The sequence below is a fragment of the Pseudomonas sp. RW3S2 genome, from assembly GCF_014268955.1.
Taxonomy (GTDB): domain Bacteria; phylum Pseudomonadota; class Gammaproteobacteria; order Pseudomonadales; family Pseudomonadaceae; genus Aquipseudomonas; species Aquipseudomonas wayambapalatensis.
Map to the genome: position 1 here is coordinate 1 of NZ_JABWRM010000026.1, position 55569 is coordinate 55569.

Here is a 55569-nt window from a genome sequence, read left to right on the forward strand (position 1 = left end):
CCCACAGGTACCCCGCTGTTTTCATGGGCAGCGGGGTACCTGTGGGAGCGGGCTTGCCCCGCGATTGCGTCAGGCCTGGCGGCACGCCTCCAGGGTCTTCACCTGCCCGTCAGGCCGCTGGTTCTCTTCGCTCAACCAGCGCTCGAAGCCCGCCGCCACCGCTGGCCACTCCCCGTCGGTGATCGAATACCAAGCCGTGTCGCGGTTCTGGTCTTTCACCACCATGTGCTGGCGGAATACGCCTTCGAAGATGAAGCCGAACCGCTCTGCGGCGCGCTTGGAGCGCGCGTTGGCGTTGTTGCATTTCCATTCCAGGCGCCGGTTGCCCAGCTCGAAGCCGAGCTTGCTCAGCAGGTACACCGCCTCGGTGCCCTTGGGCGTACGCTGCATGGCCGCGCCAAAGGCGATATGGCCGATTTCGAAGCGTCCCTGCTCGGGGACGATCGACATGTAGCTGAGGATGCCTTGCACCTGCCCGTTGCGTTTGTCGATGACGCTATAGAACAGTGGGTCGCGGCTGGCTGCGTTGCCTTGCAGCCAGCGGTCGAAGGCGGCGCGCTCGGTAAACGGGCCGTAGGGCAGGTAGTCCCACAGCACCGGGTCCGAACCCGGGCCTTGCAGGACCTCCCACAGGTCGTCGCCATGGCGCGCCGGGTCGAGTTTTTCCAGGCGGATGAAACGGCCATCGAGGGGGGAGGCGTCCGGTGTTGCGGCGGGTTTCCAGTTCAGGGTCATGGTCGGCCTACAGTGCTTTGCGAAATTGAATGAAGCCCGGGCGCTCGGCGACTTGCTCGTACAGGCTGATGGCCGTGGCGTTGGTTTCGTGGGTCAGCCAGTGCACCTTGATGCAGCCGGCGGCCTTGGCGGTGGCGTAGACGTGTTCGATCAGCTGGCGGCCGATGCCCAGGCCGCGCTGCTCGCCGTCGACGTAGAGGTCCTGCAGGTAGCAGGAGTTCTCGATGCTCCAGTTGGAACGATGATAGATGTAGTTGACCATCCCCACCGCCTTGCCATCGACCCAGGCCAAGGCCGAGTGGGTGGGTTCGCTGGGGTCGAGCAGGCGCTGCCAGGTCGTGGCGGTGACCTCGTCGGCGAGCGTGGTCTGGTAGAAGCGCAGGTAGGCCTGCCAGAGGGGCAGCCAGGCGGCGTGGTCTTCGAGAGTGACCGGGCGCAGGGTGACGTTGGACATGGTGGTTTCCTTCAGAGCGAACGCATCTGCGTCGCGAGTTGGTTGTCGAGCGGGTCGGGGCTGCTGGCCAGGCCTTCGCGCACGCCCTGCACATCGTCGGCGCTGCGGTTCTGGCTGAGCTTGCGGGCACCCTGGATGCGGGTGATGGGCAGGCGGATGCCGACGATGGCGCGAAGCATGCCGTCGATGTAGTCGGCAGGAGCGTCGGCGACTTTCCAGGGGGCGGCGCGGCTTTGTTCATGCAGGTCGGTCAGGCGGCTGACGATCTCCAGCAGGGGCACCGGGTCATGGATGACCTCGACCGGCCCGTGGGCATGCACCGCGACGTAGTTCCACGTGGGTACAACTTTCGGGTTCTCCAGCTTGCTCGGGTAGTAGCCGGGGCTCACGTATGCATCGGCACCCTGGAAAACCAGCAGGGCTGCGCCGCCTCGCTCCAGGTCCTGCCACTGGCGGTTGGCGCGTGCCAGATGGCCGTAGACCGTACCGAACTCGCCTTCGTGAGTGTCCACCAGCACTGGCAGGTGGGTCGCCAGCAGGCCGTGTTCGCCGTGGCTGACCAGCGTGGCAAGGCGCGTCTGCAGCATCTGCTGGTGCAGGCGTTGGAGGTCGTGTTCCTGGTGAGGCTTGGCGTTGTACATGGCGAAGTCCTTGTTTGATGACCCCATCCTAGGCAGGCTATTGGTTCTGGGTAAGAGCCATTTGCAGCCGATTTGACAGGTCCAATGCCATGAGTGAGCGTCCCCTCGTTTTGCCTTTCGACCCCGCCGGCATCGTGCTCGACCGCCGCCGTGGCCTCAGCCAGCAGCTCTACCAGGCGCTGCGCGCGCGAGTGCTGGACGGGCGGCTGAGCAGTGGCACGCGGCTGCCGGCCACCCGTGACCTGGCTTCGATGCTGGCGCTGTCGCGCAACAGCGTGGTGCGCGCCTACGACCAGTTGTACGCCGAAGGCTTCATCGAAAGCCGGGTCGGGGATGGCACTTACGTGAGCCAGCTGCCGAAACTATCCACACAGTTATCAACAAGGTTATCCCGGGGGTTATCAACAGAGTTATCCACATTTCTACCTGATAATACTGAGGATTTATCCAGTTCAACGCGCTCGAGCGCACCCTTGGAGCGCTTGAAATCCCACCATCTTTCACCGCCCAGGACGGGCGCTCCGAGGGCTTTTCGGGTCGGTATTCCGGCGTTCGATCTGTTTCCGTTCGAGGTCTGGGCCAAGCTGCAAGCGGGTTTCTGGCGTGATCCCGATCCTGCGCTGCTCGGCTATGGCGACCCGGCCGGTGAGCCTGTGCTGCGCGAGCTGATCGCGGCCTACATGCGTCGCTCGCGAGGGCTTTCGTGCACCGCTGAACAAATTGTGATCACCAGTGGTGCACAGCAGGCCATCAGCCTTTGTGCACAGCTGCTGCTGCAGCCGGGCGAGGAGGTGGCTGTGGAAAACCCGGGCTATCGCGCCGCCGGGCATGCCTTTGCCCTGGCCGGGGCGAAGGTGCGCGGTGTGGCGATAGACGACGAAGGGCTGGTATGCGAGCACCTTGCCCGGTTGCGCGACTGCCGCCTGGCCTACGTGACGCCTGCGCACCAGTACCCGACCGGCGTCACCATGAGCCTGGCGCGACGCCTGTCGTTGCTGGCCTGGGCCGAACGCCAGGATGGCTGGATCATCGAGGACGACTACGACGGCGAGTACCGCTACAGCGGCGCACCGCTGGCGCCCCTTGCGGCACTGGATCGCCAGCAGCGGGTGATCTACATCGGCACCTTCGGCAAGATCGCCTTCCCCGCCTTGCGCCTGGGTTACCTGGTGCTGCCGCCGCGGCTGGTGCAAGCCTTCAGCCAGGGGCGGGCATTGGCGGTGCGGCATTCCGAAGTCGGTACGCAGTGCGTGATGGCGCAGTTCATGGCCCAGGGGCACTTCCAGCGGCATATCCGCCGCATGCGCCGGGCGGCGCTGGCGCGGCGCAATGTGCTCAAGGCCGGCTGGCCGCTGGATGTGCCGGGGCTGGGCGCAATGCCGGAAGTGGCGGCGGGGCTGCATGTGAAAGTGGATGTGGATAACTTCGCGCGCGAGCAGATGCTGGTGGCCAGGGCTGAGGCGGTGGGGGTGGAGGTGCACCCACTGAGCGCCTACTGGCTGGAAGACAGCCAGGTGCCTGTGGATAAGCGTGCGGGGCTGGTGCTGGGGTTTGCGGCGGTGCCCGAGGCGGAGATCGCCGAGGCGCTGATGCGATTGCGCAGGGCTTGGCGGTAAGACGTTGGACCGGGCTGTCTGTTTCGCGGGCAAGCCCGCTCCTACAGGCTCTTTGTAGGAGCGGGCTTGCCCGCGAAGCAGGCGACTCAGGTGCCGGACTTGATCCGCGTCCAGGCCCGGGTCCGTGCCCGCTCGGCCTCTTTGCTCAGCGGCTTGAGGGTATACAGCGTGGTCATCGCTTCAGCCGTCGGATACAGGTTCGGGTTGTTGCGAATCTGCGGGCTGACCTTCTCGGTCGCGTCCTTGTTCGGGTTGGGGTAGCCGACGAAGTCGCTGATCGGCGCGATCACCTCGGGGCGCAACAGGTAGTTTATGAAGGTGTGGGCGTCGTCCGGGTTCGCTGCATTTTTCGGAATGGCCAGCATGTCGAACCAGATCGGGGCGCCTTCCTTGGGCAGGCGCATGTCCACCACCACGCCATTCTTGGCTTCGCGCGCACGGTTGGCGGCCTGCGAGAAGCTGCCCGAGTAGCCCACTGCCACGCAGATGTCGCCGTTGGCGATATCGGCCATGTATTTCGAGGAATGGAAGTAGGTGACGTGCGGGCGGATCTTCATCAGCAGCGCCTCGGCCTTCTTGTAGTCCTCAGGCTTGTCGCTGTTGGGCGACAGGCCCAGGTACTGCAGAGCCAGCGGCAGGATTTCCGACGGCGAGTCGAGCAGCGCCACGCCGCACTGCTTGAGCTTGGCGATGTTCTCTTCCTTGAAGATCAGGTCCCAGCTGTCCACCGGCGCGTCGTCACCCAGCGCGGCCTTCACCTTGGCCGGGTTGAAGCCGATCAGGATGGTGCCGTACATGTAGGGCACCGCGAACTTGTTGCCCGGATCGTTGGCCTCGATCAGCTTCATCAGCGTTGGGTCCAGGTGCTGCCAGTTCGGCAGCTTGCTGCGGTCCAGGGGCTGGAAGACCCCGGCCTCGATCTGCTTGGCGAGGAACACGTTGGAGGGCACGACCACGTCATAGCCGGAGTTGCCGGTCAGCAGCTTGGCTTCCAGTGCTTCGTTGGTGTCGAAGATGTCGTAGATCAGCTTGACCTGGGCATCCTTCTGGAAATCGACCAGGGTCTGCGGGGTGATGTAGTCGAACCAGTTGTACACCCGCAGGGTGCGTTGTTCGGCATGGGCCTGAACGCCGCCGGCCAGCAGGCCGGCAGCAACGAGCGGGGCGAGCAGACGCTTGAGTGGACGCATGATCAGGCTCCTGGCTGGGCGCGCTGGAACCCTTCCAGCACATTGACTGCGTTGATGCCGATTTCCTCGACGGCATAACCGCCTTCCATCACGAACAGGGTCGGCTTGCCGAGCTGGGCGATGCGCTTGCCCATCTCCAGGTAGTCCGGGCTGTCGAGCTTGAACTGGGAGATCGGGTCGTCCTTGAAGGTGTCCACGCCGAGCGAGATCACCAGCACGTCGGCGTCGAAGTCGGCGATGCGCTGGCAGGCGTCTTCGAGGGCGGCACTCCAGGTGGCCCAGTCGCTACCTGCCGGCAGAGGATAGTTGACGTTGCAGCCCTCGCCCGCACCCTCGCCGGTTTCGTCGGCATAGCCGAGGAAGAACGGGAACTCGTCGGTCGGATCGCCGTGGATCGAGGCGAAGAACACGTCGTTACGGTCGTAGAAGATGTCCTGGGTGCCGTTGCCGTGGTGGTAGTCGACATCGAGGATCGCGACCTTGCGCCGGCCCTGGTCGAGGAAGGCCTGGGCAGCGATGGCGGCGTTGTTCAGGTAGCAGTAGCCGCCCATCACTTCGGCGGCGGCGTGGTGCCCTGGCGGACGGCACAGGGCAAAGGCGGCATGGGCGCCGTTCTGGATCGCGGCCTGCCCGGTCAGGGCGACTTGCGCGGCGCTGTAGGCGGCTTGCCAGGTGCCAGCGGTGATCGGCGCTCCACCGTCGAAGCTGTAGTAGCCCAGTTCGCCGTGCAGGCCGGTGGGTTTGATCTGGCGCAGGGTGCGTGCTGGCCAGGTGAAGGGCAGCAGGTCGCCCTCCTGGTTCATGGCCGCCCAGCGCGCCCAGGCGCCTTCGAAGAAGTCCAGGTAGGCGGCGCTGTGGATGCGCAGCAGTGGCGCGCGGCCGAAGTCGTTCGGGCCCTGGACCGGGCCAAGCTTTTGCTGCTGAACGCGAGCGAGCACATGGTCGGCGCGCGAGGGCATCTCGAAACACGGCATCAGCTTGCCGTCGATCAGCTCGCAGCGGCCGTGGTGCAGGCGATGGTCATCGGAATAGATCGTCAGCATTTGTTGTTCTCCGAAGGTGACTGGCGTGGGCCCATTGTGGTGCGCGGGCCAGGTGTGGAGAACGTTGCAAACGGCCAAAAGGGGATCGATATGGCCACTGGCGATGGCCGGATTGGGTCGTGCGGGGATATTTTCGGCCTCTTGCGCCCCGGCAGGGCCGCTGCCGACTACCCGCGAAAATGGCTGGGCGCTACGCCACTCCAGCGTTGGAACGCATGCCGGAAGCTTGCCGTCTCGCTGAACCCCAGGGTTTCGGCGATCCGGTAGATCGGCATCTGGTCTTCGGCGAGCAACTGTTTGGCCCGTTCGAAGCGCAGCTCATCGAGCAGCTGTTGATAACTGCTGCCCAGCGCCTGCAAGTGTCGACGCAAGGTGCGCGACGAGCAGTTCATCTGCCGCGCCAGCCCCTCGAGCCCAGGCGCCGCATCGAGCTGCTGCATCAGCAACTGGCGAATGCGCCCCAGCCAGGCTTGGCGGCCAGTGAACTCCAGGTTCAGGCGCCTGCAGCGTTCGGCCATGGCTTTGTGGGTGATGGGATCGGCCAGGGGCAGTGGCATGTCGAGCCAGCGCCGTTCGAAGGCAAAGGCGTTGTCTCGCGATTCGAAGCCCGTCGGGCAGGGGAATGCACCGGCGTAGAGCAGATGATAGGCGGGACGTGCATGTTCGAAGCGTGCCGCCAGCAAGGGTAGCGGCCGGCCGAGCAGGTCATCGCAGATGACTTTCAGCGAGACCAGGCAGAATTCGGCATTGAACGCTGCCAGTGCCGGCTCCTCGCGATAATCGCTGGCGCTCAGCCAGACACGCTGGCCGTCGTCGACCAGGCGCAACTGGAAGATTGTTCCCAGCAGTGCCGGATAACGCAGTGCCAGGCGCAGGGCGTCACCCAAAGTGGCACTCGAGAGCAAGGCGTAACCGAGCATGCCGTAGCACGACACATGCATCCGCCGCCCCAGCTCCAGGCCGATCTCCTCGCGTCGGGCGACCGCATTGGCACACACCTGCAGTTCTTGCTGGGTGGTGATGCGCGCATCGGGATGGCCCAGGTCGGCCGGGCCTATGCCGCTGCCGGCGAGCAGTTGCGAGGCAGTGCAGCCCTCTTCCTGGAACACGTTGAGAATCAACGAAACCGCGTTGAGGGTGGTGAGGTGGCTGTGCAGCATGCTCGGCATCCCGTTGGGGTGAGGGGCATTATCGAGCAAGTAGTGTGCCGGGAAGTGTCTGCGAGTGCTGCGTATAAAAAAAGGGCCCGAAGCGTGCGCTCGAGCCCTTGAAAGGTTGAGAGGTGTCTAGTCCCTCGACCTGGTGAGACAGGTTGCAGCGGTCGGGTTACGCCTTCAGCGGAACCAGACGTGGAGCGATCATGTTTTCCGGACGCAGGATGTCGTTGAGCATCGCTTCGTCCAGCAGCTTCTCTTCGCGCACCAGTTCCAGAACACCGCGGCCGGTTTCCAGGGCGACGCGGGCGATACGGGTGGCGTTTTCGTAGCCGATGTACGGGTTCAGGGCGGTGACCAGGCCGATCGAGTGCTCGACCAGTTCACGGCAGCGCTGTTCGTTGGCGGTGATGCCGACGATGCAGTGCTCGCGCAGCATGTCCATGGCGCGTTGCAGCAGGCGGATCGAATCGAAGATCTTGTAGGCGATCAGCGGCTCCATCACGTTCAGCTGCAGTTGGCCACCTTCGGCGGCGACAGTCAGGGCCAGGTCGTTGCCCATGATGGCGAAGGCGACTTGGTTGACCGCTTCCGGGATCACCGGGTTGACCTTGCCTGGCATGATCGAGCTGCCTGGCTGGCGCGCCGGCAGGTTGATCTCGTTGATGCCGGTGCGTGGGCCGCTGGACAGCAGGCGCAGGTCGTTGCAGATCTTCGACAGCTTGACCGCGGTACGCTTGAGCATGCCGGAGAACAGCACGAAGGCGCCCATGTCGGAGGTGGCTTCGATCAGGTCGGCCGCCGGAACCAGTGGCTGGCCGCTGATGGCTGCCAGGCGTTGTACCGCCAGGGCCTGGTAGCCCGGGTCGGCGTTGATGCCGGTTCCGATGGCGGTGCCGCCCAGGTTGATTTCGGTGAGCAGTTCCGGTGCCAGCGAACGCAGACGGTTGAGGTCTTCGGTCATGGTGGTGGCGAAGGCGCGGAATTCCTGGCCCAGGGTCATCGGTACGGCGTCCTGCAGCTGGGTACGACCCATCTTCAGTACGTGGCTGAACTCTTCACCTTTGGCGGCGAACGCCTGGATCAGGCTGTCGAGGCTGGCCAGCAGGGCGTCGTGGCCCAGCAGCAGGCCCAGGCGGATGGCGGTCGGGTAGGCGTCGTTGGTCGACTGCGCCATGTTCACATCGTTGTTCGGGTGCAGGTACTGGTACTCACCCTTCTGGTGACCCATGGCCTCCAGTGCGATGTTGGCGATGACCTCGTTGGCGTTCATGTTGGTGGAAGTACCAGCACCGCCCTGGATCATGTCCACCACGAACTGCTCGTGGAAGTCGCCACGGATCAGGCGGGCACAAGCCTCGCTGATGGCGGCGTGCTTGGCATCGCTCAGGTGCCCCAGCTCACGGTTGGCGTCAGCAGCGGCCTGCTTGACCATCGCCAGGCCGACTACCAGTTTCGGGTAGTGCGACAGCGGAACGCCTGAGAGGTGGAAGTTGTTGGCAGCGCGCAGAGTCTGGATGCCGTAGTAGGCATCGGCAGGGACTTCAAGGGTACCAAGCAGGTCTTTTTCGACGCGGAACGATGCAGCGGAGGACATGACGGATATCATCTCAATTTAAACCCGGCACCTGCCGGAATGCCGCCAATCCTAGGCTTCGGCAGATTTGTCGGCCAATGCTGTTAGGCGCTAACCTATGCACAAACGGCATACGGTTTGATGTGACGCCGATTGACAATCGAGCGTGTTCCATTTTGGTGCATGCCTGCGGAGCTTCTCGATGAATCTTGAAAGCAAGTGGCTGGAAGACTTCAGTGCCCTGGCCTCCACACGCAGTTTTTCCCAGGCGGCGGAGCGCCGTTTCGTGACGCAGCCGGCCTTCAGTCGACGCATCCGCAGCTTGGAAGCGGCATTGGGCCTGACCCTGGTGAACCGTTCCCGCACGCCCATCGAGCTGACCGAGGCTGGTCAGCTTTTTCTTGTCACAGCGCGTACTGTTGTCGACCAGTTGAGCGAAGTTCTCCGCCATCTGCATCATCTGGAAGGTGGACAGGGCGAGGTGGTCCAGGTGGCGGCGGCGCACTCGCTGGCGTCCGGCTTCTTCCCGCGCTGGGTGGCCCAGTTGCGCAACGACGGCCTGAACATCGCCACCCGCCTGGTGGCCACCAACGTGGGCGATGCGGTGCATGCCTTGAGGGAAGGTGGCTGCGACCTGATGCTGGCCTTCTACGACCCCGACGCTGCCTTGCAGATGGATGCCGAGATCTTCCCGTCGCTGCACATGGGCACCACTGAAATGTTGCCAGTCTGCGCCGTCGGTGCCGATGGCAAGCCGTTGTTCGACCTCGAAGGCGAGGGCAGCGTGCCGCTTCTGGCCTACAGCGCCGGGGCATTCCTCGGGCGATCCGTCAGCCTGCTGCTGCGTCAGCGCAACCTGCGCTACACCACGGTGTACGAAACGGCGATGGCCGACAGTCTCAAGAGCATGGCGCTCGAAGGCATGGGTATCGCCTGGGTGCCGCGCCTGTCGATGCGTGGCGAGCTGGAACGTGGCGAGCTGGCGATCTGCGGCCCCAGCCAGTGGCATGTGCCGCTGGAGATTCGCCTCTACCGCTGCGCCCTGGTGCGCAAGGCGAACGTGCGCCTGCTGTGGCGCAAGCTCGAAGGTGGCGCGCTGGCAGGCGCAGTTGACTCAAAAGTCAGTCAAAGCCCCGAAAAATAAGGCCGACAGTTGGTCGCCAGGGGTGCCAGCAATGCCTCGCGTTACGGTATACTGCGCGGCCCCTCGACCGGATCGATCCGGTCATGATCAGCAAACAAGCCACGCCGGTCGTCCCGCGTGGCTTGTTGTTTTTTGACGGCGCCCAAGGGCGCACAAGCGAAGAGGCTCGACGATGAGTGCACTGGTTGGCGTGATCATGGGCTCCAAGTCCGATTGGTCCACCCTTAGCCACACCGCCGATATGCTGGAAAAACTCGGCATTCCCTACGAGGTGAAGGTGGTGTCCGCCCACCGGACCCCGGACCTGCTGTTCCAGTACGCCGAAGAGGCCGAAGGCCGCGGCATCGAGGTGATCATCGCCGGCGCCGGTGGCGCTGCGCACCTGCCGGGCATGTGCGCCGCCAAGACGCACCTGCCGGTGCTGGGCGTGCCTGTGCAGTCGTCGATGCTGTCGGGCGTCGATTCGCTGTTGTCGATCGTACAGATGCCGGCCGGCATCCCGGTTGCCACCCTGGCCATCGGCAAGGCTGGCGCGATCAACGCCGCGCTGCTGTCGGCAAGCATCCTGGGTGCCAAGCATCCCCAGTACCATGCGGCGCTCAAGCAGTTCCGCACGGAGCAGACCGAAACCGTCCTGGACAACCCGGACCCCCGCCAGGCTTGAGGCTGACGACATGAAGATCGGTGTAATCGGTGGCGGCCAACTGGGTCGCATGCTGGCCTTGGCGGGCACTCCGCTGGGCATGAACTTCGCCTTCCTCGACCCGGCACCGGACGCCTGCGCCGCCCCCCTGGGCGAGCACCTGCGTGCCGACTACGGCGACCAGGACCACCTGCGCCAGCTGGCCGAGGAAGTCGACCTGGTGACTTTCGAGTTCGAGAGCGTCCCGGCGGAAACCGTGGCCTTCCTGTCGCAGTTCGTGCCGGTCTACCCAAGCGCCGAAGCCCTGCGCATCGCGCGCGATCGCCTGTTCGAGAAGAGCATGTTCCGCGACCTGGGGATTCCGACCCCGGCCTTCGCCGACATCCTTTCGCAGGACGACCTCGACGCGGCAGTGGCCAGCATCGGCCTGCCGGCCGTGCTCAAGACCCGCACCCTGGGTTATGACGGCAAGGGCCAGAAGGTCCTGCGCAAGCCAGAAGACGTGGTCGGCACCTTCGCCGAGCTGGGCAGCGTTCCTTGCCTGCTCGAAGGCTTCGTGCCGTTCACCGGCGAAGTCTCGCTGGTTGCCGTGCGGGCCCGCGATGGCGAGACGCGCTTCTATCCGCTGGTGCACAACACCCATGACAGCGGCATCCTGAAACTGTCGGTGGCAAGCGTCGCGCATCCGCTGCAGGCGCTGGCTGAAGATTACGTCGGCCGTGTGCTGCAAAAGCTCGACTACGTCGGCGTAATGGCGTTCGAGTTCTTCGAAGTCGACGGTGGCCTGAAGGCCAACGAAATCGCCCCACGCGTGCACAACTCCGGGCACTGGACCATCGAAGGCGCCGAGTGCAGCCAGTTCGAGAACCACCTGCGGGCCGTCGCCGGCCTGCCGCTGGGCTCGACCGCCAAGGTGGGTGAGAGCGCGATGCTCAACTTCATCGGCGAAGTGCCTGCGGTCGCCAAGGTCGTGGCCATCGACGACTGCCATCTGCACCACTACGGCAAGGCGTTCAAGGTCGGCCGCAAGGTCGGTCACGCCACCCTTCGTTGCAAGGACATGGCCACGCTCAAGGCCAAGATCGCCGAGGTAGAGGCGTTGATCGCCGACTGATCGAACTTCTGCCTGGTGCAGGCCCTCTGAGATGGAACACGCCAAAGCGCTGTCTAGGCTTTGGCGTGTTCCATCTTCACTGCAGAGGGATTGCCATGGGCATCATCGGAACCATCTTCATCGGCCTGATCGTCGGCTTGCTGGCGCGCTTCCTGAAACCCGGGGACGACAGCATGGGCTGGATCATGACCATTCTGCTCGGCATCGCCGGCTCCCTGGTGGCGACCTATGGCGGGCAGGCCCTTGGCATCTACCAGGCCGGGCAGGCGGCGGGCTTCTTCGGTGCCCTGGTCGGCGCCATCGTGCTGCTGGTGATCTACGGATTCATCAAGAAGCGCTGAACACAGGCTAGAATGCGCGGCAATTCACCTGAGTTGCCGAGCATTGCCATGCGTGCGTTATTCCTTCTTCCCCTGTTGCTGGCCAGCACCCTGGCCCATGCCGAGCTGCCCGAGACCGACTGGCTGGAGTTGATGCCCAAGTCGGACCAGAAGGCTCTCGAGCAGATGCCCGAGATCGATCACAACTCCCCCGAAGCCATGGGCACCTTCACCGCCAAGGGCGGGCTGAAGCAGAGCAAGGGCTTGCCGGCGGTGATGTATTCGACCAAGACCGTGGCGGCCATGAACGGCAAGCAGATCCGCCTGGGTGGCTATCCGGTGCCGCTGGAGAGCGATGCCAAGGGCAACAGTACGTTGTTCTTCCTCGTGCCTTATCCGGGCGCCTGCATCCACGTGCCGCCGCCACCGCCGAACCAGCTGGTGCTGGTGCGCTATCCGAAAGGGTTGAAGATCGCCGATATCTACACGCCACTGTGGGTGACCGGCACGCTGAAGATCGAGAAGGTCAGCAATGACCTGGCCGATGCGGCGTACGCGCTGGACGCGGGGAAGGTGAGGGTGGTCGAGGACGCCGATCTTTGAGCCTGAACCGGTTCTTGCAGGGGCATAGTTCTCTTTGGGAGCAACTGTCTTGCTCAAAATCTAAAGGCCAGCCCAATCCCTCTGTGGGAGCGGGCTTGCCCTCGAACACGGGCATAGCCCGTGCCAGGCAGCGCGGTGTGGCGGTGTCCTGTTGAGTCAGAGCGCTTCGCGACCGATCACCAGCTGAAGCACATGGCTGGCGCCAGGCTTGAGCTCCACCACGTCATCCCACACATTCGCCGTCTCCACGCACAGCATCCGCTGCCAGCCATCATCGGCCATGTCGGGAAGCTCGCGGGCGCGGTCGGTCCAGGGGTTCCAGATCACTGCACTGCGTGAGCCGGTGGCGTGCAAGGTGATGCGCCGCTTCCATTGCGGATCGACGATCGCCAGGCGCTCGGGTGCGTTCAGGTAGATGCGGTCGGTTTCGCCGGCAAAGCCCAGCTTGCCCTGCTGGGTGCGCTGTTCCCAGCCTTCCAGGGTCTCGATGTAGGGCAGCCCCTCGACGCCTTCCACCTGTACCTGGCGCACATCGCTGACGGCGAAATAGCTGTGCAGTGCCTGGCTGAGCGTGACGTTGGCGTCGCCCAGGTTGCGGCTGGAAAGCGAGACGTGCAGTTGTGCGCCCAGCTCGATCAGCAGACGCAGCTCGACCTTGTGCGGCCAGTCCGGCAGTTGGCCCTGGGCCTCGGGCAAGTCGAATTCGATTCGCAGGTTTTCACCGACTTCCTCGACGCCCAGCAACTGCCAGTCACGCCCGCGCACCAGGCCGTGGGCTGGCGCCTCGCTGCCGTGGTACATGGTCTTGACCGAATCGGGATTACGCTGGAAGTTGCTGAACCACGGCCAGCATACCGGCACACCGGCGCGTACTGACTTGCCCTGGCGGAAGATCGCCTGGTCACTGAGCCACAGCAGGGGTTCGTCACCGATGGGCTGGTAGCTGAGAATCTGCGCGCCCTGCTGGGCGATGAGGAGTTCGGCGTGCTGGCTGGTGATGCGCCAGCAATTGAGTTCGCCGTGTTGCTCGGTGTCGACCTTGAAGGTTGCCATGCGCTCGTCTCGTTGATTGCAGGTGAGGCCGTTGGACCTCGAAGCCTGCAACGAGTTTACCGCGCGCCGGGTTCAGCGACGAGGTACGGAGCGGGTGCGGCCACTGCCGTCGATGGCCACGAAGACGAACACCGCCTCGGTCACCTTGCGCCATTCACTGGACAGCGGGTCGTCGCTCCAGACCTCGACCATCATCTGGATCGAGCTGCGGCCGATCTCCAGGGTCTGCGTGTAGAACGACAGTTGCGCGCCCACGGCCACCGGCACCAGGAATGCCATGCGATCGATCGCTACGGTGGCCACACGGCCGCCAGCCACGCGGCTGGCCATGGCCGTGCCGGCCAGGTCCATCTGGGCGACCAGCCAGCCGCCGAAAATATCGCCGAAGCCGTTGGTTTCACGCGGCAACGCGGTGATCTGAAGGGCCAGGTCGCCCTGCGGGATAGGATCTTCTTGTTCGAGCTCAATCATGCCGTGGGGCCTCTGACCCGTGACGCTTCGTTGGTTGGCGCGGTGACGGACGCCCTGAAAAACGATTCAGCCAGAAACATACTACGCTGATTTCGCTCCGGTTGGCGGCCAAAGGGAAACTCTGCGAAACCGCCTGCCCTTAATGACCGGCGTTTTCGCACAACATCCCATATCGTAAGCAACCTTTTCCTACGAACTCCTACAAAGAGCGCAGTATATAGACGGTATCGGCCAGCGACGACCGCACATTGATGAATATCTGTAGGGTTTTTGTACCTCTATGAGCGACGCGGGGCAATTTGTTATCTTCCCCATTCCCGCGCCAGAAGCCGTAGCACAAGCGGCCTGCCTTATAAGAGAACGTCCATGACCTCCGTGCCGAGCAGTATCGAGCAGCCCTCGCGGCCGCTGACCCGCAGTGACTACAAGACCCTCTCACTGTCCGCCCTGGGCGGAGCCCTGGAGTTCTACGACTTCATCATCTTCGTGTTCTTCGCCACGGTGGTGGGCAAGCTGTTCTTCCCCGCCGACATGCCCGAATGGCTGCGCCTGATGCAGACCTTCGGCATCTTCGCTGCAGGTTACCTGGCGCGGCCGCTGGGCGGCATCGTCATGGCGCACTTTGGTGACCTGCTCGGGCGCAAGAAGATGTTTACCCTGAGCATCTTCATGATGGCCTTGCCAACCCTGATCATGGGCCTGCTGCCGACCTACGCACAGATCGGCCTGTGGGCGCCGATCCTGCTGCTGCTGATGCGCGTGGTGCAAGGCGCCGCCATTGGCGGCGAGGTGCCGGGTGCCTGGGTGTTCGTCTCCGAACACGTACCGGAGCGCAATACCGGCTACGCCTGCGGCACCCTGACTGCCGGCCTGACCGCAGGCATCCTGCTGGGGTCGCTGGTGGCGACCCTGATCAATACCGTCTACAGCCCGGAAGAAGTGGCCGACTACGCCTGGCGGATCCCCTTCCTGCTCGGTGGCGTGTTCGGCCTGTTCGCGGTCTACCTGCGTCGTTGGCTGCACGAGACCCCGGTGTTCGCCGAGATGCAGCAGCGCAAGGCGCTGGCCGAGGAACTGCCACTGCGCGCGGTGCTGCGCGACCACCGTGGCGCGATCATCCTGTCGATGCTGCTGACCTGGTTGCTGTCGGCGGGCATCGTGGTGGTGATCCTGATGACCCCGGCGCTGCTGCAGAGCCTCTACCATGTCAGCCCGACCGATTCGCTGAAGGCCAACAGCCTGGCCATCGTCCTGCTGAGCCTGGGTTGCATCGGCGCCGGCAGCCTGGCCGACCGCTTCGGTGCCGGGCGTGTGTTCGTGATCGGCAGCCTGGCGCTGCTGGCCTCGTCCTGGGCGTTCTACCACAGCCTGCCGACTCGCCCTGACCTGCTGTTCCCGCTGTATGCCATCACCGGCCTGTTCGTCGGCCTGGTCGGCGCGGTGCCCTATGTGATGGTCAAGGCCTTCCCGGCAGTGGTGCGCTTCAGCGGGCTGTCGTTCTCCTACAACGTCGCCTACGCGATTTTCGGCGGCTTGACCCCGATGGTGGTGACCGCCTTGCTCAAGTTCAGCCCCATGGCACCGGCCTACTATGTGGCTGGCCTGTGCGCTGTAGGGCTGCTGGTCGGGGTGTACCTGCTGATCAACAAGCGCTGAGTCGGTTTCTTGCGGCGCCCGGAAGGCCATCCTCGGCAACGATGATGGCCTTTCATCCATTTGTCACAATTAGGTCATATCGTGTTCATGCGGCCTGCCGATACTGGGCCCCGTTCCATCCAACACCCCCATATTCCTGCTAGGAGCAAGGCATGAAACTGAAGCGTTTGATGGCGGCCCTGACCTTTGCCGCCGCTGGCGTCGCTGCCGCCAACGCGGTCGCCGCTGTCGACCCTGCTATCCCGACTTACACCAAGACCACTGGCGTATCGGGCAACCTCTCCAGCGTCGGTTCCGACACCCTCGCGAACCTGATGACTCTGTGGGCCGAGGCCTACAAGAAGGAATATCCGAACGTAAACATCCAGATCCAGGCTGCCGGCTCGTCCACCGCACCACCCGCGCTGACCGAAGGCACCGCAAACCTGGGCCCGATGAGCCGCAAGATGAAGGACGTCGAGCTGCAGGCCTTCGAGCAGAAGTACGGCTACAAGCCGACCGCCATCCCGGTCGCTGTCGACGCCCTGGCCGTGTTCGTGCACAAGGACAACCCGATCAAGGGCCTGACCATGGCTCAGGTCGACGCCATCTTCTCCTCCACCCGCCTGTGCGGTGGCAAGGCCGAGATCAAGACCTGGGGTGACGTCGGCGTGACCGGCGACCTGGCCAACAAGCCAATCCAGCTGTTCGGCCGTAACTCGGTATCGGGCACCTACGGCTACTTCAAGGAAGAAGCCCTGTGCAAAGGCGACTTCAAGCCTAACGTCAACGAACAGCCTGGCTCGGCCTCGGTGGTACAGTCGATCAGCTCCTCGCTGAACGGTATCGGCTACTCGGGCATCGGTTACAAGACCGCCAGCGTCAAGACCGTAGCCCTGGCCAAGAAGGAAGGCGGCGAGTTCATCGAAGACAACGAAGCCAACGCCCTGAACGGCACCTACCCGCTGTCGCGCTTCCTGTACGTCTACGTCAACAAGGCACCGAACAAGCCTCTGGCCCCGCTGGAAGCCGAGTTCGTGAAGCTGGTCCTGTCGCAGGCAGGCCAGCAGGTCGTGGTGAAGGATGGCTACATCCCGCTGCCGGCCAAAGTGGTCGAGAAGACCCTGGGTGACCTGGGCCTGTCCCACAAGTAATACGCGATACCCGGAAGGGGACGGCATCCGCTGCCGCCCCTTCCACGACTTTCTCCAGTCCGAAGCCAGGCACCCTGAGCGGCGGGCTTTTTTGCGTCACTACACTGTCATGTTTCTGTCATACGGGACCGCTAGGGTGTGCGCATGAATGATCTGGCCAATTCCAAGATGACCCCGAATACCCCTCCCGTGCGCATTGATTTCAATACGCCCGAGCTGCAACGCAAGCGCCGCCTGCGCGCGTTGAAGGATCGCCTGACCCGCTGGTATGTCCTGGTGGGCGGGCTTGCCGTGCTGGCAGCCATCACCCTGATCTTCTTCTACCTGGCTTATGTGGTGCTGCCGCTGTTCCAGGGCGCCGAGCTGACCAGCAAGAAGGCCCTGGAGCCGACCTGGCTGCAGCAGGATGCCGGCAAGCCGCTGATGATCGCCCTCGAGGAGCAGAACCTCGTGGGCATGCGCGTTTCCGACAAGGGCCAGGCGCTGTTCTTCGACACCAAGACCGGTGCCGAACTCAAGCGGGTCGAGCTGCCGTTGCCCGCGGGCACCACGGTCAGTTCGATCGGGACCGACCAGCCGGGTAGCCCGCTGGTGGTGCTGGGGCTGTCCAATGGCCAGGCGCTGGTGTTCCACCACACCTACAAGATCACCTACCCGGACAACAAGAAGACCATCAATGCGGGTATCGATTACCCCTATGGCCAGGATCCGTTCGTCCTCGACGAACAGGGCCGTGCGCTGGAGCACGTGAGCGTCAACCTCAATGGCGACACCCTGCTGCTGGCGGGTTCCACCGGTGCGCAACTGCAGGTGATCGAGCTGTCGCGCACTGAAAACATGATGACCGGCGAGACCACCACCGAGCAGAATCGCATCGCGCTGCCGCAGATGACCGAAACGGTGAAGAACATCTTCATCGACCCACGCCAGCAGTGGCTGTACGTGGTCAACGGCCGTGCCACCGCCGATGTCTTCAGCCTGCGCGAGAAGAGCCTCAACGGTCGCTACAAGCTCCTCGAAGACGGCAACGCCGAAATCACCGCCAGTGGCCAGCTGGTCGGTGGCATCTCGCTGATCTTCGGTGACTCCAAGGGCGGCCTGAGCCAGTGGTTCATGGCCCGCGACCCGGATGGCGAATCGCGCTTCAAACTGATCCGCAGCTTCCAGCTGGGCAAGGCGCCGATCGCCCAGATCGATGCCGAGGAGCGTCGCAAGGGCTTCATCGCCCTGGACGCCGAAGGCAAGCTTGGTGTGTTCCACAGCACCGCGCACCGCACCCTGCTGGTCGAGCCGGTCGCCGATAGCGCCGGCGTGCTGGCCCTGTCGCCGCGTGCCAACCGCATCATGATCGAAGAAGGCGGCAAGCTGCTGCCGCTGAGCCTGCGCAACCCGCACCCTGAAGTGTCCTTCAGCGCGCTGTGGGGCAAGGTCTGGTACGAGAACTACGACGAGCCGAAGTACGTCTGGCAGTCCACCGCTTCCAACACCGACTTCGAGCCCAAGCTCAGCCTGTCGCCGCTGACCTTCGGTACGCTCAAGGCCGCGTTCTACGCGATGATCCTGGCAGCACCGCTGGCCATTGCCGCGGCCATCTACACCGCCTACTTCATGGCGCCGGGCATGCGCCGCAAGGTCAAGCCGGTGATCGAGCTGATGGAAGCGATGCCGACGGTGATCCTCGGCTTCTTCGCCGGCCTGTTCCTCGCGCCGTATCTTGAAGGCCACCTCCCGGGCGTGTTCAGCCTGCTGCTGATCCTGCCGATCGGCATCCTGGTGGCGGGCTTCTCCTGGAGCCGCCTCCCGGAGTCGATCCGCCAGCGCATCCCGGATGGCTGGGAGGCCGCAATTCTGATCCCGGTGATCCTGGCGATCGGCTGGTTCGCGCTGTACATGAGCCCGTTCCTGGAGAGCTGGTTCTTCGGCGGCGACATGCGCCTGTGGATCAGCCACGACCTGAAAATCACCTACGACCAGCGCAACGCCCTGGTGGTGGGTATCGCCATGGGCTTCGCGGTCATCCCGAACATCTACTCGATCGCCGAAGACGCCGTGTTCAGCGTGCCGCGCAGCCTCACGCTGGGCTCGCTGGCGCTGGGTGCGACGCCCTGGCAGACCCTGACCCGCGTGGTCATCCTCACCGCAAGCCCGGGCATCTTCTCGGCGCTGATGATCGGCATGGGCCGGGCGGTGGGCGAGACCATGATCGTGCTCATGGCCACCGGCAACACCCCGGTGATGGAGATGAACCTGTTCGAGGGCATGCGCACCCTGGCCGCCAACGTGGCCGTGGAAATGCCCGAATCGGAAGTCGGCGGCAGCCACTATCGTGTGCTGTTCCTCGCCGCCCTCGTGCTGCTGATGTTCACCTTCATCATGAACACCTTGGCCGAGCTGATTCGCCAGCGTCTGCGCAAGAAATACTCGTCGCTTTGATAGAAAGGTAGAGATCCGTGAAAAAGGATTCCCTCAAAGGCTGGTTCAAGAGCGGTGCGCCGGGCGTTTGGATCAGCGGTGGCGCGGTCGCCATGGCGGTGATCATGACCGTCGGCCTGCTCGCCGTGATCGCTGTGCGCGGCCTGGGCCACTTCTGGCCGGCCGACCTGATCCAGGCCACCTACAAGGTGCCCGGCCAGGCCGATCATGTGATCGTCGGCGAAGTGGTGCAGAAGGAAGAAGTTCCGCGCGAGCGCCTCAAGAGCGCTGGCCTGCCGGTGCCTGACCAGGGCCCGGAGTTCATGACCCGCGAGCTGGTCAAGGTCGGTAACCGCGACCTCAACGGCAGCGACTTCACCTGGTTGGTCGGTGACTGGCTGGTGGACCAGAGCAAGCCCGCCGACCTGATCGCCCTGGAGCGCCGCGAGTGGGGCAACTTCTATGGTTACCTGGTCAGCGTCAAGGAAGAGGGCCGTGTGGTCGCCGAAGGTCCGAGCGCCTGGAACGAACTGCAGAGCCGCCTCAAGCGCGCCAGTGACCTGAACGACCAACTGGTGTCGCTCGAGAAGAAAGACATTGGCTCTATCAACCACGGCCTCGAACGCCTGCGCCTGCACAGCCGCAAGCTGGAACTGCAGGGCAAGCTGGATGCGGCTGCCCAGGCCGATATCGAATCTGAGCGTGCTGAGCTGAACAGCCGCTACAAGACCATCGAGGAGCGCCTGACCGGCCTGCACCAGGCTTTCGCCCGCGACAGCCTGGTGGCCCGCGACGCCAACGGCCGCCAGGTGGAGATCAACCTGAGCAAGGTGGTGCATGCCATCCAGCCTAACGGCATGTCGGCGATGACCAAGATGGGTGCCTACTTCAGCAAGGTCTGGGAGTTCCTCAGCGACGACCCGCGTGAAGCCAACACCGAAGGCGGTATCTTCCCGGCCATCTTCGGCACAGTGATGATGACCCTGATCATGGCCGTGATCGTCACCCCGTTCGGCGTGCTGGCGGCGGTCTACCTGCGCGAGTACGCCAGGCAAGGCCCGGTCACCCGGCTGATCCGCATCGCGGTGAACAACCTGGCCGGGGTGCCGGCGATCGTCTATGGCGTGTTCGGCCTGGGCTTCTTCGTCTATGTGCTGGGTGGCTCGATCGACCGGCTGTTCTTCCCCGAATCGCTGCCGGCGCCTACGCTGGGCACGCCAGGCCTGTTGTGGGCCTCGCTGACCCTGGCACTGCTGGCGGTCCCGGTGGTGATCGTCGCCACCGAAGAAGGCCTGGCGCGGATCCCGCGTACGGTGCGCGAGGGTTCGCTGGCCCTGGGTGCGACCAAGGCCGAGACACTGTGGAAGATCGTTCTGCCGATGGCCAGCCCGGCGATGATGACCGGCATGATCCTCGCCGTGGCGCGCGCCGCAGGCGAGGTGGCGCCGCTGATGCTGGTGGGTGTAGTGAAACTGGCGCCGTCGCTGCCGGTGGACGGCAACTACCCTTACCTGCACCTCGACCAGAAGATCATGCACCTGGGCTTCCACATCTACGACGTCGGCTTCCAGAGCCCCAACGTCGAGGCCGCACGGCCGCTGGTCTACGCCACGGCGCTGCTGCTGGTGCTGGTGATCGCGACCCTCAACCTCTCGGCGGTGTGGATCCGTAACCACCTGCGCGAGAAGTACAAGGCGCTCGACAGCTGAATCTGATTGCAAGCGGGCCGCCCGCAGAGCGAGCGGCCCTGTGAAACGAATTGATAGCGTATGGAGTTGACCATGCAGCAAGAATCCCACTCCCACGGCATCGACATGTCGGCCCTGGGCCGCGACAAGCAGAGCCTGCGCCTGGCCGAAGAGACCGTGGCTATCGAAGTCCCGGGCCTGTCGCTGTTCTACGGCGACAAGCAGGCGCTGTTCGATGTACAGATGAACATCCCCAAACAGCGCGTGACCGCCTTCATTGGCCCGTCCGGCTGCGGCAAGTCCACGCTGCTGCGCACCTTCAACCGCATGAACGACCTGGTCGATGGCTGCCGCGTGGAAGGTGCCATCAACCTGTACGGCAACAACATCTACCGCAAGGGCGAGGATGTGGCCGAGTTGCGCCGCCGGGTGGGCATGGTGTTCCAGAAGCCCAACCCTTTCCCCAAGACCATCTACGAGAACGTGGTCTATGGCTTGCGTATCCAGGGGATCAACAAGAAGCGCGTGCTCGACGAAGCGGTCGAGTGGGCGCTCAAGGGCGCGGCGTTGTGGGATGAGGTCAAGGACCGCCTGCACGACTCGGCGCTGGGGCTGTCCGGTGGTCAGCAGCAGCGTCTGGTGATCGCCCGTACCATCGCCGTGGAGCCTGAGGTGCTGTTGCTCGATGAGCCGTGCTCGGCACTGGACCCGATCTCCACGCTGAAGGTCGAAGAGCTGATCTACGAGCTGAAGTCCAAGTACACCATCGTCATCGTGACCCACAACATGCAGCAGGCGGCGCGCGTCTCCGACTACACCGCGTTCATGTACATGGGCAAGCTGATCGAGTTCGGTGATACCGACACGCTCTTCACCAATCCGGCGAAGAAGCAGACCGAAGACTACATTACCGGGCGTTACGGCTAGCAGCGCGGCGATTCGGCGCCCCGACAAGCCCGCTCCTACAGGATTCAGGGACTAAAGAACGATGATCAACAAAGAAAGCCTTACCCATCACATCTCCCAGCAGTTCAACGCCGAACTCGAGGAAGTGCGCAGCCACCTGCTGGCGATGGGGGGCCTGGTCGAGAAGCAGGTCAACGATGCCGTGACCGCGCTGATCGAAGCCGATTCGGGCCTGGCCCAGCAGGTGCGTGAGGTCGATGAACAGATCAACCAGATGGAGCGCAACATCGACGAGGAGTGCGTACGCATCCTCGCCCGTCGCCAGCCGGCGGCGTCCGACCTGCGTCTGATCATCAGCATCTCCAAGTCGGTGATCGACCTGGAGCGCATCGGCGACGAATCGACCAAGATCGCTCGCCGCGCCATTCAGCTGTGCGAGGAAGGCGAGTCGCCCCGTGGCTACGTCGAGGTGCGCCACATCGGCGACCAGGTGCGCAACATGGTCCGTGATGCACTGGACGCCTTCGCCCGTTTCGACGCCGAGCTGGCACTGTCGGTGGCCCAGTACGACAAGACCATCGACCGCGAGTACAAGACCGCGCTGCGCGAGCTGGTCACCTACATGATGGAAGACCCTCGTTCGATCTCGCGGGTGTTGAGCGTCATCTGGGCCCTGCGCTCGCTGGAGCGTATCGGCGACCACGCCCGCAATATCTCGGAGCTGGTGATCTACCTGGTGCGTGGTACCGATGTTCGCCACATGGGCCTCAAGCGCATGAAGGCCGAGGTCCAGGGCGACACCTCCGGCGCTGCCGAAAAGGCTAATGTTCCGGACGAATCGGACGATAAGTAATATTGCTCCCGAGCATCAACGCCCGGCCTCGTCCGGGCGTTTTCGTTTGTGGCAGATACAGCAGGCACCCGCGAACAGTCTTGAAACGTCCCGGCGTGACCAGTGGTTTGGCAAATTGCCATCAGTCGGCGGTATGCTAGTCGGGATTCAAGAGGAGTATCGATGAGTAAAGTCAATGTGCTGGTCGTGGACGATGCGCCGTTCATCCGCGACCTGGTGAGGAAGTGCCTGCGCAATGCCTTCCCGGGCATGGTCATCGAAGACGCGGTCAATGGCCGCAAGGCCATGGCCATGCTGAGCAAGGAACGTTTCGACCTGGTCCTGTGCGACTGGGAGATGCCGGAGATGTCTGGCCTCGAGCTGCTGACCTGGTGCCGTCAGCAGGAAGAAATGAAAGCCCTGCAGTTCATCATGGTGACCAGCCGGGGTGACAAGGAGAACGTGATCCAGGCCATCCAGGCCGGTGTCTCCGACTTCGTCGGCAAGCCGTTCACCAATGAACAGCTGCTGACCAAGGTGAAGAAATCCCTGACCAAGATCGGCAAGCTCGAGGCTCTGGTGGCGGGCGCGCCGTCGCGAGTCAATTCGGCCTTTGCCAACGACTCGCTGAGCGCCCTGACGGGCGGCAAGCCCGAGGCTGTGAAGGTCGCGCCAACGCCTGCACCGACTGCGGCTGCCAAGCCGTTGATCAATGCACCGACGCCACAAAGCGCCGCTGCAGCCGCCCAGAGTGGGCGTGGCCAGGGGCAGTTGCGCCTGTCGAGCGGCATCCAGCCCTGCGTGATCAAGGCCCTGAGCCTCAAGGAAGCGCTGTTGGTGGTGCGCCGCAGTGCTGCGCTGCCGCAGGTGCTCGAAGGCGCGGTGCTCGACCTGGAGCAGGGCGAGAGCGCCGAGGTGGCGCGCTTGAACGGTTACTTGCACGCCATCGCTGCGCTCGAACCCAAGCCTGAGAGCGACTGGTTGCAACTGACGTTCAAGTTCGTCGATCAGGATGCTCAGAAGCTCGATTACCTGTCGCGATTGATCGCCCGCGGGACTGCGCAGAAGCACTTCACTCCGGGCGGTTGATCCGCTGTTCCACCTCCCTGCAGGAGCGGCACAAGGCCCCTCCTGCAGAAGTCGGGTCGGCCACCCGACCAACTGTCATCCCCCCGGTGTAACCCGCTGCTAGGCTCAAGACATAATAACTGTCAAAAAGCCACCATCATGCGCGCCTGCCTGCTGCTGTCCCTGCTCGTGGCTTCGGCACCGGGCATGGCCATGACCCTCTACAGCACCACCGACACCTTCGGCGTGGCGTCCTATTCCTATCAGCCCAGCCCTGGTGCACGGGCAATGGCGCTGCGCGAGCCGATGGTCGAACGTCTCGACGATCAAGTCCGCCTGCATCCCGAGGCACTGGTTGGCGGTGTGCGTTTTTCGGCGCGCAATGACCTGTTCGCACCCGTGGAGGTCGAGCTGCGTCTGGAAGGCCTGGTCAACGCGCGCGACGGCAATGCTCCGCGTCTCGTTCGACGTGTGCTGGCGCCGCGTTCCACGCAGGTGCTGAGCGTGGTGATGGCGCGTCCGGGCAGCCAGCTGAAATACCGGGCCAAGCTACGCCATGCCATGGGCGACCCCGCTCAGCGCCCGCAGGCGTATCGCTACCCGTTCCCTTGGCGCGGCGGGCCGTTCCGGTTGAGTCAGGGGCCCAATGGGCGCTACAGCCATTTCGGCCCCAAGGGGCGCTACGCCATGGACATCGCCATGCCCGAAGGCACACCGATCATCGCCGCCAGGGGCGGGGTGGTGGTGAAGATGGAGAATCGTCAGACCGGACGCGGTAACAATCCTTCTGGCAACTTCGTACGCATCCTGCACGCAGACGGCACCATGGGTGTCTATCTGCACCTGATGCGTGGGTCAGTGGTGGTAGCCGAAGGGCAACGCGTGGCGCAGGGGGAGGTGCTGGGCAAGTCAGGCAACACCGGCAACAGCAGTGGGCCGCACCTGCATTTCGTGGTGCAGCGCAATGTGGGGCTGGCGCTGGAGTCGATTCCCTACCGCTTCGACCGTCCGATTGGCGGGTTGCCGGACTTCACGGCAGGGAATCCTTGAACAGCGCTGTCAATCGAGCTTCAGCACCTTGGCCAGGACGATCTTCGGCCCTTTCATCTTCTTGATGATGATGCGCAGGCCTTCGACTTCCAGCACTTCCTCTTCCTCGGGCACGCGCTTGAGCGACTCGTAGACCAGGCCGGCGAGGGTCTCGGCCTCGATATGGTCAAGGTCGATGCCCAGCAGGCGTTCGACCTTGAACAGCGGCGTGTCGCCCCGCACCAGCAGCTTGCCCGGCTGGTAGGCGAGGATGCCGCGTTCGGCCTTGCGGTGTTCGTCCTGGATATCGCCGACCAGCACTTCCAGCACGTCTTCCATGGTCAGGTAGCCGATCACCTTGCCATCGGCTTCCTCGACCAGCACGAAGTGGGCACCGCCCTTGCGGAACTGTTCGAGCAACTGCGACAGCGGCATGTGTCGCGATACGCGCTCCAACGGTCGGGCCAGGTCTTCCAGATCGATGGTTTCAGGGAGGTGGTCCAGTTCGGCCAGCTCCAGCAGCAGGTCCTTGATGTGCAGCAGGCCGGTGAACTCTTCGCGCTCGGCGTCGTACACCGGGTAGCGGCTGAACTTGTGGCGGCGGAACATCGCCAGGATGTTCTTCAGCGGTGCCTTGGCGTCGAGCACCACCATGTCTTCACGGGAGTTGGCCCAGTCGACCACCTCCAGCTCGCCCATTTCCACCGCCGAGGCCAGCACGCGCATGCCTTGGTCGCTTGGGTCCTGGCCGCGGCTGGAGTGCAGGATCAGCTTGAGCTCTTCACGGCTGTAGTGGTGTTCATGGTGCGGCCCGGGCTCGCCCTGGCCGGCGATGCGCAGGATGGTGTTGGCGCTGGCGTTGAGCAGGTAGATCGCTGGATACATCAGCCAGTAGAACAGGTACAGCGGCACTGCCGTCCATAGCGAAAGCAGCTCGGGCTTGCGGATCGCCCAGGATTTGGGTGCCAGCTCGCCGACCACGATGTGCAGGTACGAGATCACGAAGAAGGCGACGAAGAACGACACGGCCTTGATCAGTTCCGGGCTGTCGACGCCCAGGTAGGCCAGCAGCGGTTCGAGCAGGTGGGCGAAGGCCGGCTCTCCGACCCAGCCCAGGCCCAGCGAGGCCAGGGTGATGCCCAATTGGCAGGCCGACAGGTAGGCGTCGAGCTGGTTGTGTACTTTGCGCAGGATGCTGCCGCGCCAGCCGTGCAGCTCGGCGATGGATTCGACGCGGGTAGAGCGCAGCTTGACCATGGCGAACTCGGCGGCAACGAAGAAGCCGTTGAGCACTACCAGGAACAGGGCAAAGAGAATCATGCCGAAATCGGCGAATACAGAGGCGAGGCTGATACCAGGGGAAGGGTCCATGATGGAGTTTTTACGGGGTCCGTCTTTGAAAGAGAGAGAAAAAAAGTGCCAGCTCTAGCTGGCACAGGGGATCCAATGTAGCGGCTGAAGCTGCAAAAGCAAAGGGGATGCTTTTTGCCGTGGGGATTCTCAGCTGCGATTTGCCGCCAATTGTGCCGGCGCAAAATGACAGGTGAACGTGCTGCCATGCCCCGGCACGCTGCTGATTTCAAGCTTGGCGCGATGGCGCATCAGCACATGCTTGACGATCGCTAGGCCCAGCCCGGTGCCGCCGGTGTTGGAGGCGCGGCTGGAGTCGACGCGGTAGAAGCGTTCGGTCAGGCGCGGCAGGTGCTTGGCGTCGATGCCCACCCCCGAGTCCTGCACGCTCAGGTGTGCCCCTTGCTCGTCGGCCCACCAGCGGATGCGAATGGTGCCTTCCTCCTGGGTGTACTTGACTGCATTGAACACCAGGTTGGAGAAGGCGCTGCGCAGTTCCGACTCGCTGCCTTTCAGGCGCAGGCCCGGCGCGGCTTCCAGCGAGATGTTCTGGCGCTTGGGCCCGGACAGCGCCTGCGCGTCGCCCTTGATCGACTGCAGCAGGGTATCCACCGCCACCGGCTGGTTGTCCGAGGGATAGTCGGTCGCTTCCAGCTTGGCCAGCAGCAACAGGTCGTTGAGCAGGGTCTGCATGCGCGAGCCTTGCTGGCTCATCTGCTGCAGCGCACGGGCCCAGCGTGGGTTCACGTCTTCGACGTTGTCCAGCAGGGTTTCGAGGTAGCCGGTGATCACCGTCAGCGGGGTGCGCAGTTCGTGGGAGACGTTGGCGACGAAGTCCTTGCGCATCTGTTCGAGCTGGTGGATGCGGGTCACGTCGCGCACCAGCATCAGGTGCTCGTTGTTGCCGTAGCGGGTGATGTGCAGTTGCACGCGCAGGTGGTCATTGATCGGCGAGGGGATTTCCAGCGGTTCGACGTAGTTTTCCGCTTCGAAGTATTCCTTGAAGCGCGGATGACGGACCAGGTTGGTGACCGGTTGTCCGCCATCCTGGGGCGTCTTGAAGCCCAGCAGGGTCTCGGCGGCGCGGTTCCACCACTCCAGGTTGCCATCGCTGTCGAGCATGATCACCGCATCGCGCAGGGCAGCGGTGGACTCCTGAACCCGGTCGATCACCGCTTGCAGGCGCCCGCGGACACGCTGGTCGCGGCGCTGCAGGTGATAGATGCTGTCGAACACTTCGCCCCACAGCCCGTAGCCGTCCGGTGGCGCTTCGTCGGGCTGGTGGTTGCGCAGCCATTCGTGCAGGCGCAGCAACTGCTTGAGGGTCCAGCCCAGGTACAGCGCCAGGCCAACCGCCAGGCTCCAGCCGTATTGCCCGCTGACCAGCCCGCCGAGCATGCAGACGCTGATCAGCAGGAGCAGGTGGCGAATCAGGGTCGCGTGCCAGTTCGGGTTCAATTCACAGTCCTTGTACAGCGGCTTGCAGCGAAGCGTGCGGGCGTGTCAGCTCTTGGTCGAGAAACGGTAGCCGGTGCCGCGGACGGTTTGTACCAGATTTTCGTAGGCCTCACCCAGTGCCTTGCGCAGACGACGGATGTGCACGTCGACGGTGCGCTCCTCGACATAGACGTTGCCGCCCCAGACCTGGTCGAGCAGCTGGCCACGGGTGTAGGCGCGCTCCTGGTGGGTCATGAAGAACTGCAGCAGGCGGTACTCGGTCGGGCCCATCTCGGCGGGTTTGCCGTCGATGGTCACGCGGTGGCTGATCGGGTCGAGCAGCAGGCCGCCGACTTCGATCGGTGCCTCGCTGTCGCTCGGGCCGGTGCGGCGCAGCACGGCCTTGAGGCGGGCCACCAGCTCGCGGGGCGAGAACGGCTTGGTGATGTAGTCGTCGGCGCCGACTTCCAGGCCCTGGATCTTGTTGTCCTCTTCGCCCTTGGCGGTGAGCATGATGATCGGGATGTCCCCGGTCAGCTCGTCGCGCTTGAGGCGGCGTGCCAGTTCGATGCCGGAGGTGCCGGGCAGCATCCAGTCCAGCAGGATCAGGTCCGGCTTGCGGTCGACGATGATGGCGTGGGCCTGCTGGGAGTTCTCTGCCTCGAGGCAGTCGTAGCCGGCCATTTCCAATGCAACGGCGATCATCTCGCGAATAGGCGCTTCGTCGTCGACGATCAGAATGTTCCTGCCAACCATGCTCAAAACTCTCCCATCTATGGTGTCTTGGCCCGCATTAGATAACGGAATTATTGCAGCTGTGTGACAAGGCGTTGGCCGTTCTGGCGACATTGCGTGACTGGGCTAGGCTTCACAAGGCCGCTGCGGCGGTGTTCTCCCTCCTTCCCCCGACACGATGGTGATTCCAATGACACGACATACGCTGAGCTGGATGGCCCTTTTCGCTGCGCTGGCATTGCCGGGGGTGGCGTCGGCGCACCATGCGATGGAGAAGGACGGCATGTGGGTCGACCATGCCGGCATGACCCTGTACACCTTCGACAAGGATGCCGGAGGCAAGTCGATGTGCAACGGTGAATGCGCAACCAACTGGCCGCCGCTGCTGGTCAAGGCCGAGGATGAAGCTGCCAAGGACAAGTGGACGGTGATCGAGCGGGATGATGGCAAGAAGCAGTGGGCTTACGACGGCAAGCCGCTGTACACCTTCATCAAGGACAAGAAAGCCGGAGACAAGACCGGTGATGGCGTGAAGGACGTCTGGCATATCGCCAAACCCTGAAGCGTGCGCGGACTCTGTGGGTGCAACTGTCTTGCTCAAAAATCTGAGGCCTGCCCAATCCCCTGTGGGAGCGGGTTTACCCGCGAAAAAGACACCGCGCTGCATGGCACGGGCTACGCCCGTGTTCGCGGGACAAGCCCGCTCCCACAGGGATTGGGCAGGCCTCAGATTTTGAGCAAGACAGTTGCTCTTGCCCTCAGCGCAGCGCGTAATCCAGCACCACGCCGATGAAGATCAACAGCCCCGCCCAGTGATTGTGCAGGAACGCCTTGAAGCAGGCATCGCGATCCAGCGTACGGGTCGACCAGAACTCCCAGGCGAAGCAGGCCAGGGCGCCCAGCAGCCCCAGGTGGAACCAGCCCCCCAGTTCGAAGCGATTGCCGGCCAGCAACAGGCAGCCGAGCGACAGCACCTGCAAGGTCAGGATGATCACCCGATCGGCCTCGCCGAACAGGATCGCCGTGGATTTCACGCCGATCTTCAGGTCGTCGTCGCGATCGACCATCGCATAGTAGGTGTCGAAGGCTACCGTCCACAGCAGGTTGGCGATATACAACAGCCAGGCCGCTGCTGGCAGCTCACCTCCCGCGGCCGTGAAGGCCATGGGAATGCCCCATGAATAGGCGGCACCCAGCACCACCTGCGGGTAGTAGGTGTAGCGCTTCATGAACGGGTAGCAGAACGCCAGGGCAACGCCGCCAAACGAAAGCCACACGGTGCTGGCGTTGGTGCACAGCACCAGCAGGAAACTTATTCCGGTCAGCACCACGAACAGCATCACCGCCTCGCGCGGCTTTACCCGGCCGCTGGCCAGGGGGCGGTCGGCGGTGCGCTTGACGTGGCCATCGACCTTGCGGTCGGCGAAGTCATTGATCGCGCAGCCCGCCGCGCGCATCAACGCTACTCCGAGGCCGAAGATCAGCACGTTGGCCAGGGTTGGTGCACCCTTGGCAGCGATCCACACCGCCGCCAGCGTGGGCCACAGCAACAGGTAGATGCCGATGGGGCGATCCAGGCGGCTGAGCTGGACGAAGTCCCAGGCCCTGGGGTGCAGGCGGTTGAGCGACTTGAGCAGGTGCAGGTACATCAGGGCGATACCTCCTTGTCCGCCTGCCACATCGCGGGCAGGAATACCTCGGCGACCAGCAGGTCCAGGCCATCGCGCTCGAAGCGCGAGCGGCGGCCCCAGAGGCTGGCGCTGGCCACTTCCGTCGGCAACCACGCCTGTGGGTACGTGCACACCTCGATGGGATGGCGAATGAACGCCTGGTCGCAGAACAGCAGTTCGCCGAGCGAGCGGCTGCCCAGGGTTTCCAGGTCGAGGCCGCCGCGCTCCAAGGCCTCGCGGCTGGCGACGCTGCGGGCAAATACCCAGGGCCGGTCATAGCCACGCAGATAGACTTCACGCACCCAGCCCTGCGCGCCTGGCGCAAGATCCAGGGCAAGGCATTCGTCGTCACGCAGTGGCTGCCAGCCTTCGAACAGCGGCGTCACGCAGAAGTGGTCGTGGGAGAGGCGGGTCAGGCGACGAGTCAGGGAGCCTTCGTCGAACAGCCAGTCGAGGGTGCGCTGGTCGAGGTCGCTCGCCAGCTGTGGATACGCCAGCCACGCGACAGCGGCTGCTTGCGGGGATTCGTACGACACGTCGGTATGCTTGTTACATCCAGAGAGGCGGCGAGCTTAGCATGATTGCCGGGTTTGCTTGCATACTGCCGGCCGGGCCAGTACAAAGCCCGTCATGAATTGCGCGGTGAGTCCTTCGCGGCAAAGGGCCATCAGCAGCAACACAACGCCTGACCGAGGAACCCTGATGAAGAAGTGGCAATGCATTGTTTGTGGGCTGATCTACGACGAAGCCGAGGGCTGGCCGGACGACGGGATCGCTCCGGGCACCCGTTGGGAAGACGTGCCGGAAGACTGGCTGTGCCCCGACTGCGGTGTAGGCAAGAGCGACTTCGAAATGATCGCCATCGGCTGATCGACGACCCCCTGCAAGAGGAAGCACGACATGACGTCCCCCGTGGTGATCATCGGCACAGGCCTTGCGGGCTACAACCTGGCCCGGGAGTTTCGCAAGCTCGACGCTGACACGCCGCTGTTGCTGATCACTGCCGACGACGGTCGCTCTTATTCCAAGCCCATGCTTTCCACCGGCTTTGCCAAGCACAAGGACGCCGACGGCCTGTGCATGGCCGAGCCGGGAGCCATGGCCGAGCAGCTCAAGGCCGAGATTCGTACTCATACCCGCATCAGCGGCATCGATCCTGGCCACAAGCGCCTGTGGATCGGCGAGGAGGCGGTGCCCTACCGCGACCTGGTGCTGGCTTTGGGCGCGCAGACGGTACAGGTGCCGGTCGAGGGCGACGGCGCCGAGCTGGTTTTTCCGATCAACGACCTGGAAGACTACGCGCGCTTTCGTGCCGCCGCTGTCGGCAAGCGGCGCGTGCTGCTGCTCGGTGCCGGGCTGATCGGCTGCGAGTTTGCCAACGACCTCACGTTGGGTGGCTACCAGTGCGACGTGGTGGCGCCCTGTGAGCAGGTGATGCCGACCCTACTGCACCCCGCCGCCGCCAAGGCGGTGCAGGCAGGCCTGGAAGCCTTGGGTGTGCGTTTCCACCTGGGGCCGGTGCTGACTCGTCTGCAACGCTCGGGCGATGGCCTGGAGGCTCACTTGTCCGATGGCCGAACGATTGTCTGCGACCTGGTGGTCTCGGCCGTCGGCCTGCGACCGCGTACAGACCTTGCCGCCGCTGCCGGGCTGCAGGTCAATCGTGGCGTGGTGGTGGATCGCCAGCTGCGCACCTCCCACGCCAACATCTTCGCCCTGGGTGACTGCGCCGAAGTGGAGGGCATCAACCTGCTCTACGTCATGCCGCTGATGGCCTGCGCCCGCGCGCTGGCGCAGACGCTGGCCGGCAACACCACGGCTGTGAGCTACGGTCCGATGCCTGTCACGGTAAAGACGCCCGCGTGTCCGCTGGTGGTTTCGCCACCCCCGATGGGCCGGGAGGGCACCTGGCAGGTCGAAGGGCAGGGCAGCGACCTGAAAGTGCTGTGCTACGGCGCTGATGGCCAATTGCTGGGTTATGCCCTAACGGGCTCGGCGGTGATGGAAAAGCTGGCGCTGAATCGGCAGCTTCCGCCGCTTATGGCCTGAATGCCGTTCGAACTGTCGCATTTGGCCTGTCCTTGGCGCGACAATGGCCGCCCAGACACTGGCGCGGCCTCGGTGAGCGTGCCATTCTCACTTCCGTCTGCCGCAGATTAGAGCCTGCGGCGCCTTGGGCGCTGCTTTCGCAGGTAGCACGGCATAACAACAAAAATCCCGTCAAAGAGGCTTCACTATGCGTAAACCAGAACTCGCCGCCGTCATCGCCGAAAAGGCCGATCTGACCAAGGAAAAGGCCAATCAGGTGCTGAACGCGATTCTCGACAGCATCACTGGCGCGCTCGACAAGGATACCGTCACCCTGGTCGGGTTCGGCACCTTCGAGAAGCGTCACCGCGGCGCGCGCACCGGCAAGAACCCACAGACCGGTCAACCGGTGAAGATCAAGGCCAGCAACACTGTTGCCTTCAAACCTGGCAAGAACCTGCGTGACAGCGTCAACGCTCCCGCCAAGCCAGCCAAGAAAGGCAAGTGATCGATTCCTGACACCCCAGTGTCATCCGAACGGGCGCCCCAGGGCGCCCGTTGTGCGTTCTGGCGTATGGAAACGATGTGGCGAGCTGGCGTAAAAAGTTTAAGAAAGGGATAAACTGCGAGCTTCAGTCATATTTCAATCGAGGCGCGTTGATGAAGTTTCGCTTTCTTCTCTGGGCCATGGGTCTGCTGATGGCCAGGGCCAGCCGCAACAACCCGGCTTTCCAGCAGCAACTGCGCGACAAGGACCTGGTGTTCCAGATGCAGACCTTGGACGGCAAGGTGGCCCGGCATTTCACGGTGAGTGGTGAGCGCATCAGCAGCAAGGGTGGCCTGCACCCACAGCCGGCCTTTGCCATTGCCTTCAAGGATGCCGCGGTCGGCTTTGCCACCCTGCAGGCTGGCAACAAGCAGTTGGCGTTCATGCAGGGGATTCAGGACAAGAACATCCAGATCAAGGGCAACCCGGCACTGGTGATCTGGTTCCAGGGGCTGATGAAGTACCTCAAACCTCGCAAGAAGAAGGGCTGATTCGGCCTGTGCAGGAACGGGAAACCCCGCTCCTGCCAGTCAGTGCGGCGCCTGGAACTGCGATGCCAACTCGCGCAGCAACGCTTCGGCTTCCAGTACCTTGCTGACCACGTCCTCCGCCTTGTCGCGCGTCAGCCCCAGGCGTTCGAGCAGCGCATCCGGAATCTCTTCCTGCGGCCCTGAACCGATGCCCCGCGAACGCAGCAGCGACGTGGCCAGGCACACGAGGTTCGGGTAGGCCGAATACTCGCCTTCATAGCTTGGGTCATGCTGGAAGCGCAGCGCTGCAGACAGCTCGTCCGGCATGTCCCACAGTTTCATCAGCCAGGCGCCGATCTGCTCGCGGCTGATGCCCAGCAGGTGCTGCTCGACATAGCTGTGGTACAGGTGCGGGTTGACCTCAAGATGACGACAGATCAGCGAGAAATGCGGCGGGAACACGTGGGCCAGCAGCAGATAGCCGAAGTTGTGCAGCAGCCCCGCCAGGTAGGTGAGGCCGGCTTCGGGGCGTTCGGCGCGCGGCATGGCGCGGGTCAGGCCTTCGATCACTGCGGCCGTGTAGATCGACTGCTGCCAGTAAGGCGTGGCTTGTTGCGGGTGATCTTTCGGCAGGCTCAGGGTCTTGCCCAGGGCCAGGCCCAGCGCCAGGTTGATCACCAGGTCGAAGCCCAGCACGCGAACGATGGCATCTTCCACCGAGCGGATCTTGCCGGGTGACGCGTAGTAGGGCGATGCAGCCCAGCTGACCACCTGGGCGGCCAGTGCCGGGTCGGTTTCGACCACGCCGGTGATGTCGTCGACGCTGGCGTTGGGGTCGACGCGCAGCTTGATGATCTTCTGCGCGGTGTCGGCCAGCGGCGGGATCTCGATGGTCTGCTCCAGGCGCTGCTGGATGCGTCGGGCAGTGAAGGCCTGGACCGCGTTGGAGATTTCCTTGGTGTCGTCGTGGGGGCGGTCGAGGTTGCGCTGGATACTTTCGACTTCAAGGCCAAAGCTGCCTGCAGTGGCCTTGCTCAGCATGCGCTTGAAATTGTCGCGGGCGATCTCGAGCAGCAGGCCCACCTCGCCGGACTGGATCAGCAGCGAGTCGGCGTCCAGCAGCCGCTCATCGTACAGGCACGGCGAACTGGTCAGGGCCGGGATAGCCGGCAACGCCTTGAGCTGGTGCTTGTCGAGCATCTTCTTCAGACGCTCCAGCGGCACGGCCTTGAGTGTGCGACCGGTCAGCTCTTCCAGGCGCTTCAGGTCCAGCAGGTGGCTCTGGGGGAACAGCACCATGAGCGCGCCGACTTCGTCGTCCAGCAGAACGGCCTGGACGCGCGATTTCGCGGGCAGCCGCGGGTGTTCGGACACCTCGCGATAGACTACGCCGAGCTTGTCCAGCAGCAGTCGGATGACCGACGGAGCGTGCGGGGTTGCGGTGTCCAAGGCCACTTCAGTCATGGTCTGTTTCCAAAGGTGTCTTTTTAAACGCGAAGTATAACCATCCTGAGCCCCGAACTGGGGCACGAATGGGACCGGCGTCACACTTGGCCGTATTGTTGGCCGTGACGCAGCCACCGATCCAGCAGCGGGCTGACATGATCGGGCCAGCGTGCCAGCAATGCCTGTGCGGCGTCGCGTACCGCGGGCAGCAGGTCGGCGTCACGCATCAGGTCGGCGACCTTGAATTGCAGCAGGCCGGTCTGGCGGGTGCCGAGCATTTCGCCGGGGCCGCGCAGCTCGAGATCCTTCTCGGCGATGATGAAGCCATCGTTGGTCTCGCGCATGATCCCTAAGCGTTCGCGGCCGATCTGCGACAGTGGCGGGTGATAGAGCAGCACGCAATGGCTGACTGCGCTGCCCCGACCGACCCGGCCACGCAACTGGTGAAGCTGGGCCAGGCCCAGGCGCTCAGGGTTTTCGATGATCATCAGGCTGGCGTTGGGCACGTCCACCCCCACTTCGATCACCGTGGTGGCCACCAGCAGTTGCAGATGGCCGGCCTTGAATTCGGCCATCACTGCGGCTTTTTCCGCAGGTTTCATGCGCCCGTGGATCAGGCCCACACGGAGCTCGCCGAGCGCGCTGCCAAGCTCTTCGAACGTACTCTCGGCGGCCTGGCAGGTCAGTTCTTCGGATTCTTCGATCAGGGTGCACACCCAGTAGGCCTGGCGCCCTTCGGCGCAGGCAGCGCGGACCCGCTCGACCACCTCGAAGCGGCGGCTGTCGGCCACCAGCACGGTATTGACCGGCGTTCGACCAGGCGGCAGCTCATCAAGAATGGAGGTGTCGAGATCGGCGTAGGCGCTCATGGCAAGGGTACGCGGGATGGGAGTGGCGGTCATGATCAACTGGTGCGGGCACAGTGTGCCGTTCACACCCTTCTTGCGCAGGGCCAGCCGTTGCTGCACGCCGAAACGGTGCTGTTCGTCGATGATCGCCAGGGCCAGGTGGCGAAACTTCACTTCCTCCTGGAACAGCGCATGGGTGCCGACCACCATGGGGGCGCCGCCGGCGATCTGCTCCAGCGCACTGGCGCGGGCCTTGCCCTTGAGCTTGCCGGCCAGCCAGGCGACTTCTATGCCCAAGGGTTCGAGCCAGCGCTTGAAGGTGATGTAGTGCTGTTCGGCGAGGATCTCGGTAGGCGCCATCAGCGCGACCTGGTAACCGGCCTCCAACGCCTGCAGCGCTGCCAGCGCAGCAACCACGGTCTTGCCGGCACCCACGTCACCTTGCACCAGGCGCATCATCGGTTCTGGCTGGCTGAGGTCGTAGGCGATCTCGTTGCCGACCCGCTGCTGGGCACCGGTGGGGCTGAATCCGAGGTTGGCCAGGTATTGTCCGGGCAGGCGGCTGGCCTTGGGCAGCACCGGGGCTCGCAGGGCGCGCAGGCTCTCACGCAGGCGCTGCTGGGAGAGCTGGTGCGTGAGCAGTTCCTCGAACGCGAGGCGGTGCTGGGCCCAGTGCTGGCCTTCGGCAAGCTCGTCGAGGTCGGCGTCGGCGGGTGGGTTGTGCAGATAGCGAATGGCGTCGTCCAGTGGCGCCAGGTGATAGTCGCGGGCCAGCTCATCCGGCAGCCAGTCGGGCAGGCTACGCGGGCCGAGCTTGCTCAGGCTGAGCTGGCAGAGCAGGCGCAGACGCTGCTGGGTGAGGCCTTCGGTGGTCGGGTAGATCGGGGTGAGCGTCTGCTCGACCGGCGGTGGCGGCTCGTCGCCGTTGAGCGCGCGGTATTCCGGATGATAGATCTCAAGGCCAGAGGCGCCGGGGCGTGCTTCACCGTAGCAGCGCAGGTGGGTGCCACGCTTGAGGCCTTCTTTCTGCGCGTTGCTGAAGTGATAGAAGCGCAGGCTCAGCACGCCCGTGCCGTCGCCCAGGCGCACTACCAAGCTGCGGCGCTTGCCCATGGTCACGTCGGCACCGCTGACCACGCCTTCGATCACGGCATCCTGACCCGGACGCAGGGCGCCGATCGGTACGACGCGGGTGCGATCCTGATAGCGCAGTGGCAGGTGGAACAGCAAGTCCTGCAGGCTTTCCAGGCCGACCTTGGCGAGTTTTTCCGCCATGGCCTCGCCGACGCCCTTGAGCTCTGTGACCGGGACCTTCGACAACTCCGTCATGGCATCAGGCCGGCTGTGGCGCAGGCGCCTTGGCGACCGAACAGAGGCGGATCGAGTCGGCGAGGATCTCGATGGCCTTTGGCCGTGGGAAGCTGGCGCGCCAGGCGATGGCCACGGTTCGGAACGGTGCAGGCGCTGTCAGTGGACGCACTTCGATGACGCCCGGGGCGTAGTGATGGCTGTGCACCGCCGACAACGGCAGGATCGAAACACCCAGGCCCGAGGCGACCATATGCCGGATGGTCTCCAGCGAGCTGGATTCGACCGTGGTGTGCTTCGAAGCATCGTTACCCTTGTTCAACGTCGGGCAGGCTTCGAGCACCTGGTCGCGGAAGCAGTGACCCTCGCCAAGCAGCAGCAGGCTCTTGTCGTTGAGCAAGGCGGTGTCGATGGTCTTCTTGGCGGTCCAGGGGTGGTCGGCCGGCATCAGCGCACAGAACGGCTCATCGTACAGCGGCAGCGTCAGCACGTCGGCCTCGTTGAACGGCAGCGCGATGATCACCGCGTCCAGTTCGCCGTTGCGCAGTTTCTCGCGCAGCACGTGGGTGAAGTTCTCTTCGATGTACAGCGGCATCTGCGGGGCGACCCGGTGCAGCTGTGGAATCAGGTGCGGGAACAGGTAGGGGCCGACGGTATAGATGGCGCCGACCTTCAGCGGTGCGGTGAGCTGGTTCTTGCCGGCCTGGGCCAGTTCGCGAATGCCCTGGGCCTGCTCGAGCACCTTCTGCGCCTGGGCGACGATGCTTTCGCCGACCGGTGTCAGGCGCACGGCGCTCTTGCTGCGTTCGAAGATCAGCACGCCCAGCTCGTCCTCAAGCTTCTTCACCCCGACCGACAGGGTCGGCTGGCTGACGTGGCAACGTTCGGCGGCGTGGCCGAAGTGCTGCTCCTGAGCGAGTGTGACGATGTAGCGGAGTTCAGTGAGGGTCATAACGTGCGTCCATGAAGTTGCGGCCCCAGCATAGCGGGTGCAATCGATAGACGCACGTTATCAGACTTGCGGTTTTGTGACAGATGCAATGTATCAGCGCTTGTCCAACGAGTAGACGAAGGGCGCCACTACCTCGATCGTGCCATTGTTCAACAACTCCGCAGGCGGCTTGGGTACCGTGCCGGCGCGGCGGATCATGTCCATCGTCGCGCGGTCCAGTGCAGCACTGCCTGAGCCTCCGGCCAATGAATACGACAGCACCTTGCCTTCGGCATCGACCACGAAGCGCAGTCGGTTGATCCCTTGCAGGCCACGGCGACGCGCGTCTTCCGGGTACCTCTTGTACTTCGCCAGGTGACGCAGCAGGTCGCTTTGCCACGTCGGCAGGGCGTTGCTGTTGGAGGCGATACTCGGCTGCGGCGCTGCCGATTTCTGCGGCGGCGCGTTGCTGGGCGCGGTATCGGCCACTTGTTCCTTGGCCGGTGGTTCGTCCTTCGGCGGCTCAGGCTTTTTCTCGGGCTTGGGCGGCTGGGGCTTGGCCTTCGGCTTGGGCGGCTTCGGGATCGCGATTTTCGGTTTCGGAGCCTCCACCAGCTTGGGCAGCGGTGGCTCTTCGACCGGCGCAGGCGGCTGTGGAGCCGCTTTCGGTGGTGGCGGTGGCGCGGGCTCTGGGATCGGCGCCAGCTCGACCATCATCGCTGCCGGCGGCAGCTCGATAGCCTGGGGCACCGACCAGTTGAGCGTCAGCACTACGGCGATCACGTGCACACCGAGCACGGCTGCGAGGCTGCCACCGTAGCGCACCAGGTTGGAGCGCTTGTTCGTCATTTCTTGGCTGCCGTCTCGAGTCCGACCAGACCGACCTTGAGGTAGCCGGCCGCGCGCATGGTGTTCATCACTTCCATCAGGTCGCCGTAGTCAACACCCTTGTCGGCCTGGAAGAAGATGGTGGTTTCCTTGTCGCCCTTGGTCTTGGCGTCGAGCATCGCGCCAAGCTGTTCGGGCAGGGGCACCGCGTCATCGCCGACGTACAGCTTCTTGTCGGCCTTGACGCTGACGAACACCGGTTTCTCGGGCCTCGGTGCAGGTTTTGCGGTCGAGGCCGGCAGGTCGACCTTGATGTCGACCGTCGCCAGTGGTGCGGCAACCATGAAGATGATCAGCAGTACCAGCATCACGTCGATGAACGGCGTGACGTTGATTTCGTGGTTCTCGGCGAGGTCGTCGCCACCTTCGTTGAGATGCAGGCCCATGGCTTACCCCACTTTCACCATGTGCGGGGCGGCGCGCTCGCCAGCCTGATGGTCCAGGTCACGGCTGACCAGCAGCAGGACCTGCGCCGAGGCGTCGGAGACCTGCGCCTTGTAGCCGGCGATGGAACGGGCGAAGACGTTGTAGATGACCACGGCCGGGATCGCGGCGACCAGGCCCAGGGCGGTGGCCAGCAGGGCTTCGGCGATGCCTGGGGCAACGACGGCGAGGTTGGTGGTCTGGGTCTTGGCGATGCCGATGAAGCTGTTCATGATGCCCCACACGGTGCCGAACAGGCCGACGAATGGCGCGGTGGAGCCGATGGTGGCGAGCACGCCGGTGCCGCTGCTCATGTTGCGACCGCTGGCGGCGACCAGACGCTCCAGGCGGAAGCTGACACGTTCCTTGATGCCTTCCTTCTCGCGGGCGTTGGCCGACAGGCGCATTTCCTCGAGGGCGTCGTGGACCAGGGTGTGGGCCAGGGTGCCTTCCTTTTGGGCGACGCTGCTGGCTTCTTTCAGGCTGGCGGACTTCTTCAGCAGGGCGATTTCACTGCGCAGGCGACGCTTGGCGCCCATCAGCTCGAAGCCCTTGGCGATCCAGATGGTCCAGGTGATGATGGAGGCGATGACCAGGCCGATCATCACCGCCTTCACGACGATATCGGCGTTCTTGTACATCCCCCATGGGGACAGGTCGTGGGCCATGCCCAGCGAGGTGTCCTCGACCAGCGCTTCGCCGTTCTCGTCTGCTGGCGCCTGGGCCTCGGCGGGCTCAGCGGCGTTGGCAGGTGCCTGGCCGGTGGCGGCCGGGTCAGCCGGAGCGACTGCAGCAGGAGGGGTAGCGCCGTTGGCGGCAGGCTCTTCAGCCATGGCGGCCGGGGCCAGCACCAGGCTGAACAGCAGCGCGGCGATGGCGCGCCAGGCGCGCGACGTGGTTGGCGAAGCGGAAGGTTGAGTACGAGTCATGCTGGCCGGACCTGATGAAGAAAAATAAGGTGGTGTTCTCCATGGCCTCGAGGCGGGCCGAGAACTGATCAGGGCGCCATTATTGCAAGTAATTCTTGTTAACAAAAGTAATAGAGTAACTTTTTTTACGCCTTGGATAGCCGCTGATCGTCTAATACGGCTAGCCTGGGTCTTTCGTTATGGAGTGAAGTGATGTCGGATCTGTCCGCGATGATCGTAGGTTGTGGTGATGTAGGCAGCCGCCTGGCCCGGCAACTGCTTGCCCGCGGCTGGCAGGTGCATGGGCTGCGCCGCACGGTGGGACAACTGCCTGCAGGCGTTCTGCCGGTGGCGGCCGATCTGTCCGACGCCAGTGTTCCTGCCGCCTGGCCCGAGCGTTCGCCGGACTACCTGGTGTATTGCGTGGCGGCCAGCCAGCACGATGAGGCCGGTTATCGGGCCGCCTATGTCGAGGGTTTGCGCAACGTACTGGCCTGGCTGGCGCACAAAGGGCAACGCCCGCGCCGCTTGCTGTTCGTGTCCAGCAGCAGTGTCTATGCGCAGCAGGACGGCGAGTGGGTCGAGGAAGGTGCGGCCACCGAGCCCGAGGGGTATTCGGGGCGGATCATGCTGGAGGCCGAACGCCTGGCGCTCGAGAGCGGGATTCCCGCCAGCGTGGTGCGCCTGACGGGTATCTATGGTCCCGGCCGCGAATGGCTGCTGAGCCAGGTGCGCCAGGGATACCGGGTGGTCGAGGAGCCACCGCTGTACGGCAATCGCATTCATGCCGAGGACGCGGCCGGGTTGCTGGCGTTCCTGCTGCAGGCTGACGCGGAAGGCGTGGAGCTGCAGGACTGCTACATCGGTGTCGACGACGATCCAGCCCCGCTGGCCGAGGTGGTGGCCTGGCTGCGTCAGTACATGGGCGTTACCGAGTGGTCGGACGAGCAGCGCGTGCGCCGCACCGGCAGCAAGCGCTGCAGCAATGCGCGGGCACGGGCGCTGGGCTGGGTGCCGCAGTATGCGAGCTACAAGGAAGGGTACGCGGCGATCCTGAAAGGCTGAAGCCAAGCCTCCACACCACCGGTGTCGAGGCTGGCCGGGTATCCCTGTGGGAGCGGCGGTTCGGCGCCCCGACTTGCCCGCGAATCGGATACCGCGCTGCATGGCACCGGCTTCGCCGGTGATCGCGGGACAAGCCCGCTCCCACAGGGATTGGGCTGGCTGTCAGATTCTGGACGAGACAATTGCTCCTGCAAGTAGCGGATCAGTCGCGCTCAAGCACCCACTGCCGCGCGCCAGCCGCGAGTTCTGGCATTTCGTCGGGCTGCGCGCGGTTGACCGCGCGGAAGATCTCCAGCTTGTCGTCATCACGCTTGAACACCCAGGGGGCGCCGCGTTGGTCGCGCTCCAGCCAGAGGCTGTCGTTGTCGCCGCCCATGGACGCGCAATCTCCGGCCAGGCACAGGGCGTAACGGTCCAGATCGGGCAGGCCGGTCACGCCGCCGTCGTCGGCGAAGCGGACCTTGGCGCCCTGGCCCGGGCCTTCGACGATTTTCCATTCACCGCCCAGGTATGCCTTGTACAGCGCCTTCTCGAAGCTGCCGCCCAGTGGGGCGTCGGCCGGTGTCGGGGGCTTGCTGCGCACGAAGGTCTGTTTGGCGCCGGAGGTATCGGTCGTTTGCAATTCGTCGCCGTCGAGGCTCAATCGCTCGCTCTGGCCGCCTTCGAAATTGGCTTGCCATTGTTTGTCCGCCGCGACGAGGCTGCCCTCGGCGGCTTCGAAGCCATTGCTGTAGCGAGCTTGCTGGCTGGCGACGTCGATCTTCCATTCGAACACCGGGCCATGGCTGGAGAGCGCCTTGCGCAAGCTGTCGCCCTTGACGGCGGCGTCGATGGCATCCTGGTTGATCCAGGTGCCGTTGAAATCTTCAGGTTTGTGGCTGGCGCAGCCGCCCAGAAGCAGGGCTGCCAGCGCGAGAGGCAGGGCATGACGCATGGTGGGAACCTTCAGGAAGGGAAGGCGACAGGCCGGGCGCCTGCCGCCTGGGCATCACTCGATGACGAGGATGGCGTCCATCTCGACTTGCGAGCCCTTGGGCAGGGCAGCCACGCCGATCGCGGCGCGGGCCGGGTAGGGCTGCTCGAAGTAGCGGCCCATGACCTCATTGACCTTGGCGAAGTGGCTCAGGTCGGTGAGGAAGATGTTCAGCTTGACGATATCCTTGAACGAACCGCCAGCGGCCTCGGCAACAGCCTTGAGGTTTTCGAAGACTTGCACGGTCTGTGCCTCGAAGCCTTCAACCAGCTCCATGGTCTTGGGGTCCAACGGAATCTGGCCCGACATGTAGACGGTGTTGCCGGCCTTGATCGCCTGGGAGTAGGTGCCGATGGCGGCAGGGGCCTTGTCGCTGTTGATGACAGTCTTGGTCATGTTGACTCCTTGCGGTTGACGGACTACGCACGCGTTCGGGTGATGCGGACCACGCCGGTCAGGGTGCGCAGCTTCTTGATCACGCGAGCCAGGTGCACGCGGTCGCGCACGCTGACCACCAGTTGGACCACGCTGACGCGACCGTCGCGCTCATCCATGCTGATCTTCTCGATGTTGCCGTCGGCGGCGTTGACGCTGCTGGCCAGCAGGGCGATCAGGCCGCGCTGGTGCTCCAGCTCGACGCGCAGTTCGACGTTGAACTCGCCGGTGACGTCCTTGGCCCAGGAGAGCTGCAGGCACTTCTCCGGGTTGTGCCGGATTTCACTGATGTTGCGGCAGTCTTCCAGGTGGACGACCATGCCCTTGCCCGCCGACAGGTGGCCGACGATGGGGTCCCCCGGGATCGGCGTGCAGCACTTGGCGTAGCTGAGCACCAGGCCTTCTGTGCCGCGAATCGCCAGCGGGCCCTCGGGCGATGGCAGTTGCTCGCCTTCGGCCGACAGCAGGCGGCGTGCGACCACGTAGGCCATTCGGTTACCCAGGCCGATGTCTTCGAGCAGGTCTTCGACGAGCTCCAGACGGTATTCGGTGAGGATGGCCTGGACGCGCTCGTCGGCGATCTTGTCCAGGCTGCTGTCGAAGCCGGTCAGCACTTTGTTCAGCAGGCGTTCGCCGAGGCTGATGGATTCGGAGCGTCGCTGCTGCTTGAGCGCATGGCGAATGTGCGTGCGCGCCTTGCCGGTCACCACGAAGTTGAGCCAGGCCGGGTTCGGGCGTGCGCCCGGGGCGCTGACGATCTCGACCGTCGAGCCACTTTGCAGCGGCTCGGAGAGCGGTGCCAGGCGACGGTTGATGCGGCAGGCGATGCAGCTGTTGCCGACGTCGGTGTGCACCGCGTAGGCGAAGTCGACGGCCGTGGAGCCTTTGGGCAGCTCCATGATCCGGCCTTTGGGGGTGAAGACGTAGACCTCGTCCGGGAACAGGTCGATCTTCACGCTCTCGATGAACTCCAGCGAGTTGCCGGCCCGCTGCTGCAGCTCGAGGATGCCCTTGACCCATTGGCGGGCGCGGGCGTGGCTGCCCTTGGGCTGCTCTTCCTCGTTCGACTTGTACAGCCAGTGCGCCGCGATGCCGTTATTGGCCATCTCTTCCATTTCGCGGGTGCGGATCTGGATTTCGATGGGCACGCCGTGCATGCCGAACAGCGTGGTGTGCAACGACTGGTAGCCGTTGGCCTTGGGAATCGCGATGTAGTCCTTGAAGCGCCCCGGCAGCGGCTTGTACAGGTTGTGCACGGCACCCAGCACGCGGTAGCAGGTGTCGACCTTGTCTACGATGATGCGGAAGGCGTACACGTCCATGATTTCGTTGAAGGCGCGGCGCTTGCCGCGCATCTTCTTGTAGATGCCATAGAGGTGTTTCTGTCGGCCGCTGACCTCGCCCTCGATGCCATCCGCGGCCAGGCAGTTGGCCAGCGAGGTCTCGATCTTGGCGACGATTTCCTTGCGGTTGCCGCGTGCGCTCTTCACCGCTCGGTGAATGAGCGAGGAGCGCATGGGGTGCATGGCCTTGAAGCCCAGGTCCTCGAATTCCACGCGCACGGTGTGCATGCCCAGGCGATTGGCGATGGGGGCGTAGATCTCGAGGGTTTCCTTGGCGATGCGCCGGCGCTTTTCGCCGGATAGCACTTCCAGGGTGCGCATGTTGTGCAGGCGGTCGGCCAGCTTGACCAGGATCACGCGGATATCGCGGGCCATGGCCATGGCCATCTTCTGGAAGTTCTCGGCTTGCGCCTCGGCCTTGGTCTCGAAGTTCATCTGGGTCAGCTTGCTGACCCCGTCGACCAGCTCGGCGACGGTTTCGCCGAACTGCTGGCTGAGAGCTTCCTTGGCGATGCCGGTGTCTTCGATCACGTCGTGCAGCATGGCGGCCATCAGGCTCTGATGGTCCATGTGCATATCGGCGAGAATGCTGGCGACCGCCAGCGGATGGGTCACGTAGGGCTCGCCACTGCGGCGGCGCTGGCCATCGTGTGCCTGCTCGGCATAGAAATAGGCCCGGCGCACCAGATTGACCTGGTCGGGGCCCAGATAGGTCGACAGCCGCTCGGCGAGGGCTTCTATACCCGGCATGGTTTCACCTCTTGCAGAGGAAGAGGATCGTGTGCCGCGCGACGTCGACCGGGCATGAATCAGACGGCCTCGTTGTTCTCGTCCTCGAACGCAGCGAACACCGGATCCTCGGTGACGATCTCTTCGGCGGCGATGAATTCATTGGTCACGATGCCTTCGGCGATTTCGCGCAGGGCGACGACGGTTGGCTTGTCGTTTTCCCACGCCACGCGTGGCTCTTTGCCGCCGGTGGCCAGTTGGCGGGCGCGCTTGGTCGAGAGCATGACCAGCTCGAAGCGGTTATCCACGTGTTCCAGGCAGTCTTCAACAGTTACGCGGGCCATGGTCTTCCTCAGTAGCAGATGCGATTAGCGTGCAGCCCAGAATGGGCAGGCGGACTCGATAGTTTAAAAAATCACCAGCCAATAGGGAAGGCCTGTTTTGTCTGGTGATCCGTGTCAGCTGCTCGTGGGAGCGGGCTTGCCCGCGAAAGGGCCGTAACAGACGGCCTCTCACTTGAATCTGACGATAACGCTTCCCGCCCCGCGAACACAACAGCTTCACAACATCGCGTCACGCAATCGCGGGGTCAGCTCCTCGAACAGCGTCTGCACCGAGCGCAGCGCGCGGCAATCGGGGCGGGTCAGCAGCCACAACTGGGTGTCGCAGCCTGGCAGCGCGCCGCTCAAGGCCTCGACGCCGGGCAGGGTATCGACCATATAGTCGGCCAGTGCCGCCACCCCCATGCCGGTGCTGACCAACTGAGCAATGGTCGACATGCCACTGCACTGGTAACGCGGGATCAGGTCGGGGTGCTGCTGGTTGCGCCAGACCACCGTGGGGTGGTCCTGCATGGCGTCGTCCGGGGCGATCCACGGCACGCTGTTTGGCGACTCGGCCAGGCGCTCGCGAAACTCCGGGCGTCCGCAGATTACATAGGACGTTGAGCCCAGGCAGCGTCCCACCAGGTGCTCCGGCGGTGTGTTGGTCAGGCGCAGGGCGATGTCGGCGTCGCGGCGGCTGAGGTTGGCGAAGGTGTTGGAGGTGCCCATCTCCAGCGACAGCGCGGGGTAGTTGGGCATGAACTCGGCCAGCGCGGGGAGCAACAGGCTGTGCAGCACGGCTTCGGTGCAGGTCAGGCGCACCGTGCCGCTGACCACCTGCTCGCCGCTGGTCAGGGCGATGCGCGCGGCGTCCAGCGCCTGCTCGGCACGCTCTGCCTGTTCGGCGAGGGCCTGCGCGGTGTCGGTCGGCAGGTAGCCCTTGCGGCTCTTGACGAACAGCGCAGTGCCCAGCGCCGACTCCAGCCGCCGGATCGAGCGGAATACCGTTGAAACATCGACCTTAAGGAGCTCGGCGGCCTTGGCCAGTGAGCGGCCACGTTCCAGTGCCAGGACCAGGGCGAGGTCCGCGTGATTGATCTGATATTGCATTTGTGCACGCTCTGCTTGCCGATTTGCCAATGTCTGTTGCACTGGAGCCCACTTTATAGTGGAACGGCCCCCGGGAATCAATGCGCCCGGCGAGCGACATAATTCCCCCACGATGGGGCAGTGAAAAGAACAACAGCAGCAACCATCGTCGCCCTCGAGGCGCCAGCCGTATCCCCACATCGCCGCTCCGAATCAAAGGATGTACAGCCATGACGTCGGTCTCCCCGTGCGCCCGTTCTTCCCGCGAGATGAATGAATTCCTGGAAGCCCACCCGGATACGCAGTACGTCGATCTGTTGATCTCCGACATGAACGGCGTGGTGCGCGGCAAGCGCATCGAGCGGGCCAGCCTGCACAAGGTGTACGAGAAGGGCATCAACCTGCCGGCTTCGCTGTTCGCCCTGGATATCAACGGCTCGACCGTCGAAAGCACCGGCCTTGGCCTGGACATCGGCGATGCCGACCGCATCTGCTACCCGATCCCCGGTTCGCTCTCCAATGAGCCCTGGCAGAAGCGCCCGACGGCCCAGTTGCTGATGACCATGCACGAAATCGAAGGCGAGCCGTTCTTCGCCGATCCACGCGAAGTGCTGCGCCAGGTGGTGAGCAAGTTCGATGCGCTGGGCCTGGAAATCTGCGCGGCGTTCGAGCTGGAGTTCTACCTGATCGACCAGGACAATCTGAACGGTCGACCGCAGCCGCCGCGTTCGCCGATCTCGGGCAAGCGCCCGCAGTCGACCCAGGTCTACCTGATCGATGACCTGGACGAGTACGCCGACTGCCTGCAGGACATGCTCGAAGCCGCCAAGGAGCAAGGCCTGCCGGCCGATGCGATCGTCAAGGAAAGTGCTCCGGCGCAGTTCGAGGTCAACCTGCACCATGTCGCCGACCCGCTCAAGGCCTGCGACTACGCGATCCTGCTCAAGCGCCTGATCAAGAACATCGCCTACGACCATGAGATGGACTCGACCTTCATGGCCAAGCCCTATCCGGGCCAGGCGGGTAACGGCCTGCATGTGCACATCTCGCTGCTGGACAAGAAAACCGGCAAGAACATCTTCGCCAACGATGACGCGCTGCAGAGCGAAACCCTGCGCCACGCCATTGGCGGTGTGCTGGAAACCATGCCGGCATCGATGGCCTTCCTGTGCCCGAACATCAACTCTTACCGCCGCTTTGGCGCCCAGTTCTATGTGCCGAACGCACCGAGCTGGGGCCTGGACAACCGTACCGTGGCCCTGCGCGTGCCCACCGACAGCAGCGATAACCTGCGCATCGAGCACCGTGTCGCAGGGGCCGATGCCAACCCTTACCTGATGCTCGCCGCGATTCTCGCAGGCATCCACCACGGCCTGACCAACAAGGTCGAGCCCGGCGCGCCGATCGAGGGCAATTCGTACGAGCAGCTCGAGCAGAGCCTGCCGAACAACCTGCGTGACGCCTTGCGCGCGCTGGATGACAGCGAAGTCCTCAACCAATACATCAGCCCGGAATACATCGACATCTTCGTGGCCTGCAAGGAAAGCGAGCTGGCGGAGTTCGAAGTGTCGATCTCCGACCTCGAATACAACTGGTACCTGCACACGGTGTAAGCCCATGAGCGCAAACGCGGTTCCCTTGATCGGTGTCAGCGCCTGCCGCCAGCAGGTTGGGAAGAACTCGTCGCACACGGTGGGCGACAAGTATGTCGAGGCGGCAGGTTTTGCCGGGTTGCCGCTGATCCTGCCGGCGCGCGACACGGCCAGCGACCCGCAGGCGCTGCTGGCGCGCCTGAATGGCATTCTTTTTACCGGCTCGCCTTCAAATGTCGAGCCGCATCATTACAATGGCGCCCCCAGCGTGGACGGTACCCGGCACGACGTTGCGCGTGATCGCCTGACCCTGCCGTTGCTGCAGGCCGCCATAGCCGCCGGCGTGCCGGTGTTGTGCATCTGCCGTGGATTCCAGGAACTCAACGTGGCCTTGGGTGGCACTCTGCACCAGCGAGTGCAGGAACTGCCCGGCTACATGGACCACCGCGAACCTGAGGACGCACCCCTGGAGGTGCAATACGGGCCTCGACACACGGTCGGCATTGCGCCGGGCGGATTGTTCGAGCGCCTGGGCCTGGCTGCGCAGTTCGAGGTCAACTCGCTGCATAGCCAGGGTATCGACCGTCTGGCCCCGGGCCTGCGTGTCGAGGCACGGGCCCCGGATGGCCTGATTGAAGCGGTGTCGATGACTGATGCGCCGGGCTTCGTGCTTGGCGTGCAATGGCACCCGGAGTGGCGTTTCGCCGAAAACCCGGTCTCCCTACGTCTGTTTCAGGCGTTTCGCGAGGCCTGCATTGCCCATGCTGCTCGGGAGGGTTCGCGCCAGAAGGCATTCTGACGTTACCCGAAGGTCTCGGATGACCCACCCCCTGCAGCAAGCTTTCAATGAGTGAAAGCGGGCCTTGTTCGCAAGGCCTGTGAAAACAATACCAATAGCAACGGCAAATAACTCATGAGCGAATACACAGAAGCCGGCCGCCCTCCCGATGTGGCGGCCGACGCGGGCAGCAACACCCAGCGTGCCAGCAAAGGCCTGGCCAAAGGTCGCCTGGGCCTGCTGGCCAGCGTGGTGCTGGGCATCTCCACCATTGCCCCGGTCTATACCCTGACCGGCGCCCTCGGCCCGACCGTACGCGAAGTCGGCGCCCATCTGCCGGCGGTCTTCATCGTCGGCTTCCTGCCGATGCTGCTGGTTGCCCTCGGCTACCGCGAGCTGAACGCCGCGGAGCCCGACAGCGGCACCTCTTTCACCTGGTCGGCACGTGCCTTCGGCCCGATGATCGGCTGGATCGGTGGCTGGGGGCTGGTCGTTGCCACCACCATCGTGCTGTCGAACCTGGCCGGTGTGGCTGTCGATTTCTTCTACCTGTTCATCGGACAGATCACGGGGCATCACGCGTATGCCGCGCTGGCGGACAACCTGCTGATCAACGTCACCACCTGTTGTGCGTTCATCGCCCTGGCGGTGTGGATCTGCTGTCGGGGCATGGGCACCACCATGACCGTGCAGTACGGCCTGGTCGCCCTGCAATTGCTGGTGTTGGTGGGCTTTGGTTTTGCGGCTTTCGGCGAGACCACTGCGCCGCCGCCGCTGGAGTTCGATCTCGCCTGGTTCAACCCCTTCGGTGTCGAATCGTTCTCGGCCTTCGCGGCCGGCCTGTCGCTGTCGATCTTCATCTTCTGGGGCTGGGACGTGTGCCTGACCGTCAGCGAAGAGTCCATCGGCAGCGACGAAGTGCCCGGCAAGGCGGCCACCTGGACGGTGCTGCTGATCCTGGGGCTGTACCTGTTCACCGCCATTGCCACCTTGCAATTCGCCGGTATCAGCGACAGCGGTCTGGGCCTGGGTAATCCGCGCATCCAGGAGAACGTCTTCGCCCACCTGGCCGGCCCGGTCATGGGGCCGCTGGCGATCCTGATGTCGATTGCGGTGTTGGCCAGCACCGCGGCATCGCTGCAGTCGACCTTCGTGTCTCCTGCGCGCACCCTGCTCGCCATGGGCTACTACGGTGCCGTGCCGCAGCGTTTCGCCAGCGTCTGCCCGCGTTCGCAGACGCCGCGCTACGCGACCATCTGTGCGGGCGTGGCGGCGGCCTTGTTCTACGTGACCATGCGTACCCTGAGCGAGAACGTACTGGCCGACACCATCACCGCGCTGGGGATGATGATCTGCTTCTACTATTCGCTGACCGCGTTCGCCTGTGTCTGGTACTTCCGCGACAGCCTGTTCGACAGCCTGCGCCACTTCTTCATGCGCGGCCTGTGCCCGCTGGTGGGTGGGGTGATCCTGTCGGTGATCTTCGTGCGTACCGCGATCGACAGCGCTTCGCCCGACTTTGGCAGCGGCTCGCATGTAGGCGGGCTGGGGCTGGTATTCGTGATCGCGGCGATCATCTCGGTGCTGGGCATCGTGCTGATGATGCTGTCGCGGCTGCGCGCCCCGGCGTACTTCCTCGGGGCAACCTTGCAGCAGCAGGCGAAACTTCAGTTGCAGGAATAAGGCGTAGGTGGGGCTGCTGTGCAGCCTGATCGCGGGGCAAGCCCGCTCCTACAGGTGCGGTGCCGTACCTGTAGGAGCGGGCTTGCCCCGCGATTGTTTCAGCCGACCAACTGCTTCAACAGCGCACCATGGCGCTGCTGCTGCTTCTTGAGCAGCAACCGGTTCGAACGGAACACCGACTTCAGGTCTTCGAGCGCGTCTTCGAAGTCGTCGTTGACGATGACGTAGTCGAACTCGTTGTAATGCACCATCTCGCTGACCGCTTCCTTCATGCGCCCGGCAATGATCTCTTCGCTGTCCTGGCCGCGTCCGTCCAGACGCTGACGCAGGGCTTCCTGGCTCGGTGGCAGGATGAAGATCGACAGGGCCTCGGGCATCAGCTTGCGCACCTGCTGCGCACCCTGCCAGTCGATTTCCAGGATCAGGTCGAAGCCTTGTTCGAGGGTTTCCTGCAGCGCGCTGCGCGAGGTGCCGTAGTAGTTGCCGAACACCTCGGCGTGCTCGAGGAAGTCGCCTTGGGCGATCAATGCCTTGAACTCCTCGTGAACCACGAAGTGGTAGTTCACCCCGTGAGCCTCGCCCGGGCGCATGGCGCGGGTGGTGTGGGAGACAGACACGCGGATCTGCTGGTCTTGCGCGGTCAGGGCGGTGACCAGGCTGGTCTTGCCAGCGCCGGAAGGCGCCGAAACGATGTAGAGGGTGCCGCTGCTGTGGTTCATGGTGGGGTGGCCTTACTCGATGTTCTGTACTTGTTCACGCATCTGTTCGATCAGCACCTTCAGGTTGACCGCCGCCTGGGTGCTGCGCGGGTCGAAGGCCTTGGAGCCGAGCGTGTTCGCCTCGCGGTTGAGTTCCTGCATCAGGAAGTCCAGGCGTCGTCCGGCGGCGCCGCCCGACTTGAGCACTCGGCGCACCTCGGTGACGTGGGTGCTGAGGCGGTCGAGTTCTTCGGCGACGTCGCTCTTTTGTGCCAGCAGTACCATTTCCTGCTCCAGACGCTGCGGGTCGAGTTCGGCCTGCAGGTCGTTGAAGCGGTCGACGATGCGCTGGCGCTGGGCTGCCAGCATCTGCGGCACCAGGGTGCGCAGTGTGGCGACCTCGCTGGTCATGGCGTCCAGGCGCTCGTTGATCAGTCGTGCCAGCTCCTGGCCTTCGCGCAGGCGACCGGCCTTGAGTTCGGCCAGCGCCTCGTCGAACAGGGCGATGGCTTCGGCGTTGAGGGCCTGCGGGTCGGCGGCATCGGCCACCAGCACGCCGGGCCAGGCCAGCACTTCCAGCGGGTTGAGCGGCGCCGGCTGCTTGATCAGCCCGGCCACGGTCTCGGCGGCGGCGACCAGTTGCGCGGCGCGCTCGCGATCGACCTGCAGCGGCTTGCCGGTGCTGTCGTCGGACAGGCGCAAGGTGCATTCGACCTTGCCGCGCGACAGCCCCTGGCGCAGACCTTCACGTACCGCGCCCTCGAGGTCACGCAGGGCTTCCGGCAGGCGCAGGTGCGGTTCGAGATAGCGATGGTTGACCGAGCGCAGCTCCCAGGCCAGGGTGCCCTGGCTGCCGGCGCGCTCGACGCGGGCAAAGGCGGTCATGCTGTGCACCATGGGGAGTACCTCGCGAATTCGGTTTGTACGGGGGAAGCCTTTCGGCTGCAAGGCGCAGGATTGTAGCGCAGTGCGGCGGTGACGCCCAATCGAACCATGCTACAGGGCGGGGCTGCTATCGGTGGGAAAAGTCGACGGGGTGCGAGGCCGCGACAATAGGCATGTCCTCCCAGGACGCGCGGCTCTATAATGGCCGCCAGATTCGATTTCCGGTACAGGTATCCCAGATGAAACGTCCAAGTGGTCGCGCTGCCGATCAGCTTCGCTCGATCCGCATCACCCGCAACTACACCAAGCACGCCGAGGGGTCGGTACTGGTCGAGTTCGGTGACACCAAGGTCATCTGCACGGTCAGCGTCGAGAACGGTGTTCCGCGCTTCCTCAAAGGCCAGGGCCAGGGTTGGTTGACCGCCGAGTACGGCATGCTGCCGCGCTCCACTGGCGAGCGTAACCAGCGTGAGGCCAGCCGTGGCAAGCAGGGCGGTCGCACCCTCGAGATCCAGCGCCTGATCGGCCGTTCGCTGCGTGCGGCACTGGACATGAGCAAGCTGGGCGACATCACGCTGTACGTCGACTGCGATGTGATCCAGGCGGACGGCGGCACTCGCACCGCTTCGATCACCGGCGCCATGGTCGCCCTGTGCGACGCCCTGGCGGTGATCAAGAAGCGTGGCGGTCTAAAGGGCGGCAATCCGCTCAAGCACATGATCGCCGCAGTGTCGGTGGGCATGTACCAGGGCGAGGCAGTGCTGGACCTCGACTACCTCGAAGACTCGGCTGCCGAAACCGACCTCAACGTGGTCATGACCAGCGCCGGTGGCTTCATCGAAGTGCAGGGCACTGCCGAAGGCGCGCCGTTCCAGCCTGAAGACTTCAACGCCATGCTGGCGCTGGCGCAGAAGGGCATGACCGAGATCTTCGACCTGCAGCAGGCTGCATTGGCCGACTGAAGCTGCGCCAAGGAGGCGATGGACCCATGAGTGAGACGAATCTGCCGATCGAAACGCCGAGCGCCGAAGTTCGGCAATGGGCGATGTTCTGCCACTTCAGCGCCTTGCTCGGGCTGGTGATGCCGCTCGGGCATCTGCTCGGGCCACTGGTGATGTGGATCTGGAAGCGTGAGGTCGATCCGTTCGTCGATGCCCAGGGCAAGGAGGCGCTGAACTTCCAGATCAGCGTCACCATTGCCGGATTCATCTGCTTCCTGCTGATGTTCGTGGTGATCGGCATCGTGCTGTTCGCCATCCTGGCAGTGGCCGTGCTGATCCTGATCATCCTTGCAGGGGTTCGGGCCAATGAAGGCAAGCCGTACCGCTATCCGCTGATCTGGCGGCCGATCAAGTAGCCCCGCGCGCTCAAGGGAGCTGCAAACCGCCAGCTGCCTTGTGCAGGGCGCGCAGGTGTTCACCGATCTGTTTCACATTGGCCTCGATTGCCGCAATCTCCTTCGCCCGTGCAGGCTCCAGCAATGCCCGTACTTCCTTGTCCAGATCGGTACTCAGGCGCAGCAACTGCGCCTGCCGCTCGCTGCTGACCTTTTCAAGGTGCACGCGCTCCTGAGGTTGGGGCAAGCCGTAGCCATCCGCCTCGAGCAATTCGGCCGGGCGGCTGAGGAACCCACTGTTGGCAAGCATCTTCTGCAGCGTGGCGTTGGCCTTGTCGATGCTGCCGTCCTTGAGTGCGGCGGCGTTCAGGTAACGTTGTTTGACTTCATCCTGTGCCAGTAGCAACTGACGGCGCAGGCTGGCCTGCTCGAGCAGCAGCAAGGCAGCACTGGTGCGCAGATCGGCCTGGGCGAACCAGGGGCGGCGTTGCTCGGCATCCTGGGCCAACCAGTCCTCCACCGCTGTCTGCTTGATCGGCAACTGTTTCTTCAGCACCTCGAACATGGCCTGATAGCGATCGCGATAGGAGTCGAAGCGATACCCCAGGCGCAGCGCCTCACGCGGGTCGTCGAGCACACTGGTGTCGGCCAGCCCCCGCCCCTTGAGCACCTCCAGCAAACCATTGGGCATGATCGCGTCGAGGTCGCTGAAGCGTTGGTCGGCGGTGCCGCTGCGCATCAGCTTGAGGGTTTCCACCGCGCAGTTGTTGGACAGGAAGTAGTAATTGCCGTCGTAGCTCCAGTGCATTTCGGCAGCCTGGCGCACCAGGTCCTCGATCTGCTGGCGGTCGAGCTTGAGCGGCACGGAGGCCAGGCTGCGCAGTTCGGTCTTGGTGTACTCGTCGATCACCTGGCCCAACGGCAGGACGAACAGGCGCGACGGATAGGCGCCGGTCAGGCCGTCCCAGCTGGACAGTTGCACATCATTGACGAACGCGCGGTACGACAACACCAGGTGGCGGTCCAGATCCAGGCGGCAGTCTGGCCCGCGTGGGCGGCCCGGTGCGCAGATCACCAGGCGCAGCATGCTGTGTCCCCAGCGGCTGACCCAGTTCTGGTTGGCCTCGGCAAGCAGGTAGTCGACTTCGTAGACGCGCTCCGGGTCGATCTCGCCCAGTGGCTCTCGGGCGAAGTCGCTGCCGGCGTTAAGGAACGGCAGACCCTTGGCGCAGGTGTCCTGCTTGGGTGCCCAGCCGAAATGATCGCGCAGGTACTGGTTCAAGGCGGGGCGTCGGCAGCCATAGCTCGGGTCGAGGAGGAAGTACTCCATGTTGACCGCGACAAACTCCTTGGGGCTGCTCAGCTCGTAGCTGTCCGGGGTGCGTACCAGTTGACCGTTGTGCTGTTCACGCTCGCCGCGACGGCCGACGTACTGCGGCCAGCCGGCAAGGTCGAGCAGGCGCGGATCGTCACTCAGGGTGAAGCGGCGTGCTGTCTGGCCACGGCATTGCTGGGGGAGGCCGATCTGGCCGAGGGTGCCCTGCTGGCGGTTGCAGCGGGCAATCAGCGAGCGCTCGGCACTGGGCCACAGTCGCGCGCGATCATAGATATGGGTCAGCTCGTGCAGTACGGTGGCAAGCAGTTCTTCCCGCACCGTGCCGTGGGGGCGATGGGTTTTTTCCTTGGCGGCACTGCCATCGGTGAGCCCTGGCAGCAGGCGACTGTTGAGGTTGATGGTCGAGACTGGCGAAGCCTGGCCGTAGGCATCGGCGGGCATCTTGTCGGTCCAGCTGACCTGGATGCGTCGATCCAGACGCTGCTTGAAAGAGGGAGGCAGCTTCAACAGTGCCTCATCCAGCAGTTGCTGGGAGGCGTGCTGCTGTCGAGCGTCCAGACCGGCAGTCTGCAGCTCGAGCTGCAGATCGGCCAGGGCGGGCGTGCCGAGCAGCGTCAGGGCGCAGCCGAGCAGCCAGGCACGCACACGCTTCACAGCGACAGGATGGCTTCGGCCAGTACCTGGTCGCTGGCATTGCGCGCTTCAGGCACGCGGTCGCGCAGGGTGTCGAATGCGGCTTCGAGCTGGGCGCCGCGAATATCGCCATTGCTGGCGACGAAGCTGGCGGCGTCGTCGCGGGCTTCGCGCACGACTTTGGAGTCGCGGATCGAGGTGGTGGTGTCGGATGTGAAATCGATCGAGCGGCCAAAGGCGCGAACGATGATATTGCTGGTGGCCACCAGGGTTTGCGCCTGGGCCAGGTCGGCCAGCAGCAACATGCCGAGGGTAGCGGCGATCAGCGGTTTACGCATGGAGCATCTCCGAAAAATACAGGGAGTCAGGTGTGATCATTGGACGAGAATTGCTTCCGCCAGTTCAAGGTCGCCGACGGACTGACGCGAATAGATATGACGCAGTTCCGTCAGTGCAGCTTGCAGGCGTGCGCCGCGAATCCGACCGCCAGTGGCGACGAATACGGCCGCATCATCATGGGCCATGCCGATGATCTTGCGGTCGAACGGCGCAGTGGTCACCTGGCTGGTGACATAGCCGGTCATGACCGGAAACTGGGTCGTGACATCCATGGCATGGGCGCTTCCCACACTGGCAATGGCGAGCAGCAAGGGCACAAGGTAACGCATGGGCTTGGACAACGCTCTGTCGACAGGGTGAATGCTGTCCCGCAGGCAGCGGGGGCGCCGTAGCCTGCGGGTACGATGGCTGGAGTCAGAGGGCCAGGATGGCCTGTGCCAGTTGCGCGTCGCTGGCTTGCAGCGCAGGCATCTGCTGGCGGATATGGATGAAGGCGCTTTCCAGCTTCGCGCCGCGAATATCCCCTTGGCTGCCGACGAAGCTGGCAGCATCGTCACGGGCGGCCTGGACGATCTTGTCGTCGCGGAACGAAGAGGAAATGTCGGAGGTGGCGTCGGTGGACGCGGCCACTGCGCCAACCACGGCATCGGTGGTGACGACGAAGCTGGTGGCGTGGGCGGTGCCCGCCAAGGTCAGCAGCATTGCAGCGCCAAACAAGTATTTACGGGACATGGTAGGGCTCCTGCGGGGGTAGTTCTGGTTATTCGGACGCTCGCACTGCTCGTCACGGCACTTGAAATGACAGGCAGCGCGTTTGACCAAGCTAACAGGCCGCTGTCGCAAGCGTACCACGCAGCTCTGT

The 55569-nt window shown here is 64.0% G+C and carries 56 protein-coding genes; 25 read left to right on the top strand and 31 right to left on the bottom strand.

The features are described from left to right. Positions 1–69: 69 nt before the first annotated feature. The 3 genes from HU748_RS24685 to HU748_RS24695 are packed head-to-tail and all read right to left on the bottom strand — an operon-like array spanning position 70 to position 1830. Entirely contained in the window at positions 70–735 is a 666-nt protein-coding gene (locus HU748_RS24685) for a GNAT family protein (RefSeq protein ID WP_186722354.1), read from the bottom strand. 7 nt (positions 736–742) lie between these two features. Continuing rightward, positions 743–1189: a GNAT family N-acetyltransferase gene (locus tag HU748_RS24690; RefSeq protein WP_186670122.1), complete on the bottom strand. Its 447-nt coding sequence runs from the start codon at positions 1187–1189 to the stop codon at positions 743–745. A gap of 11 nt (positions 1190–1200) precedes the next feature. Beyond that, positions 1201–1830, bottom strand: a complete 630-nt coding sequence (locus HU748_RS24695) for an FMN-binding negative transcriptional regulator (RefSeq protein ID WP_186722355.1) — start codon at positions 1828–1830, stop codon at positions 1201–1203. An 89-nt stretch (positions 1831–1919) separates the two neighbouring features. Between HU748_RS24695 and HU748_RS24700 the strand changes: the two genes are divergently transcribed. Continuing rightward, on the top strand, positions 1920–3446 hold the full coding sequence (locus HU748_RS24700) for a PLP-dependent aminotransferase family protein (RefSeq protein WP_186722357.1): 1527 nt from the start codon (positions 1920–1922) through the stop codon (positions 3444–3446). Between the two features lie 86 nt (positions 3447–3532). Here the strand turns inward: HU748_RS24700 and HU748_RS24705 are convergent, their stop codons facing one another. The 4 genes from HU748_RS24705 to aspA all read right to left on the bottom strand — a co-directional run bounded on the left by HU748_RS24705 (position 3533) and on the right by aspA (position 8430). Beyond that, the gene (locus tag HU748_RS24705; protein WP_186670116.1) at positions 3533–4636 is read right to left on the bottom strand and encodes a polyamine ABC transporter substrate-binding protein; all 1104 of its coding nucleotides are present in this window, start codon (positions 4634–4636) and stop codon (positions 3533–3535) included. A 2-nt stretch (positions 4637–4638) separates the two neighbouring features. Beyond that, positions 4639–5679, bottom strand: a complete 1041-nt coding sequence (locus HU748_RS24710) for a histone deacetylase family protein (protein WP_186722359.1) — start codon at positions 5677–5679, stop codon at positions 4639–4641. A 167-nt stretch (positions 5680–5846) separates the two neighbouring features. Further along, positions 5847–6839: an AraC family transcriptional regulator gene (locus HU748_RS24715; RefSeq protein WP_186710103.1), complete on the bottom strand. Its 993-nt coding sequence runs from the start codon at positions 6837–6839 to the stop codon at positions 5847–5849. A gap of 166 nt (positions 6840–7005) precedes the next feature. Next, positions 7006–8430: an aspartate ammonia-lyase gene (gene aspA / locus HU748_RS24720; protein ID WP_054892966.1), complete on the bottom strand. Its 1425-nt coding sequence runs from the start codon at positions 8428–8430 to the stop codon at positions 7006–7008. A gap of 181 nt (positions 8431–8611) precedes the next feature. Between aspA and HU748_RS24725 the strand changes: the two genes are divergently transcribed. The 5 genes from HU748_RS24725 (at position 8612) to HU748_RS24745 (ending at position 12233) form a co-directional block, all read left to right on the top strand. Then, on the top strand, positions 8612–9553 hold the full coding sequence (locus HU748_RS24725; protein ID WP_186670112.1) for a LysR substrate-binding domain-containing protein: 942 nt from the start codon (positions 8612–8614) through the stop codon (positions 9551–9553). A gap of 172 nt (positions 9554–9725) precedes the next feature. Further along, positions 9726–10217, top strand: a complete 492-nt coding sequence (gene purE, locus HU748_RS24730; RefSeq protein WP_186670110.1) for a 5-(carboxyamino)imidazole ribonucleotide mutase — start codon at positions 9726–9728, stop codon at positions 10215–10217. 10 nt (positions 10218–10227) lie between these two features. Then, positions 10228–11310 carry a 5-(carboxyamino)imidazole ribonucleotide synthase gene (locus HU748_RS24735; protein WP_186710102.1) on the top strand — a complete coding sequence of 361 codons (1083 nt, stop codon included), beginning with the start codon at positions 10228–10230 and terminating at the stop codon, positions 11308–11310. A gap of 95 nt (positions 11311–11405) precedes the next feature. Further along, positions 11406–11651 (top strand): GlsB/YeaQ/YmgE family stress response membrane protein, encoded by a 246-nt coding sequence (locus HU748_RS24740; protein ID WP_054892962.1) that lies wholly within the window; start codon positions 11406–11408, stop codon positions 11649–11651. Between the two features lie 48 nt (positions 11652–11699). Continuing rightward, on the top strand, positions 11700–12233 hold the full coding sequence (locus HU748_RS24745) for a DUF3299 domain-containing protein (RefSeq protein ID WP_186710101.1): 534 nt from the start codon (positions 11700–11702) through the stop codon (positions 12231–12233). A 156-nt stretch (positions 12234–12389) separates the two neighbouring features. On the opposite strand, the gene HU748_RS24750 is transcribed toward HU748_RS24745, so the two are convergent. Next, positions 12390–13286: a D-hexose-6-phosphate mutarotase gene (locus tag HU748_RS24750; protein ID WP_186710099.1), complete on the bottom strand. Its 897-nt coding sequence runs from the start codon at positions 13284–13286 to the stop codon at positions 12390–12392. A gap of 72 nt (positions 13287–13358) precedes the next feature. Beyond that, positions 13359–13757, bottom strand: coding sequence for an acyl-CoA thioesterase (locus HU748_RS24755; protein ID WP_003253317.1), 399 nt, complete (start codon positions 13755–13757; stop codon positions 13359–13361). Between the two features lie 366 nt (positions 13758–14123). Between HU748_RS24755 and HU748_RS24760 the strand changes: the two genes are divergently transcribed. The 8 genes from HU748_RS24760 to HU748_RS24795 all read left to right on the top strand — a co-directional run bounded on the left by HU748_RS24760 (position 14124) and on the right by HU748_RS24795 (position 24502). Then, a complete protein-coding gene (locus HU748_RS24760) occupies positions 14124–15413 on the top strand; it encodes an MFS transporter (protein WP_186670102.1) in 1290 nt (429 codons plus the stop codon). Between the two features lie 152 nt (positions 15414–15565). Then, on the top strand, positions 15566–16546 hold the full coding sequence (locus HU748_RS24765; protein ID WP_054892958.1) for a phosphate ABC transporter substrate-binding protein PstS: 981 nt from the start codon (positions 15566–15568) through the stop codon (positions 16544–16546). 144 nt (positions 16547–16690) lie between these two features. Then, positions 16691–18979, top strand: coding sequence for an ABC transporter permease subunit (locus HU748_RS24770; RefSeq protein ID WP_186670100.1), 2289 nt, complete (start codon positions 16691–16693; stop codon positions 18977–18979). Positions 18980–18996: 17 nt separating this feature from the next. After that, on the top strand, positions 18997–20667 hold the full coding sequence (gene pstA / locus HU748_RS24775; protein ID WP_186670097.1) for a phosphate ABC transporter permease PstA: 1671 nt from the start codon (positions 18997–18999) through the stop codon (positions 20665–20667). A 72-nt stretch (positions 20668–20739) separates the two neighbouring features. After that, complete coding sequence (pstB, locus tag HU748_RS24780; protein ID WP_054892955.1) at positions 20740–21573, top strand: phosphate ABC transporter ATP-binding protein PstB; 834 nt, start codon at positions 20740–20742, stop codon at positions 21571–21573. Positions 21574–21634: 61 nt separating this feature from the next. Then, on the top strand, positions 21635–22405 hold the full coding sequence (gene phoU / locus HU748_RS24785) for a phosphate signaling complex protein PhoU (protein WP_186670095.1): 771 nt from the start codon (positions 21635–21637) through the stop codon (positions 22403–22405). 162 nt (positions 22406–22567) lie between these two features. Further along, the gene (locus HU748_RS24790) at positions 22568–23473 is read left to right on the top strand and encodes a response regulator (RefSeq protein ID WP_186722361.1); all 906 of its coding nucleotides are present in this window, start codon (positions 22568–22570) and stop codon (positions 23471–23473) included. Between the two features lie 138 nt (positions 23474–23611). Continuing rightward, positions 23612–24502, top strand: coding sequence for a M23 family metallopeptidase (locus HU748_RS24795; RefSeq protein ID WP_186710097.1), 891 nt, complete (start codon positions 23612–23614; stop codon positions 24500–24502). A 9-nt stretch (positions 24503–24511) separates the two neighbouring features. On the opposite strand, the gene HU748_RS24800 is transcribed toward HU748_RS24795, so the two are convergent. From HU748_RS24800 to phoB, 3 genes are all read right to left on the bottom strand, one after another. Next, entirely contained in the window at positions 24512–25852 is a 1341-nt protein-coding gene (locus HU748_RS24800; RefSeq protein ID WP_186670089.1) for a hemolysin family protein, read from the bottom strand. A 129-nt stretch (positions 25853–25981) separates the two neighbouring features. Further along, the gene (phoR, locus tag HU748_RS24805) at positions 25982–27289 is read right to left on the bottom strand and encodes a phosphate regulon sensor histidine kinase PhoR (RefSeq protein ID WP_186722363.1); all 1308 of its coding nucleotides are present in this window, start codon (positions 27287–27289) and stop codon (positions 25982–25984) included. A 45-nt stretch (positions 27290–27334) separates the two neighbouring features. Continuing rightward, complete coding sequence (gene phoB / locus HU748_RS24810) at positions 27335–28024, bottom strand: phosphate regulon transcriptional regulator PhoB (protein ID WP_003253341.1); 690 nt, start codon at positions 28022–28024, stop codon at positions 27335–27337. Positions 28025–28193: 169 nt separating this feature from the next. On the opposite strand from phoB, the gene HU748_RS24815 reads away from it, so the two are divergent. Continuing rightward, complete coding sequence (locus HU748_RS24815) at positions 28194–28565, top strand: hypothetical protein (protein WP_186710929.1); 372 nt, start codon at positions 28194–28196, stop codon at positions 28563–28565. A 196-nt stretch (positions 28566–28761) separates the two neighbouring features. On the opposite strand, the gene ubiA is transcribed toward HU748_RS24815, so the two are convergent. Continuing rightward, a complete protein-coding gene (ubiA, locus tag HU748_RS24820; protein WP_186670083.1) occupies positions 28762–29652 on the bottom strand; it encodes a 4-hydroxybenzoate octaprenyltransferase in 891 nt (296 codons plus the stop codon). After that, complete coding sequence (locus tag HU748_RS24825) at positions 29652–30209, bottom strand: chorismate lyase (protein ID WP_186722365.1); 558 nt, start codon at positions 30207–30209, stop codon at positions 29652–29654. Before HU748_RS24825 ends, ubiA begins: the two co-directional genes overlap by 1 nt. 166 nt (positions 30210–30375) lie before the next feature. On the opposite strand from HU748_RS24825, the gene HU748_RS24830 reads away from it, so the two are divergent. From HU748_RS24830 to HU748_RS24845, 4 genes are all read left to right on the top strand, one after another. Next, a complete protein-coding gene (locus HU748_RS24830) occupies positions 30376–30543 on the top strand; it encodes a rubredoxin (protein ID WP_011536423.1) in 168 nt (55 codons plus the stop codon). A gap of 30 nt (positions 30544–30573) precedes the next feature. Then, on the top strand, positions 30574–31722 hold the full coding sequence (locus HU748_RS24835; protein WP_186722367.1) for an FAD-dependent oxidoreductase: 1149 nt from the start codon (positions 30574–30576) through the stop codon (positions 31720–31722). 187 nt (positions 31723–31909) lie between these two features. Further along, positions 31910–32209 carry an HU family DNA-binding protein gene (locus tag HU748_RS24840; RefSeq protein WP_016394014.1) on the top strand — a complete coding sequence of 100 codons (300 nt, stop codon included), beginning with the start codon at positions 31910–31912 and terminating at the stop codon, positions 32207–32209. A 152-nt stretch (positions 32210–32361) separates the two neighbouring features. Continuing rightward, complete coding sequence (locus tag HU748_RS24845; RefSeq protein WP_186722369.1) at positions 32362–32739, top strand: helicase; 378 nt, start codon at positions 32362–32364, stop codon at positions 32737–32739. Positions 32740–32778: 39 nt separating this feature from the next. Here the strand turns inward: HU748_RS24845 and HU748_RS24850 are convergent, their stop codons facing one another. The 6 genes from HU748_RS24850 to exbB all read right to left on the bottom strand — a co-directional run bounded on the left by HU748_RS24850 (position 32779) and on the right by exbB (position 39491). After that, positions 32779–34182: an aminoacyl-tRNA deacylase and HDOD domain-containing protein gene (locus HU748_RS24850; RefSeq protein WP_186670075.1), complete on the bottom strand. Its 1404-nt coding sequence runs from the start codon at positions 34180–34182 to the stop codon at positions 32779–32781. Between the two features lie 80 nt (positions 34183–34262). Continuing rightward, complete coding sequence (gene recG / locus HU748_RS24855; protein ID WP_186670073.1) at positions 34263–36341, bottom strand: ATP-dependent DNA helicase RecG; 2079 nt, start codon at positions 36339–36341, stop codon at positions 34263–34265. A gap of 4 nt (positions 36342–36345) precedes the next feature. Next, the gene (locus tag HU748_RS24860) at positions 36346–37272 is read right to left on the bottom strand and encodes a hydrogen peroxide-inducible genes activator (protein WP_054894878.1); all 927 of its coding nucleotides are present in this window, start codon (positions 37270–37272) and stop codon (positions 36346–36348) included. Between the two features lie 93 nt (positions 37273–37365). Beyond that, the gene (locus tag HU748_RS24865) at positions 37366–38100 is read right to left on the bottom strand and encodes an energy transducer TonB (protein WP_186670071.1); all 735 of its coding nucleotides are present in this window, start codon (positions 38098–38100) and stop codon (positions 37366–37368) included. Next, on the bottom strand, positions 38097–38525 hold the full coding sequence (gene exbD, locus HU748_RS24870) for a TonB system transport protein ExbD (RefSeq protein ID WP_186670069.1): 429 nt from the start codon (positions 38523–38525) through the stop codon (positions 38097–38099). Before exbD ends, HU748_RS24865 begins: the two co-directional genes overlap by 4 nt. 3 nt (positions 38526–38528) lie before the next feature. Further along, positions 38529–39491 carry a tonB-system energizer ExbB gene (gene exbB, locus HU748_RS24875; protein ID WP_186722371.1) on the bottom strand — a complete coding sequence of 321 codons (963 nt, stop codon included), beginning with the start codon at positions 39489–39491 and terminating at the stop codon, positions 38529–38531. Between the two features lie 192 nt (positions 39492–39683). Between exbB and HU748_RS24880 the strand changes: the two genes are divergently transcribed. Beyond that, complete coding sequence (locus tag HU748_RS24880) at positions 39684–40535, top strand: SDR family oxidoreductase (RefSeq protein ID WP_186710927.1); 852 nt, start codon at positions 39684–39686, stop codon at positions 40533–40535. A 202-nt stretch (positions 40536–40737) separates the two neighbouring features. Here HU748_RS24880 and HU748_RS24885 read toward each other — a convergent pair whose 3' ends face one another. The 5 genes from HU748_RS24885 to HU748_RS24905 form a co-directional block, all read right to left on the bottom strand. Further along, the gene (locus HU748_RS24885; RefSeq protein WP_186670063.1) at positions 40738–41469 is read right to left on the bottom strand and encodes a hypothetical protein; all 732 of its coding nucleotides are present in this window, start codon (positions 41467–41469) and stop codon (positions 40738–40740) included. Positions 41470–41523: 54 nt separating this feature from the next. Next, the gene (locus HU748_RS24890; RefSeq protein ID WP_029612280.1) at positions 41524–41904 is read right to left on the bottom strand and encodes a RidA family protein; all 381 of its coding nucleotides are present in this window, start codon (positions 41902–41904) and stop codon (positions 41524–41526) included. Between the two features lie 23 nt (positions 41905–41927). Then, entirely contained in the window at positions 41928–44036 is a 2109-nt protein-coding gene (gene spoT / locus HU748_RS24895; protein WP_186670062.1) for a bifunctional GTP diphosphokinase/guanosine-3',5'-bis pyrophosphate 3'-pyrophosphohydrolase, read from the bottom strand. Positions 44037–44095: 59 nt separating this feature from the next. Further along, positions 44096–44359 (bottom strand): DNA-directed RNA polymerase subunit omega, encoded by a 264-nt coding sequence (rpoZ, locus tag HU748_RS24900; protein WP_003253383.1) that lies wholly within the window; start codon positions 44357–44359, stop codon positions 44096–44098. 216 nt (positions 44360–44575) lie between these two features. Further along, a complete protein-coding gene (locus HU748_RS24905; protein WP_186670061.1) occupies positions 44576–45448 on the bottom strand; it encodes a LysR family transcriptional regulator in 873 nt (290 codons plus the stop codon). A 209-nt stretch (positions 45449–45657) separates the two neighbouring features. On the opposite strand from HU748_RS24905, the gene HU748_RS24910 reads away from it, so the two are divergent. The 3 genes from HU748_RS24910 (at position 45658) to HU748_RS24920 (ending at position 49480) form a co-directional block, all read left to right on the top strand. After that, on the top strand, positions 45658–47040 hold the full coding sequence (locus HU748_RS24910) for a glutamine synthetase family protein (protein WP_186710926.1): 1383 nt from the start codon (positions 45658–45660) through the stop codon (positions 47038–47040). Between the two features lie 4 nt (positions 47041–47044). Continuing rightward, positions 47045–47818, top strand: coding sequence for a gamma-glutamyl-gamma-aminobutyrate hydrolase family protein (locus HU748_RS24915; protein ID WP_186722373.1), 774 nt, complete (start codon positions 47045–47047; stop codon positions 47816–47818). Between the two features lie 114 nt (positions 47819–47932). Next, positions 47933–49480: an APC family permease gene (locus HU748_RS24920; protein WP_186670059.1), complete on the top strand. Its 1548-nt coding sequence runs from the start codon at positions 47933–47935 to the stop codon at positions 49478–49480. A gap of 98 nt (positions 49481–49578) precedes the next feature. Here HU748_RS24920 and gmk read toward each other — a convergent pair whose 3' ends face one another. Both gmk and HU748_RS24930 read right to left on the bottom strand, forming a co-directional pair. Continuing rightward, positions 49579–50199, bottom strand: coding sequence for a guanylate kinase (gmk, locus tag HU748_RS24925; protein WP_186670058.1), 621 nt, complete (start codon positions 50197–50199; stop codon positions 49579–49581). Positions 50200–50211: 12 nt separating this feature from the next. Further along, positions 50212–51075 carry a YicC/YloC family endoribonuclease gene (locus HU748_RS24930; RefSeq protein ID WP_186670057.1) on the bottom strand — a complete coding sequence of 288 codons (864 nt, stop codon included), beginning with the start codon at positions 51073–51075 and terminating at the stop codon, positions 50212–50214. Between the two features lie 227 nt (positions 51076–51302). On the opposite strand from HU748_RS24930, the gene rph reads away from it, so the two are divergent. Then, positions 51303–52025 (top strand): ribonuclease PH, encoded by a 723-nt coding sequence (gene rph, locus HU748_RS24935; RefSeq protein WP_186670055.1) that lies wholly within the window; start codon positions 51303–51305, stop codon positions 52023–52025. 26 nt (positions 52026–52051) lie between these two features. Further along, positions 52052–52420 (top strand): DUF4870 domain-containing protein, encoded by a 369-nt coding sequence (locus HU748_RS24940; RefSeq protein WP_054894864.1) that lies wholly within the window; start codon positions 52052–52054, stop codon positions 52418–52420. Between the two features lie 10 nt (positions 52421–52430). On the opposite strand, the gene HU748_RS24945 is transcribed toward HU748_RS24940, so the two are convergent. The 4 genes from HU748_RS24945 to HU748_RS24960 all read right to left on the bottom strand — a co-directional run bounded on the left by HU748_RS24945 (position 52431) and on the right by HU748_RS24960 (position 55439). Beyond that, positions 52431–54389, bottom strand: a complete 1959-nt coding sequence (locus HU748_RS24945) for a DUF4105 domain-containing protein (RefSeq protein WP_186722375.1) — start codon at positions 54387–54389, stop codon at positions 52431–52433. Continuing rightward, complete coding sequence (locus HU748_RS24950; protein WP_186670051.1) at positions 54386–54706, bottom strand: DUF2388 domain-containing protein; 321 nt, start codon at positions 54704–54706, stop codon at positions 54386–54388. Before HU748_RS24950 ends, HU748_RS24945 begins: the two co-directional genes overlap by 4 nt. Positions 54707–54742: 36 nt before the next feature. Beyond that, positions 54743–55036 (bottom strand): DUF2388 domain-containing protein, encoded by a 294-nt coding sequence (locus HU748_RS24955; protein WP_186670049.1) that lies wholly within the window; start codon positions 55034–55036, stop codon positions 54743–54745. Positions 55037–55121: 85 nt separating this feature from the next. Beyond that, complete coding sequence (locus tag HU748_RS24960) at positions 55122–55439, bottom strand: DUF2388 domain-containing protein (protein WP_186670047.1); 318 nt, start codon at positions 55437–55439, stop codon at positions 55122–55124. Between the last annotated feature and the right edge of the window lie 130 nt (positions 55440–55569).

Coding starts and splice junctions, on each gene's coding strand:
- HU748_RS24685 (WP_186722354.1), bottom strand. CDS start 735: ATGACCCTGAACTGGAAACCCGCCGCAACACCGGACGCCTCCCCCCTC.
- HU748_RS24690 (WP_186670122.1), bottom strand. CDS start 1,189: ATGTCCAACGTCACCCTGCGCCCGGTCACTCTCGAAGACCACGCCGCC.
- HU748_RS24695 (WP_186722355.1), bottom strand. CDS start 1,830: ATGTACAACGCCAAGCCTCACCAGGAACACGACCTCCAACGCCTGCAC.
- HU748_RS24700 (WP_186722357.1), top strand. CDS start 1,920: ATGAGTGAGCGTCCCCTCGTTTTGCCTTTCGACCCCGCCGGCATCGTG.
- HU748_RS24705 (WP_186670116.1), bottom strand. CDS start 4,636: ATGCGTCCACTCAAGCGTCTGCTCGCCCCGCTCGTTGCTGCCGGCCTG.
- HU748_RS24710 (WP_186722359.1), bottom strand. CDS start 5,679: ATGCTGACGATCTATTCCGATGACCATCGCCTGCACCACGGCCGCTGC.
- HU748_RS24715 (WP_186710103.1), bottom strand. CDS start 6,839: ATGCTGCACAGCCACCTCACCACCCTCAACGCGGTTTCGTTGATTCTC.
- aspA (WP_054892966.1), bottom strand. CDS start 8,430: ATGTCCTCCGCTGCATCGTTCCGCGTCGAAAAAGACCTGCTTGGTACC.
- HU748_RS24725 (WP_186670112.1), top strand. CDS start 8,612: ATGAATCTTGAAAGCAAGTGGCTGGAAGACTTCAGTGCCCTGGCCTCC.
- purE (WP_186670110.1), top strand. CDS start 9,726: ATGAGTGCACTGGTTGGCGTGATCATGGGCTCCAAGTCCGATTGGTCC.
- HU748_RS24735 (WP_186710102.1), top strand. CDS start 10,228: ATGAAGATCGGTGTAATCGGTGGCGGCCAACTGGGTCGCATGCTGGCC.
- HU748_RS24740 (WP_054892962.1), top strand. CDS start 11,406: ATGGGCATCATCGGAACCATCTTCATCGGCCTGATCGTCGGCTTGCTG.
- HU748_RS24745 (WP_186710101.1), top strand. CDS start 11,700: ATGCGTGCGTTATTCCTTCTTCCCCTGTTGCTGGCCAGCACCCTGGCC.
- HU748_RS24750 (WP_186710099.1), bottom strand. CDS start 13,286: ATGGCAACCTTCAAGGTCGACACCGAGCAACACGGCGAACTCAATTGC.
- HU748_RS24755 (WP_003253317.1), bottom strand. CDS start 13,757: ATGATTGAGCTCGAACAAGAAGATCCTATCCCGCAGGGCGACCTGGCC.
- HU748_RS24760 (WP_186670102.1), top strand. CDS start 14,124: ATGACCTCCGTGCCGAGCAGTATCGAGCAGCCCTCGCGGCCGCTGACC.
- HU748_RS24765 (WP_054892958.1), top strand. CDS start 15,566: ATGAAACTGAAGCGTTTGATGGCGGCCCTGACCTTTGCCGCCGCTGGC.
- HU748_RS24770 (WP_186670100.1), top strand. CDS start 16,691: ATGAATGATCTGGCCAATTCCAAGATGACCCCGAATACCCCTCCCGTG.
- pstB (WP_054892955.1), top strand. CDS start 20,740: ATGCAGCAAGAATCCCACTCCCACGGCATCGACATGTCGGCCCTGGGC.
- phoU (WP_186670095.1), top strand. CDS start 21,635: ATGATCAACAAAGAAAGCCTTACCCATCACATCTCCCAGCAGTTCAAC.
- HU748_RS24790 (WP_186722361.1), top strand. CDS start 22,568: ATGAGTAAAGTCAATGTGCTGGTCGTGGACGATGCGCCGTTCATCCGC.
- HU748_RS24795 (WP_186710097.1), top strand. CDS start 23,612: ATGCGCGCCTGCCTGCTGCTGTCCCTGCTCGTGGCTTCGGCACCGGGC.
- HU748_RS24800 (WP_186670089.1), bottom strand. CDS start 25,852: ATGGACCCTTCCCCTGGTATCAGCCTCGCCTCTGTATTCGCCGATTTC.
- phoB (WP_003253341.1), bottom strand. CDS start 28,024: ATGGTTGGCAGGAACATTCTGATCGTCGACGACGAAGCGCCTATTCGC.
- HU748_RS24815 (WP_186710929.1), top strand. CDS start 28,194: ATGACACGACATACGCTGAGCTGGATGGCCCTTTTCGCTGCGCTGGCA.
- ubiA (WP_186670083.1), bottom strand. CDS start 29,652: ATGTACCTGCACCTGCTCAAGTCGCTCAACCGCCTGCACCCCAGGGCC.
- HU748_RS24830 (WP_011536423.1), top strand. CDS start 30,376: ATGAAGAAGTGGCAATGCATTGTTTGTGGGCTGATCTACGACGAAGCC.
- HU748_RS24835 (WP_186722367.1), top strand. CDS start 30,574: ATGACGTCCCCCGTGGTGATCATCGGCACAGGCCTTGCGGGCTACAAC.
- HU748_RS24840 (WP_016394014.1), top strand. CDS start 31,910: ATGCGTAAACCAGAACTCGCCGCCGTCATCGCCGAAAAGGCCGATCTG.
- HU748_RS24845 (WP_186722369.1), top strand. CDS start 32,362: ATGAAGTTTCGCTTTCTTCTCTGGGCCATGGGTCTGCTGATGGCCAGG.
- HU748_RS24850 (WP_186670075.1), bottom strand. CDS start 34,182: ATGACTGAAGTGGCCTTGGACACCGCAACCCCGCACGCTCCGTCGGTC.
- recG (WP_186670073.1), bottom strand. CDS start 36,341: ATGACGGAGTTGTCGAAGGTCCCGGTCACAGAGCTCAAGGGCGTCGGC.
- HU748_RS24860 (WP_054894878.1), bottom strand. CDS start 37,272: ATGACCCTCACTGAACTCCGCTACATCGTCACACTCGCTCAGGAGCAG.
- HU748_RS24865 (WP_186670071.1), bottom strand. CDS start 38,100: ATGACGAACAAGCGCTCCAACCTGGTGCGCTACGGTGGCAGCCTCGCA.
- exbD (WP_186670069.1), bottom strand. CDS start 38,525: ATGGGCCTGCATCTCAACGAAGGTGGCGACGACCTCGCCGAGAACCAC.
- exbB (WP_186722371.1), bottom strand. CDS start 39,491: ATGACTCGTACTCAACCTTCCGCTTCGCCAACCACGTCGCGCGCCTGG.
- HU748_RS24880 (WP_186710927.1), top strand. CDS start 39,684: ATGTCGGATCTGTCCGCGATGATCGTAGGTTGTGGTGATGTAGGCAGC.
- HU748_RS24885 (WP_186670063.1), bottom strand. CDS start 41,469: ATGCGTCATGCCCTGCCTCTCGCGCTGGCAGCCCTGCTTCTGGGCGGC.
- HU748_RS24890 (WP_029612280.1), bottom strand. CDS start 41,904: ATGACCAAGACTGTCATCAACAGCGACAAGGCCCCTGCCGCCATCGGC.
- spoT (WP_186670062.1), bottom strand. CDS start 44,036: ATGCCGGGTATAGAAGCCCTCGCCGAGCGGCTGTCGACCTATCTGGGC.
- rpoZ (WP_003253383.1), bottom strand. CDS start 44,359: ATGGCCCGCGTAACTGTTGAAGACTGCCTGGAACACGTGGATAACCGC.
- HU748_RS24905 (WP_186670061.1), bottom strand. CDS start 45,448: ATGCAATATCAGATCAATCACGCGGACCTCGCCCTGGTCCTGGCACTG.
- HU748_RS24910 (WP_186710926.1), top strand. CDS start 45,658: ATGACGTCGGTCTCCCCGTGCGCCCGTTCTTCCCGCGAGATGAATGAA.
- HU748_RS24915 (WP_186722373.1), top strand. CDS start 47,045: ATGAGCGCAAACGCGGTTCCCTTGATCGGTGTCAGCGCCTGCCGCCAG.
- HU748_RS24920 (WP_186670059.1), top strand. CDS start 47,933: ATGAGCGAATACACAGAAGCCGGCCGCCCTCCCGATGTGGCGGCCGAC.
- gmk (WP_186670058.1), bottom strand. CDS start 50,199: ATGAACCACAGCAGCGGCACCCTCTACATCGTTTCGGCGCCTTCCGGC.
- HU748_RS24930 (WP_186670057.1), bottom strand. CDS start 51,075: ATGGTGCACAGCATGACCGCCTTTGCCCGCGTCGAGCGCGCCGGCAGC.
- rph (WP_186670055.1), top strand. CDS start 51,303: ATGAAACGTCCAAGTGGTCGCGCTGCCGATCAGCTTCGCTCGATCCGC.
- HU748_RS24940 (WP_054894864.1), top strand. CDS start 52,052: ATGAGTGAGACGAATCTGCCGATCGAAACGCCGAGCGCCGAAGTTCGG.
- HU748_RS24950 (WP_186670051.1), bottom strand. CDS start 54,706: ATGCGTAAACCGCTGATCGCCGCTACCCTCGGCATGTTGCTGCTGGCC.
- HU748_RS24955 (WP_186670049.1), bottom strand. CDS start 55,036: ATGCGTTACCTTGTGCCCTTGCTGCTCGCCATTGCCAGTGTGGGAAGC.
- HU748_RS24960 (WP_186670047.1), bottom strand. CDS start 55,439: ATGTCCCGTAAATACTTGTTTGGCGCTGCAATGCTGCTGACCTTGGCG.